The organism is Arthrobacter ginkgonis (assembly GCF_039540195.1).
Lineage (GTDB): Bacteria > Actinomycetota > Actinomycetes > Actinomycetales > Micrococcaceae > Zafaria > Zafaria ginkgonis.
In genome coordinates this window covers 226,467-282,220 of record NZ_BAABEO010000012.1, presented here as the reverse complement: position 1 = coordinate 282,220, position 55,754 = coordinate 226,467, and the positions used below count along the sequence as shown (strand labels likewise).

Here is a 55,754-nt window from a genome sequence, read left to right as displayed (position 1 = left end):
GGGCCGGCGCGATGCGCAAGAAGGGCCTGCCCATCCCCGAGGCCCTGGCCCACATCGAGTCCTCCGGGGCCACCCGCCAGGAAGCCGCCAGCCTGATCCCCGCCCCCTGAACCGGGACTTCCGAATCCGGGCACCCGACGCCTGCATCTTGAGTCCCGGCTTTCCCTTAGAATTGGATCACTATGGCCAATACCTCCGATAGCGCCTCCGCCGAGGCCTCCCAGCCCAAGCGCGGCCTCTTTTCGCGCAAGCCCAAGCCCGCGAAGGGACCCAAGCAACCGGGCCGCCTGAAGCAGATCGGGCAGGTCTTCCAGATGACCCGCCGCCACGACCCTTCGGTGGTGTGGCTGATGCTGCTGGCGTTCCTCGGGATCACCGCAGTGGGCCTGATCCTGGGCCTGATCATGGGCAACTGGATCACGTTCCTGCTGATCTCCCTCCCGCTCGGCCTGCTGGCCGCCGTGGCAATCCTGTCCCGGCGCGCCCGCCGGGCCGCCTTCGCCCAGATCAAGGACCGTCCCGGCGCAGCCGGCGCGGCGTTGAGCGAACTGGGCCGCGGCTGGGTTGTCAAGGACCAGCCGGTCGCGGTGGCCCCGCGCACCCAGGACCTGGTGTTCGCCGCGATCGGCCGACCCGGCGTCGTGCTCGTCACCGAAGGGCCGTCCGGACGCGTCCGCCCGCTCGTCGAAGCCGAGCGCAAGCGCATGGGACGGGTGCTCCCGAACGTGCCGATCCACATCATCAACTCCGGCAGCACCGAGGGCCAGACCAGCGTGGAGGACCTCGCCAAGGCCATCAAGAAGCTGCCCAAGGCGCTGGGCAAGCAGGAAATCCACCAGGTGGACCGCCGCCTGTCCACCCTGGGCAGTGCCAAGCTGCCGATCCCCAAGGGCATCGACCCGAACCGCGCCCGCCCGGACCGCAAGGCCATGCGGGGACGGTAGTCCGCGGCACCACGCTACGCAGCACCACATAGGGAAGGCCCCGAACCGTTCGGTTCGGGGCCTTCCCTATGTGGTGCCGGACCTCAGATCCGGACCAGGATTGTCTTCATGGCGCGGTCGTGCAGTCCGCGCTGGTCCGCGTCCGCGACCAGTGCCGGAATCACCAGGCACACCAGCGCGGTGCGCACCAGGACGGCCAGCGGCTTGGCCGGCCTGCCGTCCATCCCCTGGACCTGCAGGCCGAAAACGCGGTGCCCGATCGAATGCCCCGTGACGCCGACGAACAACAGCTGCATGGCCGCGAACAGGGACAGGTTCGCGAACGAGTCGCCCCCGAAGAACCAGGCGGAGAGCGCCATGGCCAGCCCCCAGTCGATGAGCAGGGCCCCGATGCGGCGGCCGATGCGGCCCACGCTGCCGGGCCCGTGCTCCGGGCGGCCGAGGCGCTGGCCCGGCCACGTCTGCGAATTCAGCTGGGGAGGGCCCTCGAGCCAGGAACCGATGTCTTTTCTTTCCACACTTCCAAGGGTACCGTCGGGCCGTGCGCACCGTCCCGCCGAGGCGGGGTACGATGGCTCACGAGCGCGCCGCGTAACCTCCCGGAAACAATTGGGACACAGCCGGGTAACTGCCCATTGCTAGATTTTGGTGCGGCGCCGGGAACCGACCCTCGGCCCACGGGACCATATGTGCCCGGGAGCAGCGATTAGGAGCAACCTTGTTCAAGAATCCGGACGAAGTCCTCAAGTACATCGCCGATGAAGACGTGAAGTTCGTCGACATCCGATTCACCGACCTGCCGGGCGTGCAGCAGCACTTCAACGTTCCCGCCAAGACGGTTGATGCGGACTTCTTCGTGAACGGCCAGCTCTTTGACGGCTCCTCCATCCGCGGCTTCCAGGGCATCGCCGAGTCCGACATGCAGCTGATCCCGGACGTGACCACCGCGTTCATCGATCCCTTCCGCGTCGAGAAGACCCTGGCGCTGAACTTCTCCATCGTGAACCCGCGCACCGGCGAGCCCTACCACCGCGACCCGCGTGGCGTGGCCGAGCGTGCCGAGGCCTACCTGGCCTCCACCGGCATCGCCGACACCGCCTTCTTCGCCCCCGAGGCCGAGTTCTTCATCTTCGAGAACGTCCAGTACGACTCCAAGCCGCAGGGCTCCTTCTACAAGGTCGACTCCGACGAGGCTCCGTGGAACACCGGCCGCGAGGAAGAGGGCGGCAACCAGGGCTACAAGACCCCGTTCAAGGGCGGCTACTTCCCGGTCTCCCCGACCGACAAGCAGGCCGACCTGCGCGACGCCATGTGCCTGGAGCTGGACGCCGCGGGCCTTGAGGTCGAGCGCTCCCACCACGAGGTCGGCGGCGCCGGCCAGGCGGAGATCAACTACAAGTTCAATACCCTGGTCCACGCGGCCGACGACCTGATGAAGTTCAAGTACATCATCAAGAACGTCGCCGACTCCTGGGGCAAGTCCGCCACCTTCATGCCGAAGCCGATCTTCGGCGACAACGGCTCGGGCATGCACTGCCACCAGTCGCTGTGGTCCAACGGCGACCCGCTGTTCTACGACGAGAAGGGCTACGCCGGCCTGTCCGACCTCGCCCGCTGGTACATCGGCGGCCTGCTCAAGCACGCCGACGCGGTCCTGGCCTTCACCAACCCGACCGTGAACTCCTACAAGCGCCTGGTCAAGGGCTTCGAGGCCCCGGTCAACATGGTGTACTCGCAGGGCAACCGCTCCGCCGGCATCCGCATCCCGATCACCGGCTCGAACCCGAAGGCCAAGCGCATCGAGTTCCGCGCCCCGGACGCCTCCTCCAACCCGTACCTGGCCTTCGCCGCCCAGCTGATGGCCGGCATCGACGGCATCAAGAACCGCATCGAGCCGTCCGCGCCGGTCGACAAGGACCTCTACGAGCTGCCCGCCGAGGAAGCCAAGGACATCGCGAAGGCTCCGGGCTCCCTCGAGGAGGCCCTGGACGCGCTCGAGAACGACTTCGAGTTCCTGCTGGCCGGCGACGTCTTCACCGAGGACCTGATCCGCACCTGGATCGATTACAAGCGCGAGAACGAGATCAAGCCGCTTTCCCTGCGCCCGAACCCGTACGAGTTCGAGCTCTACTACGGCTGCTAGCGCGCGGGGCAGGACCTGCATGTCGACTTCGTCGCCATGCAGGGACCCGGCTGCCCCGCGTTTGGCGCTGCAGGGCAGCAGCCACCAGCACGACGGCGGGGCCGCACCTTTCGAAGGTGCGGCCCCGCCGTCGTTGTGCCAGATACTCAGTTGCGCCAGGTACTAGTCTGCGATGGTGGTGAGCAGGAAGACGGAGGGTTCCGCGGAGGACACCTTGTGGGTGGGACCGGGCAGGACGTAGAGGCCGCCGTGCTCGATCGTGGTTTCCCCGCCGTCCCAAGTCACGGTGACCGCTCCCTGCATGACCTGCATCGTGGCGGCCTCGGGCTTGAAATGGTCATCGATCTCGCCCCCCGCATCCAGGGCCACCAGGGTGTGCCGGAGCCGTCCGTCGTGGAGCACCGCATGCGCGCTGCGGTTGTGGGGGGCCGTTTTGGCCTTCTCCAGGTGTTCCGCGGCAAGTTCCTCGAGCTGGGCCTGGGTGACATGCATGGCGGTTTCCTCTCGCTGGTGTGCCTAACCCTCGAACCCGTAGAAGTGGCGCTCGAAGACCTGGCGCGCACGGCGCGTGGTCTTGAGGTAGTCCTCCTCCAGGCGGGCCGCCTGCCCGGCGGGATAGCCGCACCAGCGTGCCACGGCCTCCAAATCGCGGCGCGAACTGGGCAGCACGTCCGACGTTCGGCCCGTGCACACCACGATGGCACTTCGCACGCGCGCGGCCAAGGCCCACGCCCGGTCCAGCAGTTCCACGTCGCCGGGCGGCAGCAGCCCCTCCTCGCCCAGCGCCCTGAGCGCGGGGCGGGTGGAGGTGGTGCGCAGCGCAGGGTGCTCGGCGGCGTGCAGCAGCTGCAGCAGCTGGACCAGCCATTCGACGTCGCTGAGTGCCCCGCGGCCCAGCTTGAGGTGCCGTGCCGGGTCCGCGCCGCGCGGCAGGCGCTCGGATTCCACGCGCGCCTTGATCCGGCGGATCTCCCGCACGTCCTTCTCCTCCAGGCCGCCGCGGTAGCGCACCGAGTCGACCAGCTCCATGAAGTCGCGCCCCAGCGCCTCGTCTCCGGCCATGGGACGGGCGCGCAGCAGGGCCTGAGCTTCCCAGACCAGGGCCCACCGCTCGTAGTACTCCCGGTAGGCCTCAAGCGAGCGCACCAGCGGGCCCTGCCGCCCCTCGGGGCGCAGGTCGGCGTCCACCTCCAGCCGGGGTTCGGCCAGCACCGCCGGCTGCAGGGGCTGGCCCAGCAGCGCCCCCAGCCGCGAGCAGATCCGCAGCGCCTGCTCCTGCGCGGACTGGGGGTCCGCCCCGGGCAGGGGCCGGTGCACGAACATCACGTCGGCGTCGGAGCAGTAGCCGATCTCGCGGCCCCCCTGCCGGCCCATGGCCACCACCAGCAGGTCGGTGAGCTTCTCGCGGTCGGCGTACTCGGTATCCTCGGCGACCCGCAGGGCCCCGAGGACGGCCGCCTGGTCCGTCTCGGACAGGGCCCGGCCGACCTGGTCCAGGTCGATCACCCCGGCCCCGTCGGCCAGGGCGATGCGCAGCAGTTCGCGGCGGCGGATCAGCCGGATCAGGCGCATGGCCTGATGGCGCCCGCGGTGGCGGCTCAGCTTCGCGGTGATTTCCTGCCACTGCTGCTCGAACGGCATCGGCACCAGGTCCTTGTCATCACCCAGCCAGGCCGCCGACTCCGGGGAAACCTCCATCAGGTCCGTGATGAAGCGGCTGTTGGAGAGGCTGTGGCACAGGCGCTCGGCCCCGGCGCTGGAGTCGCGCAGCATCCCCAGGTACCAGTGGCTCTCCCCCAGCGATTCGCTCAGGCGGCGGAAGCCGAGCAGGCCCGCGTCCGGGTCCACTCCCTCGGCGATCCACCCCAGCAGCACCGGCAGGAGCTGGCGCTGCAGCGCTGCCCGGCGGCTGACGCCGGCGGTGAGCGCCTCGATGTGCCGCATGGCACCGCGCGGGTCCGCGTAGCCCAGGGCCTTCAGCCGCGCCTGGGCCGCTTCCGGGGTGAGGCGGACCTCGTCGGTGCTCAGGTGGGCCGCGGTGGCCAGCAGCGGGCGGTAGAAGATGCGCTCGTGGAGCGAGCGGACACCGCGCTTGGTGCGCTGCCACTCTCCCGTCAGCTTTTCGGCGCTGGGGCGCACCGCCACGGCCGGGCCCAGCGAGGACTTCGCCAGCGCGCGCAGCGCGTCCTCCTTGACCGGCATCAGGTGGGTGCGGCGCAGCTGGACGAGCTGGATCCGGTGCTCCAGCACCCTCAGGTAGCGGTAGGAGGCGTCGAACTCGATCGCGTCCGAGCGGCCGATGTACCCGGCCGTGCTCAGCGCGGCGATCGCCGAGGTGGTGTCGCGGACCCGGAGCGTCTCGTCGACCCGCCCGTGCACCAGTTGCAGCAACTGCACGGTGAATTCGACGTCGCGCAGCCCGCCGGGGCCCAGCTTCAGCTGCCGGCCCACCTCCTGGGCGGGGATGTTGTCGGTGACCCTGCGCCGCATGGCCTGGGCCGATTCGACGAAGCCCTCGCGTTCGGACGAGGACCACACCAACGGAGCCACCGCGGCCTCGTAGGCGGCCCCAAGCGCCAGGTCGCCGGCGATGCGGCGGGCCTTGAGCAGGGCCTGGAACTCCCAGCTTTGGGCCCAGCGCCGGTAATAGGCGACGTGGGAATCCAGCGTCCGCGAGAGCACGCCGTCCTTTCCCTCGGGGCGCAGGTTCGCGTCCACCTCCCACAGGGCCGGTTCCGGGGCGTGGGTCCCCAGCGCGCGGGCGATGCCCGTGGCGAGCGCGGCGGCGATCCGGGAGGCGCTGTCCTCCTCGAGCCCCACGGACTCGTGGACGTAGATCACGTCCACGTCGGAGATGTAGTTCAGTTCCCCCGCCCCGCACTTGCCCATGCCGATCACGGCCAGCCGCACGGCGGCCACGGCCTCGGCGCCGAAGCGCTCGGCGGCCTCGAGGCGGGCCACGGACAGGGCCGCCTCGATCGCGGCCGCGGCGAGATCGGCGAGTTCGCGGCCGACCTCGGGCATGGAGCGCAGCGGGTCCGCGGAGCACAGGTCCCGCAGGGCCAGGTCCACCAGCAGGGCGCGGTAGGTGGTCCGCAGGGGCACGTAGGCGTCCTTGCCCCCGACGGCGGCCACGGGGGCGTTCCCCTCCGTGGCGTCGGCGCCGACGGCGGAGAGCATCGCCGCGCGCAGCCCGTCGGCGGGGGCGCGGACCAGCACGTCGGGACGGGGCCTTTCCAGCAGGGGCAGCCGGTCCGGATGGCGGATGAGGAAGTCGGCCAGCGCCTCGGAGGAGCCCAACAGCCGGAACAGCGGCCGGGAACGGCCGCGGTCCCCGACCAGGTCCAGGACCTGCGGGGCGCGTTCGGCCAGCCGCACCAGCGACAGGACGGCCAGGTCCGGGTCGGGGGCGTCGGCGAAGGCCTCCACCAGCGCCGCCTCGTCAAGACCCTCGAACTCCGTGGACCCGAGGAACCGCTTGGCCCGGTCCAGGTCCCCGAACCCGGCCCCGAGCAGCCGGCGCGTCAGACTCATGGCCTGGCCGCTAGAGGATGCCCAGGTAGCGGTTCAGTTCGAACGGGCTCACGTTCTGGCGGTACTCGTGCCACTCGTCGCGCTTGTTCCGCAGGAAGTTCTCGAAGACCTGCTCGCCGAGGATCTCCGCGACCAGCTCGGACTCCTCCATGCTGCGGATCGCGTCGTGCAGGCTGCCCGGCAGCGGGTCGTGGCCCATGGCGCGCCGTTCGGCGGCGGAGAGGCTCCAGACGTCGTCCTCGGCGCCCGGCGGGAGCTCGTAGCCTTCGCGGATGCCCTTCAGGCCGGCCCCCAGCAGCACCGCGTAGGAGAGGTAGGGGTTGGCCGCGGAGTCGATGCCGCGGTACTCGACGCGCGCGGAGAGCCCCTTGTTCGGCTTGTACAGCGGCACGCGCAGCAGCGCGGAGCGGTTGTTGTGGCCCCAGGACAGGTAGCTCGGCGCCTCGCCGCCGCCCCAGAGGCGCTTGTAGGAGTTCACGAACTGGTTGGTCACGGCCGTGAATTCGGGGGCGTGGCGCAGGATCCCGGCCATGAACTGGCGGGCCGTGGTGGAGAGCTGGAACTCCTGGCCGGCCTCGTAGAACGCGTTGGCGTCGCCCTCGAAGAGCGAAAAGTGGGTGTGCATGCCGGAGCCGGGCTGGTCGGAGAACGGCTTGGGCATAAAGGTCGCGTAGATCCCCTGCTGGAGGGCGACCTCCTTGATGACCGTGCGGAAGGTCATGATGTTGTCAGCGGTCTGCAGCGCATCCGCGTAGCGCAGGTCGATCTCGTTCTGCCCCGGACCGCCCTCGTGGTGGCTGAACTCCACGGAAATGCCCACGGATTCGAGCATGGTGACCGCCCGGCGCCGGAAGTCCTGGCCCACTCCGCCGGGGACGTGGTCGAAGTAGCCGCCCTGGTCCACCGGGACGGGGGCACCCTGATCTCCCAGCGAGTCCGACTTCAGCAGGTAGAACTCGATTTCCGGGTGGGTGTAGCAAGTGAAGCCCATGTCCGCGGCGACGGAGAGCTGGCGCTTGAGCACGTTGCGCGGGTCCGCCGCGGACGGGGCGCCGTCCGGGGTCAGGATGTCGCAGAACATGCGCGAGGTCGGTTCCTTCTCCCCGCGCCACGGCAGGATCTGGAAGGTCGAGGGGTCCGGCTGGGCCAGCATGTCGGACTCGTAGATGCGGGACAGGCCCTCGATCGAGGAGCCGTCGAAGCCCAGGCCCTCCTCGAAGGCGCCCTCCACCTCGGCCGGGGCCAGCGCCACCGACTTCAGCGACCCGACGACGTCGGTGAACCACAGGCGCACGAAGCGGATATCGCGTTCCTCGATGGTCCTCAGAACGAATTCCTGCTGGCGGTCCATGTGCGGCTCTCCTTACCATGACGGCTCACGGGGCGGCGGCCCGTGGCCACCGCAGTCCACTTTACCCATGCCCGCCGCTCCCTCGTGTCCCCACGCCGCTTCGTGACGGCACAGGTCAACGGGGCAGGTCAAGGGTCGAGTAGTCTGGTGCCCATGAGTGCCCAAGAAAGCGCGCCCTACGGACAGGGACCGGCGGCACAGCCGGCTCCGGTTCCGGCGCCCCCCGCCCGGATCCGCACGCACCACCTCGCCCAGGCGAAGGAAGCCGGCCGGCGGTTCGCGATGGTCACCGCCTACGACCAGTACATGGCCGGGATCTTCGACGAGGCGGGCATCGAGGTCCTGCTGGTCGGGGACTCCGCCGCCAACAACGTGCTCGGCCACGAGACGACGCTGCCGATCACCCTCGACGAGATGGTCATGTTCTCCCGGGCCGTCACCGCCGGTTCCCGCCGCGCACTCGTGGTGGCCGACCTGCCGTTCGGCTCCTACCAGGTCTCCCCGGGCCAGGCCGTGGAATCCGCGGTCCGCCTCATGAAGGAGGCCCGCGTCCACGCGGTGAAGCTGGAGGGCGGCGCGCACTTCGCCGACCACGTGCGGGCCATCACCCGCGCGGGCATCCCGGTGATGGGCCACATCGGCTTCACCCCCCAAAGCGAACACGCCCTCGGCGGCTACCGGGTGCAGGGACGCGGCGAGGCCGCGCGCGCCGTCGTCGAGGACGCCCTGGCCATCGAGGCCGCCGGCGCGTTCAGCGTGCTGATGGAGATGGTCCCGGCGGACACCGCCGCCGAAGTGGACCGCGCCGTGAAGGTCCCCACCGTGGGGATCGGGGCCGGGGCGGACACCACCGGCCAGGTCCTGGTGTGGCAGGACATGCTGGGCCTGGGCAACCGCAAGGCCCCGCGCTTCGTCAAGCAGTACGCCGACCTGCGCTCGATCATCTCCGGGGCGGCGCGCGCCTACCGCGACGACGTGCTGGCCGGCACCTTCCCCGACGCCGAGCACAGCTTCTAGGGCACGGCTTCCCGGGCACGAGCTCCAAGACCGGGCAGGCTCAGTCCTCTTCGCCCTTTTCCCAGGCCTGGTTGCGTTCGTGGACCTTCTCGATGGCGTGCTCGGCCTCCTCGCGGGAGGCGTAGGGGCCGATCAGCTGGGTCCAGTCGGACTGCGGCCCGACCTCCACCTTGCCGGTCACGAGGTTGTACCAGTAGTCGCCCTTGGGCTCGACCATGGCCGTTCCTTTCCGTGCGTGCTCTCCGTGCCTGCTTCTGGGCCCAGAATACCCCGCGCCCGGGCCGCGTCCATCGGGTTCTCTGTTGCCTTCGATACGAGTGGTTCCGGGAGGGCAGGATGCCCGTGCCGGTGGTGACGGAGATCGGGTCGGGGCCTGACGGTTCGAGGTGGAAGCTCTCCCGGCCCTTGGCGGATCCGGTGGTCGGCGGGATGGCGGTGGAGCACAGGGAATGGCTTTTACGGTTTGGGTTCGGCTGCATCGCCCGCCGCGCCCATAGTGTCGGGGTGCTGGCCCATGTTGTGGTGAGACAGGAGCCGGCGATGGCCTGGTGCGGGACACGATCGATGTCCTCACCGGCATGTGCGCACGGCTCCACGGTCGTCGGTCGGCATTGCGGAAGGCCGGGCGGGCGGCCCGGCTGAGGGTGGGTGAGCGGGATTGAGCGGCATCGCGGACAGGACATCGTCAGGGCTGAGGAGGATCGCCCCGAGCTTCCTGGTGCCCGAACCGGCCGGGGCGCGCACCCGGACCCCACGGCCGCAACGGGAAACCCGTCGAGCCGCCGGCCGGCACCGAGCCGAACCGGCCCCTCGGCCACCCGGGCACCCCGCGCTCCCAACACCGTTCGGGGAGCAACCCAGTCACCAAGACTCACCCAACAGGAACGGTTAGTATCGGTTACATGCCCAGCACCACCGCCCCTGTCGGCACCCTTGTCCCCGGCACCGTCTCCCCCGAACGCTCCGTCCCGGCCGGGATCGCCCGCCCCGAGTACGTCGGGCGCCCCGCGCCCGCGAAGTTCACCGGCTCCGAGGTCAAGGACCCGGAGACGATCGAACGGATCCGTGCCGCCTCACGCCTGGCCGCCCGGGCGCTGCAGGAGGTCGGGCGGGCCGTCGTGCCCGGGGTGACCACCGACGAGCTGGACCGGATCGGCCACGAGTTCCTCGTCGGCCACGGCGCCTACCCCTCGACCCTGGGCTACCGCGGTTTCCCCAAGTCGCTGTGCTCGTCGCTGAACGAGGTCATCTGCCACGGCATCCCGGACAGCACCGTGGTGCGGGACGGCGACATCATCAACATCGACATCACCGCCTACATCGACGGGGTGCACGGGGACACCAATGCGATGTTCCTGGCCGGGAACGTGGACGAGGAGTCCCGGCTGCTGGTCGAGCGCACCGAGGAATCGCTGCGCCGCGCCATCAAGGCCGTGATGCCCGGACGCGAAATCAACGTGATCGGCCGCGCGATCTCCGCCTACGCCAAGCGCTTCGGCTACGGCGTCGTGCGCGACTTCACCGGCCACGGCGTCGGCGAGGCGTTCCACACGGGCCTGATCATCCCCCACTACGATGCCGCGCCCGCCTACAACCGCGTGATGGAGCCGGGCATGGTGTTCACGATCGAACCCATGCTGACCCTGGGCACCATCGAGTGGGACATGTGGGAGGACGGCTGGACCGCCGTCACCAAGGACCGCAAGCGGACCGCGCAGTTCGAGCACACCCTGCTGGTCACCGACTCCGGTGCCGAGATCCTCACCCTGCCCTAGACCCCCTACCCCAGGAGAGCCCATGCCCAAGGACAGCAACCAGGCGCCGCGCACCGCGATCGGCATCGACGTCGGCGGCACCGGCATCAAGGGCGGGATCGTGGACCTGGACAGGGGGAAGCTGATCGGGGACCGCTTCCGGATCCCCACCCCGCGCCCGGCCACGCCCGCTGCGGTCGCCGAAACCGTGGCCGAGATCGTCGCCGAGCTGTCCGCGCGTCCGGAGGCCCCGTCGCCGGGGATCCCCGTCGGCGTCGCGTTCCCGGTGATCATCCACAACGGGATCGCGCGCTCGGCGGCCAACGTCGACGCGTCCTGGATCGGCACGGAAGTGGACGCCCTGATGACCGCCCGTCTGGGCAGGCCCGTGCAGGTGGTGAACGACGCCGATGCCGCCGGCCTGGCGGAAGCCACCTACGGGGCCGGTCGCGACGTGCCGGGCACCGTGCTGATGCTCACCCTGGGCACGGGCATCGGGTCCGCGCTGATCCACGACGGCGTGTTGGTGCCCAACGTCGAGCTCGGCCACCTGGAGCTGGACGGGGTGGACGCGGAAACGCGGGCCTCGGCCGCCGCCCGCGAACGCGAGGACCTGTCCTGGACGGAGTACGCGCAGCGGCTGCAGCGGTACCTCTCCCACGTGGAGTTCCTCTTCTCCCCCAACCTGTTCGTGGTGGGCGGGGGAATCTCCAAGCTGGGCCACGAGTTCCTGCCACACCTGGAACTGGCGACGCCGGTGGCCACCGCCAAGCTGCGCAACAAGGCGGGCATCGTGGGCGCCGCGCTGCGCGCCTGGCTTCCGGGGATCGACTAGCTGCCGGGGATCGGCTAAGTCCCGGGGATCGACTGCGCTGCCGGGGTCCCGCGACCCATGGACCCCGCCGTTTCGCCCACCTACCCTTGCCAGAGGGGGCCCGCCCGGAGGGACCGGGACGCGAGTCCGTGGCGAGGGAAACCCAGGGAAGAGGGCAGCGGGGATGGGCGAGACACCGGCATCGGACCACGTCCTGCGGGCCAACCGGGACGCCGCGCACACCCTGCCGTTCGGCGACCGCCGGGACTTCGACGCGGCGCAGCGGGGATTCATCGCCAAGCGCGAGCCCGGCGCCATCCGGTCGGCGGACGGGACGGTGGTCTGGGACAACGACACGTACGCGTTCCTGGCCGGGGACGCGCCAGGCACCGTGCACCCCAGCCTCTGGCGGCAGTGCCAGCTGAACAGCATGCAAGGGCTGTACGAGGTGGTCGAGGGCATTTACCAGGTGCGCGGATTCGACCTGTCCAACATCACGTTCGTGGAGGCCGACACGGGCGTGATCGTCATCGATCCGCTGACCACCGTGGAGACGGCCAGCGCCGCCTGCGAGCTGTACCGCAGGTACCGCGGGGACCGGGAGGTGCGCGCGGTCATCTACACGCACAGCCACGTCGACCACTTCGGCGGGGTCAAGGGAGTGACCACCCAGGAGGAGGTCGACGGGGGCAGGGTCGCCGTCATCGCCCCGGCTGGCTTCACCGGGCATGCGGTGGCGGAGAACGTCTTTGCCGGGACCGCCATGGCCCGCCGCGCCGGGTACATGTACGGCGCGGCGCTCGACCGCGGTCCCGCCGGGCAGGTGGGAGCGGGCCTGGGGCAGACGGTGCCAACGGGCGAGGTCACGCTGATCGTGCCGACCGTCGACATCACCTCCACCGGGCAGACGCTCACGGTCGACGGGGTGGATTTCGAATTCCAGCTGGCGCCGGGCACCGAGGCCCCGGCCGAAATGCACCTCCACATTCCCCGTTACCGCGCGCTGTGCATGGCGGAGAACGCCACCCACACGCTGCACAATCTCCTGACGCTGCGCGGCGCCCTGGTGCGCGACCCGCGCGCGTGGGCGCACTACCTCACCGAAGCCATCGAACTGTTCGGCGACCGCGTCGACGTCGAGTTCGCCTCCCACCACTGGCCCACGTGGGGCCGGGCGGAGATCATCGGCTTCCTGTCCACCCAGCGCGACCTCTATGCCTACCTGCACGACCAGACGCTGCGCCTGCTCAACCAGGGCCTGACCGGCCCCGAGATCGCCGAGGGGTTCAGGCTTCCGCCCGCCCTGGAGAACTCCTGGGGCGCCCGCGGGTACTACGGCTCGGTCAGCCACAACGTGAAGGCCGTCTACCAGCGCTACATGGGGTGGTTCGACGGCAACCCCGCCCGGCTCTGGCAGCACGTTCCCGAGCAGGCGGCCACGCGCTACGTCGCGGCGATGGGCGGCATCGATGCGGTGCTCGCCCAGGCGGAGACGGCCTACGACGACGGCGACTTCCGCTGGGCCGCCACGCTCCTGGACCACGCGGTGTTTGCCGACCCCTCCGGGTCACGGGCCAGGGAGTTGCTGGCGCGCACCCTCGAACAGCTCGGCTACGGGACGGAAAACGGGACCTGGCGCAACTTCTTCCTCTCCGGGGCGGCGGAACTGCGCGGGGACACCTTCGGCACCCCGAGCGTTGCCAGCTCCCCGGACCTGGCCCGGCAAATCGGCGTCCAGGACCTTTTCGACGCGCTCGCCGTCCGGATCGACGGGCCGAAGGCCTGGGAGCTGGACATCGCCATCGACTGGACCTTTCCCGACCTGGGGCACAACTACCGGTCCACGCTGCGCAACGGGGTCCTCACCACGGTGCGGAAGCCCGCGGCCCCCGGCGCCAACGCAACGGTGACCTTGGCCAAGCCCCTCCTGCCGGTGTTCGTCACCGACTCGCCTGCCGCGGCCGCGGCCGCCGGGGCCATGGTGGAGGGCGACGCTGCGGCGCTCACCGCACTGTTCTCGGTGCTGGCGCCGGGCAATCCGTCGTTTCCGATCGTCACCCCGTAGGCGGACGCCCGCCGGCGCCCGTCCCGGCGGCTACTTCGCGGTCAGCGGGCGCTGCCGGCCGGCCGGCTGGGCGCCCGCCTCGCGGCGCAGCTTCGCGATGGCCGCCTCGAAGTCCTCCAGCGAATCGAAGTCCTGGTAGACGCTGGCGAAGCGCAGGTAGGCGACCTGGTCCAGGCGCTGCAGCGGGGCCAGGATCGCCAGCCCGACCTCGCGGGCGGCGATCTCCGCCGCTCCCGTGGCCCGGACGGACTCCTCCACCTCCTGGGCCAGCATGGCCAGGTCGTCGTCGGTGACCGGCCGGCCCTGGCAGGCCTTGCGCACGCCGGTGATGACCTTGGCGCGGCTGAACGGCTCGGCCACCCCGGACCGCTTGATCACGTTCAGGGTGGGGGTCTCCACCGTGGTGAAGCGCTTCCCGCAGGCCGAGCACTGGCGGCGGCGGCGGATCGAGGAGCCGTCGTCGGTGACGCGGCTGTCCACGACCTTGGAGTCGGTGTTGCGGCAGAACGGGCAGTACACGAAGTTCCTACCTTTCCGCGCCGCGGCGCAGGTCGTGGACGGGCCGGGTGGACCTCAGGAGAGGTCCCCGTCGAAGCGCACCAGCACCGCGTCGCCGTGGGCCGGCAGGTCCTCGGCGCGGGAGAGCGCCACGACGTGGCCCCCGACCTCGCGCAGCGCCTCCCGACCGTAGTCGATCACCTGGATGGCCTTCAGGAAGGTCTCCACGTTCAGTCCGGAGGCGTGCGCGGCGGTGCCGCTGGTGGGCAGGACGTGGTTGGAGCCGGCGCAGTAGTCGCCCAGGCTGACCGGACTGTGGTCGCCGACGAAGACCGCGCCGGCGGCGGTGATGCGCCCGGCCACGGCCGCGGCGTCGCGCGTGTGGATCTCCAGGTGCTCGGCCGCGTAGGTGTTGCAGACCCTGATGCCGTCCTCGAGCCCGTCGACCAGGACCACCGCGGACTGCGGACCGGAGAGCGCGGTGTGCACGCGCTCGGCGTGCTTGGTGGCCGCGGCCTGGGCGGCCAGTTCCACCCGCACCGCCTCGGCCAGTTCCACCGAGTCGGTGACCAGCACGGAGGCGGCGTTGGGGTCGTGTTCGGCCTGGCTGACCATGTCCGCGGCCACGTAGGCGGGGGTGGCCGTGGCGTCGGCGAGGATCGCGATCTCGGTGGGGCCGGCCTCGGCGTCGATGCCCACCACGCCCTTGACCAGGCGCTTGGCGGTGGCCACGAACAGGTTGCCGGGTCCGGTGACGACGTCGACCGGTTCGATCGCCAGGCCTGCGTCGGCGCCCGCGGGAGCCGGGACGCCGTACGCGAAGGCGGCGATCGCCTGGGCGCCGCCGACGGCGTGCACCTCCTCGACGCCCAGCAGCGCGGCGGCGGCCAGGATGGTCGGGTGCGGCAGCCCGCCGAACTCCTTCTGCGGCGGGGAGGCCAGCGCCAGCGAGCCGACGCCGGCGGCCTGGGCGGGCACGACGTTCATGACCACGGAGCTGGGGTAGACGGCCAGGCCGCCGGGAACGTACAGGCCAACGCGGCGCACCGGGGACCATCGCTGCACCACGCGGGCGCCGTTGGGGTACTCGACGGCGGTGTCCCCGGGGACCTGGGCCGCGGCGAAGGCGCGGGCTCGCCGGATGGACTCCTCGAGGCCGGCGCGGACGGCCGGGTCCAGGTTCTCCAGCGCCTCGGCGAGGGCCCCTGCCGGGACGCGCGTGTATTCCTGCTCCACGCCGTCGAAGCGGGCGGCGAGGTCGGACAGGGCGGCAAACCCCTCGGCGCGCACCCGCGCGATGATGCCCTCGACGATCTCGGAGGCGGTGTCGAAGTTCAGCTCCGGCCGCGGCAGCGCGGCCTTGAGCCCGGCGTGGTCCAGATGGGTGCCGCGCAGGTCGATGGTGCGAAGGGAGGCAAAGGCGGAAGCGGCAGGGGAATTCACCCCCCAATCCTACGACGGCGGGCCCCCGGGGGCGGGGCGCCGCCCCCGGGTTGCGCTTAACATTCGCCGGGCGGACCCCGCTGGCCTCCCCGTACCCACTGGCCGCCCCGCGCCTACCGGCCGCCCTCGTATCGGCGCGGTGGGGTCCGGGCTTAGGCTGGAAGCGCGGCCGAACCGGTTCGGCCGCGGCAGCAGGAGGTCGCCATGGTTCCCCCACCATCCGTCCCGCCACAAGAACCTGCCCGGCAGGAAGCAACCCGACAGGAACCGCCCCACCTCCAGGCCGCCCGGCACCGGCAGGCGGCGGACCTGACCGAACTCTTCCGCGACGCGTTCCGCCACCACGCGGCGGGCGTGGCCATCCTGACCGCGACCTGGGACGGGGTTCCGTACGGCTTCACCGCCACGTCGCTGGCCTCGCTGTCCGCCGATCCCCCGCGGTTCACCTTCAACATGGCCCTGTCCGCCTCCTCCTGGCCGGCGGTGGCCAACGGCGAATACGTCGGCGTGCACCTGCTGGGCCTGGACGATGCGGAACTGGCCAACCGCTTCGCCCGCGGGCCGGACCGGTTCTCCGGGGACCACTGGGAGCCGGGCCCGTTCGGCATCCCGCTGCTCAAGGACGTGCGCGGCTGGCTGCTCGGGCGGATCCTGCTACGGCTGTCCTTCGGCAGCAACGCCGTGGTGGTCGCCGAAGTGGTCGACGGCGGCATCGGCCCGGACGGGCACCCGCTGCTCTACCACGGCGGGTCCTACCACCGGGCGGCATCCCTGGAGTACGAGATCTAGGGCGCGGGGCAGGCCCATTCGTGTCGACTTCGTCGCCACGTAGGGACCCTGCTGCCCCGCGCGCCATACGTCCAGGGGCTTAGACGTCCAGGCAGGTCGGGCCCAGCAGCACCTTCAGGTCGCCGAACAGCGCCGAATTGGGGTTGACCCGGTACTCGATGCCCAAGCGCATCAGCTGCACCGACCGGGTGCCGTTCAGCCTCACTCGCACCTCGGTGCTGCCCGAATGGGTGCGCAGCACCTCGCCGAGCGCGGTGACGACCTCCTCGGTGGCCTTGTGCGCGGGCAGGCTGATGACCACCGGTCCGTTTTCGCCGTCCTCGCTGATCTCCGGGACGGTGAGCTCCTGCGCGTTGAGCGTGATGGACCCGTCATCGCGGCGCTGTACGCGGCCCTTGACCACGACGATCAGGTCCTCGGCGAGCACGTTGGCGATCGGGGCGTAGGCGTTGCCGAAGAACATGGTCTCCATCGACCCGCCCAGGTCCTCGATCTCGCAGCGCGCGTAGGCGTTGCCGCTGTTCTTGGCGATGCGCCGCTGCAGCGAGGTGATCATGCCGGAGATGGTCACGATGTGCCCGTCGGACGGGCCGTCTTCGGAGAGGACCTGGCTGATGGACAGGTCGGCGTGCTGGCTGAGCAGCCCGCCCAGGCCCTGCAGCGGGTGGTCGGAAACGTAGAGGCCCAGCATGTCCCGCTCGAACGCGAGCTTGTCCTTCTTGTCCCATTCGGGCAGGTCCGGCACGACGACGGTCAGGCCCGAGCCGGCCTCGGCAGGATCGTCCAGGGCGCTGAACAGGTCGAACTGGTTGGCGGCCTCGTTGCGCTTGAGCACCACGACGGAGTCGACGGCCTCCTCGTGGACCATCACCAGCGCGCGGCGGGCGTGGCCCATGGAGTCGAAAGCGCCGGCCTTGATCAGCGATTCGATGGTGCGCTTGTTGCAGACCACGGCCGGGACCTTCTGCAGGAAGTCGGAGAAGTTCTCGTACCTTCCCTTCTCCTCGCGGGCCTCGACGATCGCCACCACGGCGTTGGCACCGACGTTGCGGATCGCGCCCATACCGAAGCGGATGTCGTTGCCGACCGGGGTGAAGTTCAGCGAGGACTCGTTCACGTCCGGGGGCAGCACGGTGATGCCCATGTGGCGGCACTCGTTGAGGTAGAGGGCCGACTTGTCCTTGTCGTCGCCCACCGAGGTGAGCAGCGCGGCCATGTATTCGGCTGGGTAGTGGGCCTTCAGGTAGGCGGTCCAGTAGCTGACCACGCCGTAGGCGGCGGAGTGCGCCTTGTTGAACGCGTAGTCGGAGAAGGGCAGCAGGATGTCCCACAGGGTCTGGACGGCCTCCAGCGAGTACCCGTTGTCCTGCATGCCCTGGGAGAAGCCGGCGAACTGCTTGTCCAGTTCCGACTTCTTCTTCTTGCCCATCGCGCGGCGCAGGATGTCGGCCTGGCCGAGCGAATAGCCGGCCAGCTTCTGCGCGATGGCCATGACCTGTTCCTGGTACACGATCAGGCCGTAGGTACCGCCGAGGATGTCCTCGAGCGGTTCGGCCAGCTGCGGGTGGATCGGGGTGATGTCCTGCAGCCCGTTCTTGCGCAGCGCGTAGTTGTTGTGCGCGTTCGCGCCCATCGGCCCGGGCCGATAGAGCGCGAGCACCGCGGAGATGTCCTCGAAGTTGTCCGGGCGCATCAGCTTCAGCAGCCCGCGCATGGGCCCGCCGTCGAGCTGGAAGACCCCGAGCGTGTCGCCGCGGGCCAGCAGCTGGTACGACTCGGCGTCGTCCAGCTCCAGGTGCTCCAGGTCCAGGTCGAAGCCCCGGTTCTTCTTGATGTTCTCCAGCGCGTCGGAAATGATCGTCAGGTTGCGCAGTCCCAGGAAGTCCATCTTGATCAGCCCCAGGCCCTCGCAGGTCGGGTAGTCGAACTGGGTGATCACCTGGCCGTCCTGGAAGCGGCGCATGATCGGGATGACGTCGATGATCGGGTCCGAGCTCATGATCACGCCCGCGGCGTGGACGCCCCACTGGCGCTTGAGGCCCTCGATGCCCTTGGCGGTCTCGAATACCTTGGCCGCCTCCGGGTCGGTGGCGACCAGCTGGCGGAAGTCCGCGGCCTCGCCGTAGCGCTTGGCCTGGGGGTTCTCGATGTCGCCGAGCGGGATGTCCTTGGCCATCACGGCCGGCGGCAGCGCCTTGGTGAGCGTCTCGCCCATGCTGAACGGGTAGCCAAGCACGCGCGAGGAGTCCTTGAGCGCCTGCTTGGTCTTGATGGAGCCGTAGGTGACGATCATCGCCACGCGTTCGTCGCCGTACTTCTCGGTGACGTACTTGATGACCTCGGGGCGGCGGCGATCATCGAAGTCGACGTCGAAGTCGGGCATGGAGACGCGCTCGGGGTTCAGGAAGCGCTCGAAGATCAGCCCATGGTGCAGCGGGTCCAGGTCGGTGATGCGCATGGCGTAGGCGACCATCGACCCGGCGCCGGAACCGCGGCCGGGGCCGACGCGGATGCCATTGTCCTTGGACCAGTTGATGAAGTCGGCCACGACCAGGAAGTAGCCGGGGAAGCCCATCTTGTTGATGACGTCCAGCTCGTAGTCGGCCTGCTTGCGCACCTCGTCCGGGATCCCGTTGGGGTAGCGGTACCGCAGGCCGGAGTCGACCTCCTTGACCAGCCAACTGGTCTCGTCCTCCCCCGGCGGGCAGGGGTACTTGGGCATGAAGTTCGCGTCGGTGTTGAAGGAGACCTCGCACCGCTCGGCGATCAGCAGGGTGTTGTCGCAGGCCTCCGGGTGCTCGGAGAAGAGCTGGCGCATCTCCTGCGGGGACTTCAGGTAGTAGCCGGAGCCGGAGAAGGCGAAGCGGGAGCCGCCCTGGTCGTAGGTCGGCTCAAGCAGCGTGGAGCCGGACTGGATCGCCAGCAGCGCCTCGTGGGCCTTCGCGTCGTGCTCGTGCGTGTAGTGCAGGTCATTGGTGGCGACCAGCGGGATCTCCAGTTCCTTCGCCAGCCGCAGCAGGTCCTTGGTGACCCGGCGTTCGATCTCCAGGCCGTGGTCCATCAGCTCGCAGAAGTAGTTCTCCTTGCCGAAGATGTCCTGGTACTCGGCGGCCGCCTGCTTGGCCTCGTCGTACTGCCCGAGCCTCAGCCGGGTCTGGACCTCCCCGGAGGGGCAGCCGGTGGTGGCGATCAGGCCGGGGCTGTACTGGACCAGGAGGTCGCGGTCCAGCCGCGGCCACTTGCCGAAGACCGAGTCCAGCGACCCGATCGAGGAGGCGCGGAAGAGGTTGCGCATGCCCTGGTTGTTGTAGCTGAGCAGCGTCATGTGCGTGTAGGCGCCGCCGCCGGAGATGTCGTCCTTGCGCTGGTGCTCCTCGCCCCAGCGCACGCGGGTCTTGTCCGTCCGGGCGGTGCCGGGGGTGACGTAGGCCTCCACGCCGATGATCGGCTTGATCCCGGCCTGGTTGGCCTTGTTCCAGAAGTCGAAGGCGCCGAACAGGTAGCCGTGGTCGGTGGTCGCCATGGAGGTCATGCCGAGGCGTTCGGCCTCCTTGAACAGCTCGCCCAAGCGGGCCGCGCCGTCCAGCATGGAGTATTCGGTGTGTACATGGAGGTGGACGAATCCGTCCCGGGTTGAGCTTGCCACCCGTCAAGACTACCGGTCAGGTGAGCCCGTCGCGGAGCAGTTCCAGCGAATGCTCGAGGTCGGCCGGGTAGGAGCTGGTGTAGTCGACCCACTCGCCCGTGACGGGGTGCGGGAAGCCCAGGCGGTGGGCGTGCAGCCACTGCCGGGTCAGGCCCAGGGCGGCGGCCAGCCGCGGGTCCGCGCCGTAGGTCTGGTCGCCGGCGCAGGGGTGGCGCAGCGCGGCGAAGTGCACGCGGATCTGGTGGGTGCGCCCGGTCTCCAGGTGCACCTCCACCAGCGAGGCCCGGCCGAAGGCCTCCAGGACCTTGTAGTGGGTCACCGAGGGTCGGCCGTCCTCGATGACGGCGAACCGCCAGTCGTGGCCGGGATGGCGGCCGATGGGGGCGTCGATGGTGCCTTCGAGCGGGTCGGGCAGGCCCTGGACGACGGCGTGGTAGACCTTCTCCGGGGTGCGCTCCTTGAAGGCGCGCTTGAGCGCGGTGTAGGCCCGCTCCGTTTTTGCCACCACCATCGCCCCGGAGGTGCCGACGTCCAGGCGGTGCACGATGCCCCGGCGTTCCGGGGCGCCGGAGGTGGAGATGCGGTAGCCGGCAGCGGCCAGCGCGCCGACCACGGTGGGACCGACCCACCCCGGGGACGGGTGGGCGGCCACGCCCACGGGCTTGTCGATGACGACGTAGTCGTCGTCGTCGCCCAGGATCCTCAGGTCTTCCACGGCCTCAACCCTCACTTCCAACGGGTCCGGACGTTCCGGGACGGTGACGTCGATGGCCTCTCCGGCCACCGCCTTGCGTGACTTGGCGACGGGCCTGCCGCCGATGGCGACGTTGCCCTCGGCGCACAGCTGGGCCGCGGCGCTGCGGGAGATGCCCAGGCCGGCGGCGACGACGGCGTCGATGCGCTGCCCGGCCTGGTCGGCGGCGACGTCCAGGTGCGGCATCAGGAGCCCGTCCGGGCCCCCGCGTCGCTGCGGGTGCCGTCCAGGGCGATGCCGCGGAACATCAGCAGGCAGATCCCGATCATGGAGCACACGATCAGCGAATCGGCGATGTTGAAGATCGCGAAATTGGGCAGGGCGATGAAGTCCACCACGTGCCCCATCCCGAAGGAGGGTTCGCGGAACAGCCGGTCGGTCAGGTTGCCGGCGGCGCCGGCGAGCAGCGCGCCCAGCGCGACCGCCCACACCAGGGAAGTGACCTTGCGCAGTAGGACCAGGATGTAGGCCACGACGGCGGCCATCACCAGTGTGAAGATCCATGTCACGTCGGTGCCGATGGAGAACGCGGCCCCGGGGTTGCGGATGAAGTGCCAGCGCAGCAGCGGGGGCAGCACGTCGATGCTCTGCCCCTCGTACATCCGCGTCTCAACGATCCACTTGGTGAGCTGGTCCAGCCCGTAGCCGACGACGGCGATCGCCAGCGCCAAGGCGGCCAGCCGGCGGCGGGCCGGACGGACCGGCGTCCCGGGCAATGCGCCGGAGGGCGTGCCTTGCGGCGCCGCTTCCGGCGTCGGATCCTCTTCCATCACTTCCCCTTTAACGTGCCGTCGGCGGCCGGGGGTTCCCGGCCGCCGACGGTTGGCGCGCACCGCCGGTGTGGCGGTGCGGTGGCGCCTAGGCGTTTTCCTTGGCCTCCGGCGTCGCCATGGAGCCCTTGGCCTCGAGGTCGCGCAGCTGCCCCTCGATGTAGGTCTTCAGGCGGGCACGGTAGTCGCGCTCGAAGCCGCGCAGCTGCTCCACCTTGCGCTCGAGCACGGTCTTCTGCTGCTCCAGGGCGGTGAGCGTCTTGCGGCTCTTCTCCTCGGCCTCGTTGACCAGGCCGTTGGCCTCGATCTGGGCCTCGGAAATGATCTTGTCGCGCTGCTCGACGCCGGCGCTGACGTACTCGTCGTGCAGGCGCTGGGCCATGGCCAGGACGCCGGCCGCGGATTCCGCGGTGGAGACGTGCCCGGTGACCGGGGCTGCCTCCTCCTTCGCCGGCTCTTCCTTCTTGGGGGCCGGCTCAGGCGCCTTCTCCTCCACCACGGGCACCGGGGCGGCGGCGACCGGGGCCGGAACGGCCTGGCCTTCGGCGCCAGAGGACTGGAGCTCGGAGATCCGGCGGCGGAGCTCGTCGTTCTCCTGGTTCAGGCGGCGCAGCTCGACCACGATCTCGTCAAGGAAGTCGTCCACCTCGTCCTGATCGTATCCCTCACGGAACTTGGTCGGCTGGAATCGCTTGTTGACTACATCTTCTGGCGTGAGCGCCATCTGGTCACCTCGATACTTGGTTCTCTCCCCCCGCCGCTTGATTGCGGCAAGAGTACACTTATCCCGGTCGCTGCCATGTGGTGCGGCTTTGCCGCAACACATGCAGTCACCAGACTATAACGGTTCGGGCGGCGAACCCTAAACAAGCCCGCAGGACGTGTTCAGGCCGTGGCCGACGCGAGCCCGCGGACGATCAGCATCGCCACCCACACGGCGATGTAAAGCACGATGAAGGCAAGGTCCAGGCGCATCCCGCCCAGGTCCAGCGGCTTGATCTTGGACTTGAGCCAGCGCATCGGCGGGTCGGTGACCCGGTAGACGGCGCTGGCGAGGACCAGCGCGAGGCCGCGCGGCCGCCAGGAGCGGGCAAACATCTGCACCACGTCGAACACGATGCGGAGGATGAGCAGGACCTGGAAAAGCGTCAGGGCGATATAGATCAACGCCCAAATGATCTGCACGGCGGATGTGCCCCGTTCAGCTCTGGTTGAAGAAGGAAGCCTGGCCCTCGGAGGACTTCTTGTCCTCGCCCAACACTTCCACGGTCGAGGGTGAGAGCAGGAACACCTTGTTGGTGACCCGCTCGATGCTGCCGTGCAGTCCGAAGACCAGCCCGGCGGAGAAGTCGACCAGGCGCTTGGCGTCGGCCTCCCCCATGTCGGTGACGTTCATGATGACCGGGATCCCCTCGCGGAAGCTCTCGCCGATGATCTTGGCATCGTTGTAGGAGCGGGGATGGACCGTGGTGATCTGGCGCAATGAAGAATCCTCGTCCCTGGCTGACGGCGCGCGCTTGATGGGTGTGACGGGCGCCCGGTATTCGGTTTCGGCAGGCTCCGCGGGTTCCTCCGGGCGGTTCGCGTGCTCCTCGTTGGGCACGGCCTCCGGGCGCTGCACGACCTCCCGCTCGGCGTACTGGTCCGAGTCGTAGTGCTCGTCGCCGTCGGCGAGTCCCAGGTAGATCATTGTCTTGCGCAGGGCGCCAGCCATGGTCTTCTCCTCCAGGTCATGCGCGGTGCCGTGGGGCGGGCTCCGCGAGAGTCTCCTCGCGGACGACGCTACCGCAACGCGGGGCGCGGACCGAGGACATCGGACCCGACACGCAGGTGTGTCGCCCCGGCCGCCACGGCCTGCTCCAGGTCCTGGCTCATTCCGGCGGAGACCACGTCAGCCCCGGGATGGGTGGCGCGCAGGACCATCGAGAGTTCCATGAGCCGGGCGAAGGCGGGGGCGGGGTCGGAGCCCAGCGGCGCGACGGCCATCAGGCCGCCCAGGCGCAGCCCGTCGGCGGCGTCGATGAGCCCGGCCAGGGTTCCGATGTCCGCGGGGAGGGCGCCGCCGCGGTGGGCCGGTCCGGCGTCGCCGGCGTGTTCGGCGGGGCTGCGCAGGTCCACCTGGATGAGGCAGCCCAGCGGGGAGCGGGCGGGCAGCCCCTCGTCGGCGCGGCGCTGGTTTTCGGCGGCCACGGCGCGGGAGAGGGCGGAGACCAGTTGCGGCCGGTCCACCGATTGCACGGTGTGGGCGTAGCGGGCCACGTGGCGGGCCTTGTTGGTCTGCAGTTGGCCGATGAAGTGCCATTCGAGGTCCAGGTCCGCCAGTTCGGCCGCCTTGGCCGACGCCTCCTGGTCCCGGTTCTCCCCCACCCTGCGCACGCCCAGCCCGGCGAGCAGGCGCACGTCGGAGGCGGGGAAGAACTTGGTGACGACGATCAGCTCGGGCGCCTCGCCGCGTCCGGCGGCACGGGCCGCGGCGGCGATGCGCTCGTGGACCGCGCCCAGCCTGGCCTCGAGGTCGGACCTGCGGGCCTGGAGCCCGACGGGAGCCGGTTCGGTCACGGGCAGTCCTTGCGGTTTGAAGTGGAGCTTGAAGTGGGGTCCGTCCAGACCAGGCCGGCGAAGCGGCCGGTCCCCGGGTCGCGGCGGTACGAGGGGTAGGAGGGGTCCTCGCGGGTGCACACGCCGCTGGACTCGACGGCGACGCCGAGGCCGCCCAGCAATGCGGCGGCGGCGGCGGGCAGGTCCAGCGCGGGGGTCCCCCACGAGGTGGTGCAGGCAATGCCGGGCAGAAGACCCTCGGCCTCCGCGGCCATCGCGGCGGGCACCTCGTAGCAGCGGCCGCAGATCGCCGGACCGATCCACGCCTGGAGCCGGTCGGCTCCGGCCGCCCGCAGGCGTTCGACGGTGGCCTGCAGCACGCCGTCGAGCAGTCCGCGGCGGCCGGCGTGGGCCACGGCAGTGGCGGCTCCGGCGCCGGTGGCGCCGGCGAAGACCACCGGCAGGCAGTCGGCGACCATAACCGCCAGCGCGGCCGAGGCGTCGGCACTGACCATCGCGTCGGCCACCGGCACGGGTGCCCCGGGCCGCGCGGGACCGGCGGGCACGTCGTGGACGGTGGCCGAGTGGACCTGCTCCATGAAGCGGAGCCCGCCCGGGACCAGCCCGAGCCGGGCCTCGAGGCGGGCCCGGGCGGAGGCGACCCGGGCCGGGTCGTCCCCCACGTGCAGCGCGAGGTTGCCCTCTGCGCCCGAGGTGAACGCCACCCGGAGGCCGGGCAGGCCGGCGGGGACGTAGCTGAGCAGCATGGTTTCGGGCAGCATCGAATCGGGCATGGCGGGCAACCTCGCGGGACGGTCGGCTACTTCAGGAAGTCCGGGACGTCCAGGTCGTCGTTGGAGCCGACGGCCAGGTCGGGCTCGACCACGGCCGGCAGCTCCTCGTAGCGCGGGGCGGCCGGAACGGTGCCGGGCACCGTCCCGGGAGCCAGCGGAACCGTTCCGGGGACGCTCGGCGCCGCGGGGGCCGCCGCGGGGGCGGCGGGAGCCGCCTGAACGGCCGGTGCGGCGTGCGCCGGGGCCGCGTGGGACGGTGCGGCATGGGACTGGCCGCCATGGGCGGGCGCCGAGGTGACATCGACCTGGTCGAAGCCGGCCGCGATCACGGTGATGCGGGCCTCGTCCCCCAAGGCGTCGTCGATCACGGCGCCGAAGATGATGTTCGCCTCCGGGTGGGCGACCTCCTGGACCAGGCGCGCGGCCTCGTTGATCTCGAACAGGCCCAGGTCGCTTCCGCCCTGGATGGAGAGCAGGACGCCGTGCGCGCCGTCGATGGAGGCCTCCAGCAGCGGGGAGGCGATGGCCAGTTCCGCGGCCTTGACCGCGCGGTCCTCGCCGCGGGCCGAACCGATGCCCATAAGCGCGGAGCCGGCACCCTGCATCACCGACTTCACGTCGGCGAAGTCGAGGTTGATCAGGCCCGGGGTGGTGATCAGGTCGGTGATGCCCTGGACACCGGACAGCAGCACCTGGTCGGCGGATCGGAAGGCATCAAGGACGGAAACGTTGCGGTCGCTGATCGAGAGCAGGCGGTCGTTCGGGATGACGATCAGCGTGTCGACCTCGTCGCGCAGCGCGTCGATGCCGGCCTCGGCCGAGTTGGCGCGGCGGCGCCCCTCGAAGGTGAAGGGGCGGGTCACGACGCCGATGGTCAGGGCGCCCAGGGAGCGGGCGATGCGGGCCACCACGGGGGCGCCGCCGGTTCCGGTGCCGCCACCCTCGCCGGCGGTGACGAAGACCATGTCCGCCCCGCGCAGGACCTCCTCGATCTCCTCGGCGTGGTCCTCGGCAGCCTGGCGGCCGACCTCGGGGTTGGCGCCGGCGCCCAGGCCGCGGGTCAGTTCACGTCCGACGTCGAGCTTGACGTCGGCGTCGCTCATGAGCAGCGCCTGCGCGTCGGTGTTGATCGCAATGAATTCGACCCCGCGAAGGCCGACCTCGATCATTCGGTTGACGGCGTTGACGCCGCCGCCGCCGATGCCGACCACCTTGATGACGGCGAGGTAGTTCTGTGGAGCTGCCACGTCCTGTTTCCCTTGTTCGAAGTGCTGCTGACCTACGGAAGCTTCAACCGGACGAACCTTAACCTTCAACTTGAGGGTTATAGTTATGTCAAGTAAGCGCTATGGAGACGCTATGGTTTGCGCTTCCGTCATGCAACGACCACCCCGCGTGTCGCCGCAAGAAGTCGCCCCGAGAAGTCTACCCGGCAACTCGGAGCGCGAACGCCGTGACGGCGCGGGCCCGCTACCGGGTGACCGGCTGGTCGGGACTGCTGACGTCGTAGACCTTGACCGGGGCTTGGGGGTCGTCCTTGACCTTGAGCAGGGCCTGCAGGACGCGGGCCTTTTGCGCCCCGCGCTCCTCGTTGCCCCACATCACCGTCTTGCCGTTGGACAGGGTCAGTTCGACCGAGTCGATGGTCTTGGCCCCGGCGTGGTCCAGCTGGGCCAGGACCGACCCCGGCAGTCCGGCGAGCACGTGCGTCAGGGTGCGGAACACCGCCGGGTCGCCGGTGGCGGCGGAGGCGGAGATGACCGGCAGCAACGCATCCGAGCGCTTCGCCAGCGGCGCCAGCGTGCGCCCGTCCTCCCCCACCAGGGTCAGCTTCTTGCCGTTCTTGAGGATCGCCACGGGCGCGTGCTCGACGACGCGCACCTGCAGGGTGTGCGGCGCCTTCGCCTGCACCACGACGTCGGCCACCGGCGCCAGGCCGGACAGCAGCTGCAGCACCCGTCCGGGACCGACCTGGGGCAGCGGGACGCCGTCGAGCGGCTCCAGCGCCCCGGCGACCGCGTCGTCGGAGACCAGGCGGTTGCCCTCGATCTCGATCCCGCGGATGGCCAGCAGCGGCGAATACATCAGCACCAGGATCATCGCGACGATGGCGGCGAGCACGCCGCCGGTCCACAGCAGCACGCGGCGGCGGAGCCTGGCTCCGGGCGCCTCGGGCAGCGCCAGGACGTTGTCCGGGGCCGGTGCGGTGCCTGCGCCGTGGGGAGCCCGGGTGCTCATGCCTGCGCCGTCCCCCGCAGCGCGGCGAGGATCTCCTCCCCCAGCTCGGTGACGTCGCCGGCTCCGATGGTCATCACGATGTCCCCCGGGGCGGCCGCGGCGGCCAGCCGGACGGGCGCCTCGGCGGCGCCGGCCAGGCCGCCGTCGGTGTTCAGCGCGTTGGCGACCAGGCCGCTGGTCACCCCGGGGATCGGCTGTTCGCGGGCCGGGTAGATGTCCAGCACCAGCGCGGTGTCCGCCAGCGAGAGCGCGTCGGCAAAACCGCGCCAGAACTCCCGGGTGCGGGAGTACAGGTGCGGCTGGAACACCACGTGGACCCGGCCGTCGCCGGCCACGGCGCGCGCCGTGCGCAGCGCGGCGAGGACCTCGGTGGGGTGGTGGGCGTAGTCGTCGTAGACGCGCACGCCGGCCGCCTCGCCGCGGAAGTCGAAGCGGCGGGAGGCGCCGGTGAAGGAGGCCAGCCCGCGGACGGCCTCCTCGGGCTCGAGTCCGCAGTCCAGTCCCACCGCGAAGGCCGCTGCGGCGTTGAGCAGGTTGTGGTCCCCGGGCACGGCCAGGTCCAGCACCACCTGTTCGCCACTGCCCCACTCGAGCGTGCATTCGGCGCGCCCTCCCTCGTGGGCCGGGTCGACCAGGCGGCGGTCGGCGTCGTCGCCGAAGCCGTAGGTCTGCACCCGCAGGTCCGGGCGCTCGCGGCGCATCCGGGTGGCCAGCGCGTGCGCGCCCGGATCGTCCGCGCAGCAGATCAGCAGGCCGTCCGCGGGCAGCAGCGAGGCGAAGGCATGGAAGCTCTCCGCGACGGCCTCGGCGGTGCCGTAGTGGTCCAGGTGGTCGGCCTCGACGTTGGTCACCACCACGACGTCGGGGCGGTAGTTCAGGAACGAGGCGTCCGATTCGTCCGCCTCGGCCACGAACAGGCGTCCGCCGCCGTGCTCGGCGTTGACCCCCAGCCCGGCGACGTTCGCGCCGATGGCGAAGGACGGGGCCAGCCCGGCGTGGCGCAGCATCACGGCGATGAGGGAACTGGTGGTCGTCTTGCCGTGGGTGCCGGCGACGGTGACCACGTGGTGGCCGTCCATGGCGGCTGCCAGCCCCTCGGAGCGGTGCAGGATGCGCAGCCCGCGCTCCACGGCGGCGTCGTATTCGGGGTTGCCGGGCTTGATGACCGAGGAAATGACCACGGTGTCCGCGTCCTGGAGGTTCTCCGCCGCGTACCCGACGTGGGTGCGGGCCCCCAGGGCGCTGAGCTCGCGGAGCACCGGCAGGTCCTTGGCGTCGGTTCCCGAAACGGGCACGCCGCGGGCGAGCATCAGGCGGGCGACGCCGGAGACCCCGACGCCCCCGATCCCGAGGAAATGCACGCGGCCAAGGTCGTGGAGGGTGTGCGTCTGCTGCATGGCTCTAGCTTCCCACGCCCGGGGCCCCGGCGGCGTCCAGGACGATCCCCGCCACGGCCTCGGCCGCGTCGCGGCGGCCCTGCCCCAGCGCCGCCGCGGACAGGGCGGCCAGCCGGCCGGCGTCCTGCAGCAGCGGCAGCACGTTGCCGCGGAACCAGTCGGGGGTGAAGGCGGCGTCCTCGACCAGCAGCGCTCCCCCGGCCCCCACCAGGCCGGCGGCGTTCAGCCGCTGTTCCCCGTTGCCGATGGGCAGCGGAACCAGCACCGCGGGGGTTCCGGTGGCCGCGAGTTCGCACACCGTCCCGGCCCCGGAGCGGGCCACCACCAGGTCGGCGGCCGCATAGGCCAGTTCCATGCCGTCGACGTATTCGACCTGCCGGTAGCCCGGGGACGCCAGCGGCACGCCGGCGTCGTCGAGCAGCTGCTTGCCGCGGCCGGTGATGTGCAGCAGCTGGATGCCGGCCGCGGCGACGTCCGGCAGGACGGCGCGGACGGTCCGGTTGATGGAGGCCGCCCCGGAGGAGCCGCCGGTGACCACGAGGGTGGGCAGGTCCGCGTCCAGGTTCAGCGCCGCGCGGGCCTGCGGGCGCGCGGCGGCGCGGTCCAGGCCGGCGATGCCGCGGCGCATCGGCATGCCGACCAGTTCGGCCCCGCGCAGTCCGGTGCCCGGAAAAGCGGTGGCGACGCGGGCGGCGAAGCGCGCGCCGACCTTGTTGGCCAGCCCGGCGCGGGCGTTGGCCTCGTGGATGACCACCGGGATGCGGCGCTTGCGGGCGGCCAGGTAGACGGGGGTGCAGACGTAGCCGCCCACGCCGACGACGACGTCGGCGTCCTCGCGGTCCAGGATGTCGCCGGCCTGCCGCACCGCGGCGCGGAAGCGCCACGGCAGCTTGAGCAGGTCCACGGAGGGCCGGCGCGGCAGCGGGACGCGGTCGATGGTTTCCAGCCGGCGCCCGGCCGCGGGGACCAGCCGGGTTTCCATGCCGCTGGCGGTGCCGACGGCGACGAGGCCGGCGGCCGGGCGGGCCGCGGCGATCGCGTCGGCGATGGCCAGCAGGGGCGAGATGTGCCCGGCGGTGCCGCCGCCGGCCAGGACGATGGAAGGACCTGTGTTCATGGTGCTTGTGCCTTCGGTTGGGGGTGGGGGTCAGGCGGAGGGGGCCCTGCGGGCCTGGTCCAGGCTGCCGCGGGTGCGGGCGAGGGCGCGGGAGAGCGGACCCTGGCGCACCGGCGGGGCGCCGGGGCCCTGCCGGGCGAAGGCCAGGACCACGCCCACCGCGGTCAAGGCGAACGTCAGCGCGGAGCCGCCGTAGGAGATGAAGGGCAGCGGGACGCCGACGACGGGCAGCACGTTGGTGACCATGCCGATGTTGATGAAGGCCTGCCCGATCAGCCAGACCATGATGCCGCCGGTGGCGACCCGCACGAACCGGTCGTGGCTGCGGGCCGCGACCCGGTACATGGCGACCGCCAGCAGGCCGAACAGGGCGATGATCACGATCGTTCCCACGAGCCCGAGCTCCTCGCCGATGATGGCGAAGATGAAGTCGTTCTCGGCCTCCGGGATGTAGTTCCACTTCTGTCGCGACTGGCCCAGGCCCAGGCCCCACCAGCCGCCGGAAGCCAGCGCGTACAGCCCCTGCTCCGACTGGTAGCAGGGGTCCGTGGCCGAGTCGCAGTTCAGCCGCAGCCAGGCGTAGATGCGGGTCATCCGGTTGCCGCTGACCGCGACCATCAGCAGGGCCAGGCTGGCCGCGCCGCCCAGGGCGACGCCGAACATGCGCAGCGGCGCCCCGGCGAGGAAGATCGTGGTGCCCAGGATCAGCAGCAGGACCAGCGCGGTGCCGAGGTCGCGGCCGAGCAGCACCAGCAGCACCACCAGGCCGCCGAGGGGGAAGACGACGGGCACGACGGCGTGCCTCCAGTTGGAGATCATGTGCGACTTGCGTTCCAGCACGGCGGCGGCCCACACGGCCAGCGCGAGTTTCGCCGCCTCCGAGGGCTGTCCGCTGAAGCCGCCGATGCGGATCCAGTTGCGGTTGCCGTAGACCTCCACCCCCAGCGGGGTGAAGACGAGCAGCAGCAGGAGCACGGCCAGGCCCAGGGCGGGCCAGGCCAGTCTCCGTATCGTGTCCACGGGCAGGCGGGCCATAACGACCATCAGGACGAAGCCGGCCAGCGCCCAGATGCCCTGGCGCATGAACAGGTCGTAGGAGGAGGTCTCCTTGGTGATGGCCTCCACGGCCGAGGAGGACAGCACCATCAGCAGCCCGATGAGGGTCAGCGCCACCGAGCTGCCGAGGATCATGTAGTAGCTGACGCCGCCGCCGGTCTCGGGGTCGCCCTCGAGCCAGCTCCACAGCCTCCGGATCGGGGACCGCGCCGGCGGGGAGCCGGCCCGCACGGGGGCCGGCTTCACTGCCGATGGCGCGCCGGCCGATGGCGTCCGGGCGGAGGACACCGCGGTGCGGCCCTTCGTCCGCGGGCGGGGCGGTCGTGCGGGTCCGCGCGGCGGGGTGGTGGGGGCTGGCACGGATGCTCCTTTAGTGCTGTTCGTCCGCCTCCATGAGGGCCCTGACGGCCTCGATGAAGGCGTTGCCCCGGTGGGCGTAGGAGGCGAACTGGTCCATGGACGCCGCCGCCGGGGCCATCAGGACGGTGTCCCCGGGCTCGGCCACGGAAGCGGCGGCGGCCACGGCACCGGCCATGACCTCCCCGCCGCGCGCGGTCTCCGGCGGCTCCTGTCCAGTCTCGCCCACCGCCGCCTCGATGACGGGCACCTGCGGCGCGTGTCGCTCCAGCGCCGCGCGGAGCCCTGCGGTGTCGGTGCCGATCAGCACCACCGTCTTGAGCCGGTCGGCGTTGGCGGCCACCAGGTCGTCGTAGTCGACGCCCTTGGACAGGCCGCCGGCGATCCACACGACGGAGGCGAAGGCGCCCAGCGAGGCGGCGGCGGCGTGCGGGTTGGTCGCCTTGGAGTCGTTGATCCACAGGATGTCCCCGCGCCGGGCCACCGGCTGGATGCGGTGCGCGCCGGGGTCGAAGGCGCGCAGTCCGTCGCGGACGGCGCGCGGTTCCACGCCGTAGGCGCGCACCAGCGCCGCGGCGGCCAGGGCGTTGGCGACGGTGTGCCGGGGCGCGACCTCGCCGAGGTCCTCGAGCGTGGCCAGTTCGGCGGCCGAGGTGCGGCGGTCCTCGATGAAGGCGCGGTCCACCAGCAGGCCCTCGACGACGCCGAGCATGCTCACCGCCGGGATCCCGGTGGTGAAGCCGATCGCGCGGCAGCCCTCGACGACGTCGGCGTCCTCGACGAGGCGCTCGGTCTCGGCCTGCTCGACGTTGTAGACCGCGGCGACGCGGGTCCGCGCGTAGATCTTGGCCTTGGCGGCGACGTATTCGGCGTAGCTGCCGTGCCAGTCGATGTGGTCCTCGGCCAGGTTCAGCACCACCGAGGCCAGCGGCGACATCGTGTGCGTGTGGTGCAGCTGGAAGCTGGAGAGTTCGACGGCGATGGCGTCGTAGCCTTCCGGGTCGCGGACCGCGTCCAGGATGGGGGTGCCGACGTTGCCGGCGGCGACCGCGCGCAACCCGGCGGCGCGGAGCATGGATTCGACCATGCCGACCGTCGTCGTCTTGCCGTTGGTGCCGGTGACGGCCAGCCATTCGGCGGTCTTGCGGCCGGCGCGCTCGCGCACCCGCCAGGCCAGTTCGACGTCGCCCCAGACCGGGATGCCGGCCTCCGCGGCGGCGGCGAGCACGGGGTGGCGCGGGTTCCAGCCCGGGGAGGCGATGACCAGTTCGGCCGGTTCGCCCTCCACCAGGGGCAGTTCCGCCACGTGCCCGGCCCCGAGCAGCACCGCGGCGGCGCCGACGATCTCCAGCGTGTCCGCGCGGGAGCGGTTGGTCTCGGTGTCGGCGCCGTCGATGACCACGACGCGGGCGCCGAGCTCGATGAGCGTGTCGGCGGCGGAGAAGCCGGAGAGCCCCAGCCCGGCCACGACCACGCGCAGCCCGGCCCAGTCGGCGTCCCAGCTGGTCAGTTCCCCGATCGGCGCGTGCGTCACAGTCCCACCACCCATTCGGCGTAGAAGATTCCCAGGCCGGCGGCGACGAAGAGGCCGCCGAGGATCCAGAACCGGACCACGACCGTCACTTCCGCCCAGCCCTTGAGTTCGAAGTGGTGCTGCAGCGGCGCCATCTTGAACACGCGCTTGCCGCCGCTGATCTTGAAGTACCCGACCTGGATGATCACCGACAGGGTGATCATCACGAACAGCCCGGCCAGCACGACCAGCAGCAGTTCGGTGCGGGAGAGGATGGCGAAGGCCGCGACGGCGCCGCCGATGGCCAGCGAGCCGGTGTCGCCCATGAAGATCTTCGCCGGCGAGGTGTTCCACCACAGGAAGCCCACCAGGGCGCCGCAGAGGATGGCCCCGAGCAGGGCCAGGTCCATGGGGTCGCGGACCTCGTAGCAGACGGTGCCGATGGAGCGGGAGGAACCGCAGGCCTGGTTGTACTGCCAGATGCCCATCAGCGTGTAGGCGGCGAAGACCATGATGGCGGCGCCCGTGGCGAGTCCGTCCAGGCCGTCGGTGAGGTTCACGCCGTTGGTGGTGCCGGTGATGATCAGGTTGGCCCAGAGCACGAACAGGATGGCCCCGAGCAGCGGCCCGGCGAAGGCCAGGTCGATGTTCAGGTCGCGGATGAAGGAGATGTGCGTGGAGGCCGGGGTGAGGCCCTTGTCGTTGGGGAACTGCAGGGCCAGGATGGCGAAGGCGATGCCGACCGCGGCCTGGAGCACGATCTTCTGCCAGGCCCGCAGGCCCAGGCTGCGCTGCTTGGAGATCTTGATGAAGTCGTCGAGGAATCCGACCAGCCCCATGCCGACCGTCAGGAACAGCAGCACCAGGCCGCTGACCGTGGGACCGGCGGAGTGGTCGCTGATCAGCGACAGGATCCCGTGCGTGCCGAAGTAGGCGATCAGCACGGCCAGCACGATGACGGCACCGCCCATGGTGGGGGTGCCGCGCTTGGTGTGGTGGGACGTCGGCCCGTCGTCGCGGACGAACTGTCCGTACCCCTGTTTGACAAGCAGCTTGATGAACAGCGGCGTGCCCAGCAGCGACAGCAGCAGCGCCGAGCCCGCGCCAATGATGAGGGCGATCACCGGACGCTCTCCTCCCCGGCGGCGAGGCCGCCCGCGGTCGTTGCCAGCCGGTCGCCCAGGAAGCGCAGCCCTGCCCCGTTGGAGGACTTGAACAGGACGATGTCTCCGGGCCGCAGCCGCTCGTTGAGCAGGCGTTCGGCCTCTTCGGCGGTCTCCACGAACATCGCCTCGTCGCCCCAGCTGCCTTCGAGGACTGCCGAGTTGTAGGCGGCCTTGGCCCCGTGGCCGACGACGACGAGCTTCTTGATGTTCAGGCGCACCGCCAGCCGGCCAAGCAGGTCGTGCTCCAGCACGGAGTCCTCGCCCAGTTCGAGCATTTCGCCCAGCACGGCCCAGGTGCGCCGGGCCTGTCCCTGGCCGTCCGGCAGGCCGAGTTCGGCCAGCGTGCGCAGGGCCGCGCGCATGGAATCGGGGTTGGCGTTGTAGGCGTCGTTGATGACGGTGACGCTGTCGGGGCGGTCGGTGCGCTCCATGCGCCAGCGGCTGGCCGGCCCGCGCCCGGTGAGGGCGGCGGCGATGGCGGCCCCGTCGACGCCGAGGGCGTACGCGGCGGCCGCGGCGGCCAGCAGGTTGGTCACGTGGTGGCGGCCGATCAGGCCGCTGCGCACCGGGTGGGCGGAGCCGTCCGGCAGGCGCAGCGTGAAGTGGGGATGCCCGTCGCGGTCCACCTCGACGTCCTCGGCGGACACGGCGCCGGCCGGGGCCTGCTCGCCGAAGCCGAGCACGGCGGCGCGGGTGCGCGAGGCCATGGCGGCCACGGCCGGATCGTCCAGGTTCAGCACCGCGGTGCCGTCCTCCGGGAGGGCCTCGACCAGTTCGCCCTTGGCGCGGGCGATGTTTTCGGTCCCGCCGAACTCGCCCGCGTGGGCGCTGCCCACGCAGAGCACGACGCCGACCTCGGGACGGACCATGCGGGCCAGGTACTCGATGTGCCCGACGCCGGTGGCGCCCATCTCGACGACCAGGTTGCGGGTCTGATCCGTGGCCTTGAAGACGGTCAGCGGGACGCCGACCTCCCCGTTGTAGGAACCGATCGGGGCGACGGTTTCCCCGGTGCCGGCCAGGATGGCGGCGAGCAGGTCCTTGGTGGTCGTCTTCCCGGCGGAGCCGGTGATCCCCACCGTGCGCAGGGCGTTGGTTTCGCGCAGCCGGGCCACGGTGTGCGCGGCGATCTTCCCCATGGCCAGAACGGCGTCGGGAACGATCACGGCGGGGTGCACCGTGCCGTCGGCGGCGGTGGTTTCGCGCTCGGCCAAGGCCAGCACGGCGCCGGCCGCGAAGGCCTGCGGAACGAAGTGGTGGCCGTCGGAAGCGGCACCGGGCTTGGCGACGAACAGCCAGCCGGGCGCGCATTCGCGCGAGTCCGTGGCAACGCCGCGGACCTCGGTCTCGGGAAGTGCGGTCGCCGTCGGGCGGCCGCCGGTAATGGCCGCAATTTCGGCGGTACTGAGATAAATCATGGCTAGGTGGACTTTACCCTTTGGCGGTGGAGTGGGCGGAATCGGCGGGCAGGAAGCCGCGTGCGCGCAGGGCTCCGCGCAGTTCCACGCGGTCGTCCAGGGGCAGGTTCACGCCCCGGACCTCCTGCCAGACCTCGTGGCCGCGCCCGGCCACCAGGATGGTGTCCTCCGGCCCGGCGAGGTCCACGGCCGCGGCGATGGCGGCCGCGCGCGGCGCCACCTCGAGAACGTCGGCGGCACGGGCTCCGCCGGCGACCGCGTCGCGGGCGCCGGCCAGCACGGCAGCCCGGATGCCCGCGGGTTCCTCGTCGTGCGGGTCGTCGTCGGTGACCACCACAACGTCCGCGTGCCGGGCGGCGACCGCGCCCATGACCGGGCGCTTGGTGGCGTCGCGCTGGCCGGTCGCGCCGAAGACCACGATCGTGCGGGCCCCGGGACGGGTGCTGTCCACCGACTCCAGCGCGCGCTGGAGCGCGTCGGGGTTGTGGGCGAAGTCCACGATCGCCGCCGGGCGCTGGGCGATGACCTGCATGCGCCCGGGAACCTCGACGGTCAGCGGGTCGGCCTCCTCGAGCACGCGCTGGAGGTCCTCCAGCGGCGTCCCGGCGGCGTGGACCATCAGCAGGGCCAGGGCGGCGTTGGAGACGTTGAACAGGCCGGGCAGCCCGGTGCGGGCGCGCAGCAGCGCGCCGTCGGGTCCGGCCACCTCGAAGCGGTGGCCCAGCCCGTCGGCCACGATCGCGCGGACCCGCCAGTCGGCGTCGCTCCCCTCCGTCCCGGCCGCGGTGGCCAGCGTCCACGTCTCGGCGGTGGAGGCCTCCGCCATGCGGCGGCCCCACGCGTCATCGACCGTGACCACGGCGCGGCGGGTGCGGGAGGACTCGAACAGGCGGGCCTTGGAGGCGAAGTACTCCTCCATGGTGCCGTGCAGGTCCAAGTGGTCCTGGGTGAGGTTGGTGAAGCCGGCCACTTCGAAGGCCAGCCCGCCGATGCGCCCGTAGTCGATGGAGTGGGAGGAGACCTCCATCGCGGCCGTGTCCACGCCGGCCTCGCGCATGCGGGCCATCAGGGCGTGCAGCTGCGGGGCCTCCGGGGTGGTCAGGACGCTGGGGATGCGGGTGTCGCCGGCGACGATCTCGATGGTGCCGACCAGCCCGGTCCGCTGCCCGAGGGCGCGCAGCAGCGAGGTGGCGAAGTAGGTGGTGGTGGTCTTGCCGTTGGTTCCGGTGACGCCGACCAGCGCCGGTCCGGAGGCGGTGCCGTGCAGAAGGGCGGCGAGGGGCCCCACCGCGGCGCGCACGGAGCCGGCCACCAGTGCGGGCAGGCCGGCGGCGCGGACCCGGGCCAGGCCCTCCTCGTCGGTGAGCACCGCGGCGGCGCCGGCGGCGGCGGCCGCGGCGGCGAAGTCGGCGCCGTGGCGGTTGGCGCCGGGCACGGCCGCGTAGAGGTCCCCGGGCAGGACGGCGCGGGAGTCCAGGCAGACCCCGTGCACGACGGCGGACCCGTCCCCTTCCAGCCTGAGGCCGGCGTGTGGGGCGGCTGCGAGGTCGGCCAGGGACAGGGCGGGTGCGGTGGCAGGGCGGAAGGCGCGCTCGGCGTCGCGGGCCGCAGTGGTGTTCGTGTTCATCAGTCCCAGCTGTACTTCTGGTTCTTGCCGACAAAGACTTTGTAGGCTTGGGATTCCGTGGTGCTCGGCGCCACGTCGTACGTGTTCAGGGTCTGGCTCATGATGCGGGTGAAGGTATCACCGACCGACCAACTGCGCCAATTGCCCTTGGGGCGGTGCATGGTGACCACCACGAGGTACTTCGGGTCATCGATCGGGACCATGCCGGCGAAGGAACTGGTGTGGCCGTCGTACACGCCGGTCGGCCCGGCGGCCTGGCCCGTGCCGGACTTGCCGCCCACCCGGTAGCCCTCGATGGCCATCAGGGTGCCGGTACCGGCGTCGACGACGGTCTCCATCATGCGCCGCATCTCCTCGGAGGTCTCCTCGGAGAAGATGCGCGTGGGCGTGGCTGCCTCGACCGGGTGCTCGGTGCCGTCCGGATCGACGTAGGCCTCGATGAGGCTGGGCTCGATCTGCACGCCGTGGTTGCCCACCGTCTGGAAGATCTTGGCGGTGTGCAGGGCGGTCTGCGTGTAGGCCTGCCCGAACATGGTGGTGAACTGCTGGCGGCGGTCCCAGGCGGCGGGCGGGGCGAAGATGCCCGGGTTGGAGGACGGCAGCCCGATGTCGATCCTGGTTCCGATGCCCAGTTTCTTCATCCACTCGTAGCGCTGCTCGTTGGTCAGGCGGCTGCCGATCTTGACGGTGCCGGTGTTGTAGGAGCGCGCGAAGATGCCCGCCGCGGTCATCTGGAACGTGGCGTGCTTGAGCGAGTCGTTGATCTTCTCGTTCTGGATGGTGTAGGAGTTCTTGACCGTGAACTCCTCCGTGGGCTCCACGACGCCCTCCTCGAGGGCCGCGGCGAAGGTGCCAACCTTGCCGGTGGAGCCGGGTTCGAACGCCTGGGTGACGGTGGTGGAGGTGCGGAACTCGGGGTCGGTGGCCCCGGGGTCGGAGGGGTCCACGGTGGTCGAGTCCGCCAGCGCCCGGATCTTGCCGGTCTTCACCTCGACCACAACGGCGTTGACCCACTCGGCCTTGAACTGCTTCTGCTTGGCCATGACCGCCTCCTGGGCGGCCCACTGGATGTCGCTGTTGATGGTCAGGCGCACGTCCTGGCCGTCGACCGCGTCCACCTCCTGCATGGTGGCCATCGGAATGCGGATGCCGTCGGCACCGACCTCGTAGGTCTTCTTGCCGTCGGTGCCGCTGAGGGCCTCGTCCTGGCTCAGCTCAAGGCCCTCGGCGGCCTTGCCGTCGGAGGTCGTAAAACCGAGGATGCTGCCGGCGACGGAACCGTTGGGGTAGTTGCGCTCGGTGCGCTGTTCGCTGGTGAGGCTGGGGATGCCGACCGCCAGGACCGCGTTGCGGACCTCGGGCGTGACGCCCTTGGCGACGTAGGAGTAGCCCTTCTTCTCGGCCCCGTCCCGGCCCACGATCGAGGTGCGCAGGGTTTCCGCGTCCTGGTCAAGGAGCGGGACCAGTTCGGCGATGGCCTGGTCGATGGCGACCTTCTCGCGTTCGCCGCTCTGCTGGTTCTTGCGCGTGAACTCGGACTTGAGCAGGCGCTGGTTGACGACGAGGTCGTAGCGTTCGACGCTGGCGGCCAGCACGCGCCCCTCCGAATCCAGGATCTGCCCGCGTTCGGCCTGGATGGTCTGGGCGCGGATGCGGTTCTTCACCGCGGCCTGGGCGATGCCTTCCGGGTCAAGCCCCTGGACGAAGAACAGGCGCCCGCCGAGCACCAGCAGCATCACCAGGGCCATGGCCAGGCCGACCCGCAGCCGGACCCCCGTGCGCGGCTGTCGCCGGGCTCCGTCGTCCCCCGTGCGGGTGCCGGCGGTCCCGGTACGTGGCGCTGCCATCCATCAATCCTCGCGTCGTGCTAGTTCTTCGGCTGCTGCTGGCTAGTTCTTCGGCTCCTGCTGCGCCGGGGCAGGAATCGTTCCGCCATTGAGTTCCTGCTCGGTGAACTCCGCGTCCACCGTCCGGGCCGGCACCTCCGCGACCGGCTCGTTGGCCGGGTCCTCCGCGACGGAGTTCTCGGCGGCCGGGTCTTCCGCCACAGGGTCGGTGGCCGGTTCGGCGGCGGACGCGGCGCCGGCCGCGGTTTCCCTGTCGGCAACGAGCGAGGTGGGGCTCTCCTCGGCCTTGGCCGCGGAGGAGGTGCCGGCGACCTTGAGGGTGTCGAGGTCGATCGAGGCGACGGAGCCGGGAACCACCATGCCGAGTTCGGCCGCCTTGGCCGCAACGCTTTGGGGGGCCTCCAGCTTCTGGGCCTGCTGGGACAGGGCCTCGTTCTCCTGGGTCAGCGCCTGCTCCTGGTTGCGCAGCTTGACGACCTCGTACTGCCCGCCGGAGACGGAGATGTTCAGCACCAGGACCGTGGCCAGGGCGGCCAGCATCACCCCGAAGCAGAAGACGGCGAACGGCAGCCGGCGGCCTCCCACCACGGCGGGGACAACCGAGAGGGCGGTCCGCCGCCGGGGTTCGGGCGCACCGTGCCCGGGCTCCGGAACGAGGGCGCGGGCCGTGGCCCCGTCCACCGCCGTGGCGGGAATCCCGTGCGGCACAACACGCGTCTGGGACCGGATGCCCATGGTCAGCTCCTCTTCAGGATTCGTTCGACGGCCCTCAGCTTTGCCGAGGCCGCGCGGGGGTTCTCTTCGATTTCCTGCGCCGTGGGGGTTTCGGTCCCCCGGGTCAGCGTCTTGTACTGCGCCTTGTGCTCCTCCAGTTCCACCGGGAATCCGGCGGGGGCGGAGGACCGCGAACCGGCGGCAAAGTGCCGCTTGGTGATCTTGTCTTCCAGGGAGTGGTAGCTCATCACCACCACCCTGCCCCCGACCTCAAGCGCCCCCATGGCGGCGGGGATCGCGCGGTCGAGCACGTCGAGCTCCTCGTTGACCTCGATGCGCAGGGCCTGGAAGGTGCGCTTGGCCGGGTGGCCGGCGGTGCGGGCGGCCGCCGCCGGGACGACGGAGCGGATCGCGGCGACCAGTTCCCCCGTGGTGGTGAGCGGGGCGGCCTCGCGGGCCTTGACGATGGAGGAGGCGATGCGCCCGGCGAACTTCTCCTCGCCCCAGGTCCGGATGATCCGGACCAGCTCCTGCTCGGAGTACCCGTTCACGATGTCCGCGGCGGTGGGGCCCGTGGAGGTGTCCATGCGCATGTCCAGCGGGGCGTCGTAGGAGTACGCGAAGCCGCGGTCTCGCTCGTCCAGCTGCAGGGAGGACACGCCCAGGTCGAAGAGGACGCCGTCCACCCCGGTGAAGCCGAGGTCGGCGACGACGTCGGCCACCTCGTCGTACACGGCGTGGACCAGGTCGGTGCGGCCGGCGAAGCGTTCGAGCCGGGCGCCGGCGAGGGCCAGGGCCTGCTCGTCGCGGTCCAGCCCGATCAGGTGCAGTTCGGGGAAGCGCTCAAGCATCGCCTCGGAGTGCCCGCCCATGCCCAGCGTGCAGTCGACGACGACGGCGCGGCCGCGGGCCTCGATCCCGGCCCTGATGCCGGGCTCCAGGAGGCCGACGCAGCGGTCCAGGAGCACGGGCACGTGCCGCTCACTCGCCGGACGCGACGCAACCTCGTCCCGTTCGTCGTCTGCCACAGGGCCCCCTTCCCGCGTCGTTGGTGTTCGTTCAATGCAGCGGCTTGGGCCAGATCCCCCTCCGGCCCGGCGGTGCCCCTGCCTGGCTCAGGGGAAGGTGAGCCAGGTCGGTGCCTGCCGGGCGGCTGGAGATCTCGTCCAAGCCGCCGTCCGGGCCCTTGGCGGCGGGCGCCGCTAGAAGATGCCCGGCAGTATGTCTTCGTCCGTTTCGGAGAAGGCTGCCTCCTTCTCCTCCAGGTATTCGGTCCAAGCCCTGGTGTCCCAGATCTCGGCCCGTGTTCCCGCCCCGATGACCGTGACCTCCCGGTCGAGCCCCGCGTAGGAACGCAACGGGGCCGGAATCGTGACCCGGCCCTGCTTGTCCGGCGTTTCGTCCGACGCGCCGGAGAGGAAGAGGCGGATGTAGTCCCTCGCCTGGCGGGAGGAGAGCGGGGCCTGTCGCATTTGCTCATGGACCCGTTCGAATTCCCGCTGGCTGAAGACGTAGATGCATCGCTCCTGGCCCCGCGTCAGGACCAGCCCTTCGGCCAGCTCGTCGCGGAATTTTGCCGGGAGGATCAGGCGGTGCTTCTCATCGAGCCGCGGTGCGTACGTCCCTAGGAACATGAGCACCGCCTTCTCGGTTCAAGGAGCTTTCCCGCCTCACCTTCTCCCCTGCCCTCTTCTTGGCCCCACTTTACCCCACTTCCCTCCACTGTCAACGAGATTGACAAACCGGCGCGCCGGACGGGACGGCGCGTCGCCGCACGTCATCCGCGGCTTTCCGGGCAACGGGCGGGGTGGAGGGAAGTGGGGGGACGACGGGAGGGCAGTGGGGCACAACGCGGCACCGCTGCGGGGTTGAACGGGGGGCGTTAAAACGGTGAAGGACCCGTGGAATCCACGGGTCCTTCCGGTGCTGGGGGCGTTGCTGGCGGGGCCGGGACTACTCGTCGCCGCGCCGCCGCTCGTCCCACTTGCGGTCCAGGTCGTGCATGAAGGAGGTCTTGCCCTTGCCCTTGCCCGCCTTCCGGCCGGACGAGGAGCGCATGCCCGCCTTGGACAGGGCGATGTACACGCCGGCGCACATGGCCGCAAAGCCCAGGACGCCTAACGGGATCAGTTGGCCGGAGATGCCGAACAGCAGCACGATGATGCCCGCGACGGCCACCAAGGAGCCGATCGCGATGTTGCGGGTCGAGTATCCTCCCGGGCCCGCGGCGGATTTCATGGAGGAGGCGAAACGGTGATCCTCGTGCAACTGCTTCTCCAGTTGCTCCAGGAGTCGCTGCTCGTGCTCGGAAAGCGGCATGGTCCCTTCCCCCGTCCCTTCGTTCCTTCGGTACGCCTCGATGCGGCCCTTTGGGGGTGCAACGTCCGCCTCCCCGGAAAAGTTCCCCCGGACCATGCGGCCGCACCACTACGCTCTAGTGGTTCAAGGATAGTCCCGCAGTGCCGAAGTGCGGTAGTTTGAGTGTGATATGCGGCGCGGCGCGCCCCCTCACGCGGGCCCTATGCGTCGGCCTCTGCCTGCCCCGCGAAGGGTTCCCGGCCAGCCAGCAGCGTGGCGGGCCGGACCGCCCCCTGCGGGAAGCGGGCGCGGATCCGGTCCATGGCCTCCTCCGCCTGCCGCCAGTTGCCTTCGCTGCGCTCGATGCTCAATTGGTAGCCGGTGGACTCCACGAGTTGCTCGGCGCGCACGCCGAGCAGCCGAACGGGCTGCGGCAGCGTGCCGAGGGCGTCAAGGAGGGCTTCGGCGGCCTGGTGCACGGCGGGTGCGGCACCGGCGGGCTGGGCCAGGCGGCGGCTGCGGGTGATGGTGGAGAAGTCGGCGTAGCGCACCTTCAGGACCACCGTTCCGGCCTCGCGTCCGGAGGCACGCAGGCGCTCCGCCACCCTGTGGGACAGCCGCAGCAGTTCGCGCCGGAGCGCGTCGGGGTCGGAGACGTCCCGCTCGAACGTCTCCTCGGCGCCGATGCTCTTTTCCACGCGGACCGGCTCCACCGGACGGTCGTCCAGTCCCCAGGCCAGGGCATGCAGCTGCGGCCCGTGGGCTCCGAGCATCCGCTCGAGCGTGCGGACCGGCATCTGCGCGAGGTCCGCAACGGTGGCGATCCCGGCGTCGGACAGCACCCGCGCGGTCCGCTCCCCCACGCCCCACAGGGAACGCACCGGCAGGGACTGCAGGAACTGTGCGGTCCGTGCGGGCGGCACCGCCAGCAGGCCGTCCGGCTTGGCATGGGTGGAGGCCACCTTGGCGACGAACTTGTTGCGGGCGATGCCCACGCTGGCCGGCAGCCCCAGTTCGGTCCGGATCCTGCGCCTGAGCATCTCCCCGATGGCCTGGGGGTGCCCCAGCCGGCGCAGGCTCCCCGTGACGTCCAGGAAGGCCTCGTCGACGCTGACCTGCTCCACCAGCGGGGTCACCTCGCGGAAGATCGCCATGATGCGCCCGGAGTAGTGCCGATAGGCGGCCATGTTCGGTTCCAGCACCACGGCCCGCGGGGCCATCCGCACGGCGGCGGTCATCGGCATCGCGGAGCTGACCCCGAGCGCGCGGCAGGGGTAGGAGGCGGACAGCACCACCGACCGCTCCCCCGCGTGGCCCACGATCACCTGCCGTCCGGCCAGGTCCGGGCGGGAGAGCAGCTCCACGGACACGTAGAACGCGTCCATGTCCACGTGCAGGATCGCCCGCTCCCGTGCACCGTCCGTCATGCCACCATGCTATGTCTTGCGCGGGCGGTCTGGCGCGGGCGGGCGATTGCGGGGGGCTGCGGATACAGTGGGGCTTGTAGCCCGTCCCCGCAACAGATTGACGCCATGACCGAGCACCCGCACGCCCCGCAGCCCACCACGCACACCGCCCCCAGGGCCACGGCGGCGGAGCTGTCCGCCGACTTCGCCGGCCGCGTCAATGCGGCCCTGGACTCCTTCCTGGAGGGCCAGGCAGGCACGATCGGCGAAATCTCCGCCGACGCCGTCGAGCTGGTGGGCAGCATCCGCGCGCTGGTCCGCGGCGGAAAGCGGCTGCGCCCGCTCTTCGCGTTTTGGGGCTTCCTGGGGGCCGGTGGCGATCCGGCGGACCCGACGATCGTCCAGGCCGGGGCGGCGCTGGAGCTGTTCCAGGCCGCGGCGCTGATCCACGACGACCTGATCGACCGTTCCGACACGCGCCGCGGACAGCCCAGCGTGCACCGCCGCTTCGAGGCGCTGCACCGCTCGCGTGCGTGGCACCGCGACGGGGGCCGGTTCGGCGAGGCGGCCGCGGTGCTGGCCGGGGACCTGTGCCTGTCCTACAGCGAACAGCTCTTCGGCACCATCGTTCCGGTGCCTCCGGCCGCCCGCGCGGTGTTCGACACCATGCGGATGCAGGTCATGGCCGGGCAGTACCTGGACGTGCTGGAGGAGTCCGCCGGACCCACCTACGGCCCCGAGCACGCCGTCGCCCGGGCCCGCACCGTGGTCCGCTACAAGTCCGCGAAGTATTCGGTGGAGAACCCGGTCCTGCTGGGCGGGGCCCTGGCCGGGGCCCCGGAACCGCTGCAGCGCGCCTACTCGGAGTTCGCCCTGCCGCTGGGCGAGGCGTTCCAGTTGCGCGACGACGTGCTGGGCGTCTTCGGCGATCCGGCCGAAACCGGCAAGCCCGCCGGGGACGACCTGCGCGAAGGCAAGCGCACCGAGCTGATTGCCCACGCCCTGCTGCTGGCCGGCGACGCCGACCGCGGGTTCATCCAGGAGCGGCTCGGCGCGGAGGACCTCTCCACCCAGGAGGTCGGCCGCATGTGCGCGATCCTGCGCGGCTGCGGCGCGCTGGCGGCCACCGAGGGCGCGATCTCCGAGCTCTCCGGCTCCGGCTTCGACGCGCTGGAGCGGCTGCCGGTGGCCGAACCGGTGCGTGGGGCGCTGCGCGGACTCGGGGAGGCGGCCATCCGCCGCACCTCATGAACGCCGCGCCCCCTGCCCCCTAGGGGCAGCCGGCTACCAGGCTTCGGCTACCAGGCCAGGGCCTGGGCGCGGCGGCGGATCTCCGTCTTGCGTCCCTCGCGCAGCGCCTGGATGGGCGTGCCCGGCAGGGACTCGTCCGGGGTGAACAGCCACAGCAGCAGTTCCTCGTCCGTGAAGCCGGAATCGACCAGGACGGAGATGGTGCCCTTCAGGGCGTCGACCAGGTGCCCGTCCTGCACGAACGCTGCGGGGACGGCACGCACGCGCTTGTCGCCGAGCTCTACGCGGGCGGCCACCACGGCGCGCTCGTCCAGCAGGCTGTGGACCTTCTTGATGTTGACGCCGAGCTGGTCGGCGAGGTCGGGCAGGGGCAGCCAGTCGGCCACAAGTTCTTCGAGAGTGCTCACCGCTCCAGATTGCCACATCAGGGACCCCCCATGCGCGACACACCCCCCATGTCCCTCCCGGAATACGGGTTTTCCCCGCCGGGCCCGTGGTGTACATTCACAGGAGTAACACTCGCAACTTGAGTCACACGAGTCACTTGGGCCGTCAACCCGGCCCGGGACGACGCGTGCGACGCGGCTGACGCCGCCAACACGACCAGAGGATCCGTTACATGACAGACTCCGCCATGACCGCCTCCGCACTGCCCCGTGTTCGCCAGGCCGGCCGCTCGCGCCACGGCGCCGTCGCCGCCGCGGCGATTCCCGCCGTCGTCCTGTCGGCCCTCGGCACGGCCGCCCCGGCGCTGGCCTCCGAACCGGCAGCCCCCTCCTTCCTGGCGCCCAAGGCCGCCACCGGGGCCAACATCGCCGCCGCCCAGGACCGCATCGCGTCCCACCTGGTGGCCTCCCAGGTGCCGTCCCGCGTCACCGTCGCCACCGCGGCCGCGGCAAGCGTTGTGGTGAAGTCCGGCGACACGCTCTCGGCCATCGCCCAGAAGCACGGCGTGGGCGTGGCGAGCATCGTCAAGCTCAACGGACTGGCCTCGGCCAACCGGATCTACGTGGGCCAGCGGCTCACGCTGCGCTCAGGGTCGTCCGCGACGGCGGGCACCAGCGCCGCCGCGTCGGCCGGCACCTACACGGTGGCCTCCGGGGACACCCTCTCCGGCATCGCCGCCAAGCGCGGCATGGGCCTGAGCACCCTGCTCAAGGCCAACGGGCTGAAGTCGACCTCGACCATCTACCCCGGCCAGAAGCTGAAGGTCTCCGGCTCCGCCTCGTCGGCGGCCTCCACGGGCGGCACCTCCGTGTCCGGCACCTACACGGTGGCCTCCGGGGACACCCTCTCCGGCATCGCCGCCAAGCGCGGCATGGGCCTGAGCACCCTGCTCAAGGCCAACGGGCTGAAGTCGACCTCGACCATCTTCCCCGGCCAGAAGCTGAAGGTCTCCGGCTCCTCGACGACGACGGCGAGCAACCAACTGGTGCCGAGCACCTTCCTGCACTACACCTACCCGGCGACGACGGTGGCCTCGGCCAACCGGAACAAGGCCATCCTGCTCTCCCGGAACCTGCCCAGCCGTGCGGGGATGAAGTCGATCATCGCCTCCACCGCCCGGCAGATGGGCGTCAACCCCGCGCTGGCCCTGGCCCACGCCTACCAGGAGTCCGGCTTCAGCATGTCCGCCGTCTCCCCCGCCAACGCGATCGGCGCGATGCAGGTCATCCCGGCCTCCGGCGAGTGGGCCTCCCAACTGGTGGGACGCAAGCTGGACCTGCTCAACCCCTACGACAACGCCGTCGCCGGCGTCGCGATCATCCGGGCCCTGCAGCGCACCAGCGCCACCGAGAAGATCGGCATCGCCTCCTACTACCAGGGCCAGGCCTCGGTGCGGAAGTACGGCATGTTCAGCGACACCAAGCGCTACGTCGCCAGCGTCCTCGCCCTCAAGAAGGACTTCAGCTGACCCAGGGCCGGTAAACGCAACTGGACACAAGAGCGCGGGCGAGGCATCCAATGCCCCGCCCGCGCTCTTGTGTCAGCTGCCGGCACGCCTACGGCTGGCGCGCCTCCACCGGCATGTCCAGCACCACGCGGGTGCCGCCGCCCGGCCGGGATTCCCACTCGATGGTGCCGCCGAGCTCGCTGGTGACCAGCGTGCGCACGATCTGCAGGCCCAGGCCCTCGCTGCGCGGCTCGGCGGGCAGGCCGACGCCGTCATCGGACACCGCCACGCGCAGACGGTCCGACCCGTCGGGGCCGGTGCCGCGCTCGGCGGCCAGGCTGACCGTGCCGCCCCTTTCGCGCAGGCCGTGTTCGACGGCGTTGGATACCAGTTCGTTGATCACCAATGACAGCGGGGTCGCCAGTTCGCTGGGCACCTCGCCGAAGCTGCCGGTGCGCTCCGTGCGCACCGACTGCCCGGGCGAGGCGACCTCCGCCGCGAGGCGGAACTGCCGGTCGATGAGCCCGTCGAAGTCCACGTTCTGGGTCAGGCCCTGGGAGAGCGTCTCGTGGACGAGCGCGATCGTGGACACCCGGCGCATTGCCTGTTCCAGGCCCTGCTTGCCCTCTTCGCTGCGCATGCGGCGGGACTGCATGCGCAGCAGCGCCGCAACGGTCTGCAGGTTGTTCTTGACCCGGTGGTGGATCTCGCGGATGGTCGCGTCCTTGGAGAGCAGCTCCATCTCCCGCCGGCGCAGCTCGGTCACGTCGCGGCAGAGCACCAGCGCGCCGTAGCGGCGGTTGTTGTCGCGCAGCGGGATGGCCCGCAGCGACAGGCACACGCCCTTGGACTCCAGCTCGGTGCGCCAGGGCATGCGGCCGGTGACCACCAGCGGCAGCGTCTCGTCGACCATCCGGCGGTCGGTGAGCAGGCCGGTGGTGACCTCCGCCAGCGAACGGCCCTCGAGGCTGTCCACGCCGCCGAGGCGGCGGAACGCCGAGACGCCGTTGGGGCTGGCGTACTGCACGATCCCTTCGGCGTCGAGGCGGATCAGGCCGTCGCCCACGCGCGGGGCCCCGCGGCGGGACTCGGTGGGGCTGGCGAAGTCCGGCCACAGGCCCTGGGTGCCCATCCGAAGCAGGTCCTGGGCGCACTGGCGGTAGGTCATCTCCAGCCGGGAGGGCATGCGCTGGTTGGAGAGGTCCTGGTGGCAGGTGACCACCGCCAGCGGACGGCCGTCCCGCACGAACGGGACGGCCTCGATCCGCATGGCGGCCTCGCGGGTCCAGTGGTCCTCGTCGGCCCGCTGCACCTGCCGGGTGCTCCACGCCTTCTCCACCAGCGGCTTGAGGTCGCGGCGGATCCGCTCCCCCACGAAGTCGGTGTGGAAGACGGTGTGCGTGGTGGAGGGGCGCACGTGGGCCAGCGCCACGTACGTCCCCTCCGGCGCGGGGAACCACAGCACCAAGTCCGCGAACGCGAGGTCCGCGACCAGTTGCCAGTCCCCCACCAGCAGGTGGAGCCATTCCTCATCCCCCGGAGCGAAGTCGGCGTGTTCCCGAATGGCGTCCGTGAAGATGGCCAAGTGTTACCTCCGTACGATCGATCGCAGCAGCCGCAGGGCCACCGACAGCGACGCCATGTCGTCACGTTCGAGCCTGCTGACTTCGTCGAACATATTCATAGCACGCCCCAGGCCCTCGGCGTTCCGTTCGCCCCACGTGTCCAGCCTCACCACCGGGTCGGTGGTGTCCGGAGCCGCCTCCATCGCGGCCCGGGCGATGTCCGCCACGGTCGAGTAGAGGTCGTCGCGCAGGGCCGCGCGGGCCAGCGCCTGCCAGCGGTCCTGGCGGGGCAGGTTGGTGATCCGTTCCAGCAGCGAGTCGACGCCGAAGCGGTCGAAGACCGCGTAGTACACGGCGGCGACGTCGCGGGCCGGCTGTCCGGTCTCGGCGGCCAGCCGGGCGACGTCCAGCAGCGAGAAGCTCTCGAAGGCCATCGCCCAGCGGTCGGCGACGTCCTCGGGGGCGCCCCAGCCGAGCGCCTCGGCCTTCCATTCGGCGGTGCGGGTCGCATCGCGGCCACGCAGCAGGCCGCCCAGCTCGGCCCGCAGCCCGGCCACCGTGTCGCGGTACGCGGCGATGTCCTCCCCGACCGTGCGGCCTCCCTCGGAGTGGTTGATGAGCCAGCGGGTGGCGCGGTCCAGCAGCCGGCGCTGGTCCAGCTGCATGCGGCACCACTTGTCCGTCGGGAACCCGGCCGGCAGCGCGCGCACGTCCTCGGCGAAGCCGTCCAGGTCGTAGATCTCCCGCAGCGCCACGAAGGCGCGGGCGACGGCGTGCTCCGCGGCGCCGGTTTCCTCCATGACCCGGAAGGCGTAGGTGATCCCGCCCAGGTTGACCATGTCGTTGGCCACCACCGTGGCGATGATCTCCCGGCGCAGCGGGTGGGACTGCACGTCGGCACCGAAGCGTTCGGCGATTTGTTCCGGGAAGTACCGCACCAGGGTGCCCGCGAAGTACGGGTCCTCGTGCAGGTCGCTGGCGGCGAGCGCCCGGCTCAGCTGGATCTTCGCGTAGGCGACCAGCACCGACAGCTCGGGGGCGGTCAGTTCCTGGCCCCGGGCCAGCCGCGCCTCGAGTTCCGCGTTGCCGGGAAGGAACTCGATCTCCCGGTCCAGGTCGGCGGCGACCTCCAGCCAGTCCATGAAGCGCTCGAAGCTGGGGCTCCATTCGGCCAGGCGCTGCTTCTCGTTCAGGAGCAGGACGTTCTGGTCGATGTTGGTGCGCAGCACCAGCCTGGCGACGTCGTCGGTCATCGAGTGCAGGAAGCCGGTGCGGTCGGCGGCGTCGAACTTGCCGGCCTCGACCATGCGGTCCACGAGGATCTTGATGTTGACCTCGTGGTCGGAGCAGTCGACGCCGGCGGAGTTGTCGATCGCGTCGGTGTTGAGCAGCACCCCGTTGAGGGCCGCCTCGACGCGGCCGAGCTGGGTCATGCCGAGGTTTCCGCCCTCGCCGACCACGCGGGCCCGCAGGTCGCGGCCGTCCACGCGGATGGCGTCGTTGGCGCGGTCGCCGACCTGGATGTTCGTTTCGGTGGAGGCCTTCACGTAGGTGCCGATGCCGCCGTTGTAGAGCAGGTCCACCGGTGCGGCGAGGATCGCCCGCAGCAGGTCCGGCGGGGAGAGCCGCTCGGTGCCGGCGGGCAGGCCGAGGACCTCGCGCACGGCTTCGGAAACCGGCACGGACTTGGCGCTGCGCGGGTGGATGCCGCCTCCCTCGCTGATCAGGGAGGCGTCGTAGTCCTCCCAGCTGGAGCGGGGCAGGGCGAACAGGCGCTCGCGCTCGGTGAAGGAGGCCTCCGGGTCCGGGTTGGGGTCCAGGAAGATATGGCGGTGGTCGAAGGCCGCCACCAGGCGCACGTGCCGGGACAGGAGCATCCCGTTGCCGAAGACGTCCCCGCTCATGTCGCCGACGCCAACGACCGTGAAGTCCTCCGTCTGGGTGTCCAGGCCCAGTTCGAAGAAGTGGCGGCGGACCGATTCCCAGGCGCCGCGGGCGGTGATGCCCATGGCCTTGTGGTCGTAGCCGACGGAGCCGCCGGAGGCGAAGGCGTCGCCGAGCCAGTGTCCGGTTTCGAGCGAGATCGCGTTGGCGATGTCGGAGAAGGACGCGGTGCCCTTGTCGGCGGCGACGACGAGGTAGGTGTCGTCCCCGTCGCGGCGCACGACGTCGCGCGGCGGAACCACCTTTTCGCCGTCGGGGCCGGCCACGAGGTTGTCGGTGACGTCCAGCAGCGCCCGGATGAAGATCCGGTAGGCCGCCTGTCCCTCGGCCATCCAGGCGGCGCGGTCGACGGCGGGATCGGGCAGGCGCTTGGCGAAGAAGCCGCCCTTGGCGCCGGTGGGGACGATCACCGCGTTCTTGACCACCTGGGCCTTGACCAGCCCGAGGATCTCGGTGCGGAAGTCCTCCCGGCGGTCCGACCAGCGCAGGCCGCCGCGGGCGACGTCGCCGAAGCGCAGGTGCGTCCCTTCCACGCGTGGGGAGTACACCCAGATCTCGTACTTGGGCCGCGGGAAGGGGGCGCCGCCGATCCGGGCGGGGTCGAGCTTGAACGCGAGGTGGTCGGTCCCCTGGTAGTGGTTGGTGCGCAGCGTCGCCTCGATCACCTCGGCGAGGCGGCGCAGCAGCCGGTCGGCGTCCAGCGTGGGGACCTGTTCGAGGCCGGCGGCCAGGGCGGCGCGGGCGGCCTCGACGGCCTCCGGGCGCGTGGACTCGTCCAGTGCGGGATCGAACAAGGATTCGAACAGGGTGACCAGGGCCCGCGCCGCGGCGGGGTTGGCCAGGACGGTGTCGGCGACGAAACCGTAGGAGTTGGGCACGCCCAGCTGGCGCAGGTACTTGGTGTAGGCGCGCAGCACCGCGACCTGGCGCCAGTGGATGCCCTCCTTGAGGATCAGCCGGTCGAACGGGTCCGATTCGGCGCGGTCCAGCGCGACGGCGGCCCAGGCCTCGGAGAGCAGCGTCTCGGTGCGCAGCGGGTCCACGCCCTCCGGGTAGAACAGGCCCAGGTCGTAGAGGAAGAGCTGGCGCCCGTCGCCGCGGGAGACCTCGAAGGGCTTCTCGTCCAGCACGCGCAGGCCCAGGTTGTGCAGCACCGGCAGGATCTGGCTCAGCGACACCGGTTCGGTGAGGTAGAGCTTGAGCCGGGCGTCCTCTTCGGCGTCGGCGTCCTTGGGCCGGTAGACGCGCAGGACGGGCCCGCGGTGCGCGGGGTCGTCGTAGGCGCCGAAGCGCGCGATGTCCTCGAGGGCGTCCTCGACCTCGAAGTGGACGCGGTAGGCGGGCGGGAAGGCCTCGGCCCAGCGCCGGGACACCAGGGGCGCCTGGTCCGCCGGATAGCGCCTGCGCACGACCTCGTCGATGCCCTCGGGCCAGGAACGGACGGCGCGCTCGAGGCGGTGCTCGAGCTCGGCGCGGTCGACGACGGGGAAGTCGCCGCGGCGACGCAGCCGGATGCGGTAGAACAGCCGGACCAGCGAGGACTCGCTCATCCGCACCTCGAAGTCCATCGACTCGGCGTCGTAGGCCTTGCGCAGCTCCTCCTCCACGCGCAGGCGCACGCTGGTGGTGTAGCGGTCGCGGGGCAGGAACACGAAGGCGGACATGAAGCGCCCGTACACGTCCGGGCGGACGAACAGGCTGGTGCGGCGGCGCTCCTGGAGGGCCAGCATGCCGGTGACGGTCTCGTGCAGGTCCTCCACCTCGGTCTGGAAGAGCTCGTCGCGGGGGTAGGTTTCCAGGATGGTGAGCAGGTCCTTGCCCGAGTGCGAGTCGGGGGCGAATCCGGAGGCCTTCAGCACGGCATCCACCTTGTCCCGCACCACCGGGACGCTGCGCACCGAGCGGGTGTAGGCGCCGGAGGCGAACAGGCCGATGAAGCGGCGTTCGCCGCTGACGTTGCCCTGGGAGTCGAAGCTCTTGATGCCCACGTAGTCGAGGTAGACGGGGCGATGGACCGTGGAGCGGGAATTGGCCTTGGTGATGATCAGGGCCCGGCGTTCGCGCGCCTTCGCCCGTCCGGATTCGGTCAGGTGCTGCACCCCGCCGCCGCCGGAGCGGCGCATCAGCCCCAGGCTGCTTTCCTGGCGGGCGCGCAGCACGTCCTTGCCCTCCTCGGTGGCGAGGTCGTACTCGCGGTAGCCCAGGAAGGTGAAGTTGCCGTCGTCGAGCCAGCGCAGCAGGTCGCTGGCGGTGTGCAGGTCCGGAATGGAGTCGGCGCCGTGGATCCAGCCGAGGTTGTCGGCGATCTCGTGGGCCTTGTTCCGCATGGCTTGCCAGTCCTCGACGCAGACCTTCACGTCCGCAAGGATCCGTTCGATTCCGGCGACCAGGAGTTCGGTCTGCTCCTCGTCGGGAGAGCCGCCGATCTCGATCGCGATCCAGGATTCGAGGCGGCTGTGGGAGCCGCCGTCGAAGAACTGGGACAGGTCCGCCAGCGCGGCGGTGTCGCCGCTGGCGACGGGTGCGTGGGTGGGCACCGGCCGCAGGCCGGTCAGTTCGTGGGTCTCGCGGTTGCGGGTGGCCACGAGGATCGGGTGGACCACCAGGTTGATGCCGTGCTTCTGGCGCACGATCTCGGCGGTGACCGAGTCGACGAGGAAGGGCATGTCGTCGGTGACCACGTACGCCACCGCGTTGGCCCCGCTGGGTTCCACGCTGACCACGGCTTCGCCGGGGTCTCGGGTCAGGCCAACGCGCAGGTGCGCCTCGACCCGTGCCGGCAGCTCCTCGGGAGGGTACGCCGCGGCGTCCTCCGGTGCCAGATGGCCGTAGTAGGACTCCACGAAGTCGGGAGAAAGGATGTCTGCAATGAACTGGTCCGGGGTGCGGGAACCGGTGGACATGCGCTGAACGCCTCCATGTAGCGATACGGGGCCGCGCCATTGCGACCTCGAGGTCCTCCCAGCCTATCCCCCCTTGTTACGACAATCACAAATCAGTGCGCCGGCGGGCCAGCAGCGGCGCCCGGCGGCGCGGGCCGGCCCCGGCCAAGGCGGCCACCGCGGAGCGGAGCGCGCTGTTGGGGGCGGCCTCGGCCAGCACCGATCCGGCGTGCAGGGCGAGGTCGGCGGCCGCGGCGTCCTGGGGAAGGAACCCCTTGATGCGCACCTCGGGGCCGAACCGCTCCCAGGTCAGCCGCAACTGGCGCTCCGGGGAGGGTCCGACGGCGGAGGCCCGCACCCGGTTGAACACGACGGCGGGTTCGCACCCGGGCACCGCCGCACGCAGTTCCTCGACGCCCTTGACCAGCCGCGGGACCCCGACGCTGTCGGCTGCACCGACCGCGAGCACCTCGTCGGCGGCCTCCAGCACGGCCAGGGCGGCGCCGTTGCGCTGCGGCGCCGACGTGTCGAAGGACAGGTCCTCGTCGGCCTCGAGGCAGAAGGAGACGTCGACGACCACCACGTCCGCCTGCCGGCGCAGGAACTCCAGGACACGGGCCAGGGCTTCCGGGCGCAGTTCGGGCCAGCGCGCCGGGCGGGAGATTCCGGTGGCCACGCGCAGCCGGGTTCCGGCCACGGCCACCACCGAGCAGGCCCGCTCGAACCCCGCCCCGTCGAGGACGAACTGGTCGGCCAGCCGGCACAGGTGGGCCAGGCCCGCCGATTCGTCGAGCAGTCCCAGGTGCGCCGCCACGGAGGCCCCATAGGTGTCCGCATCCAGGAGCACCACCCGCCGCCCCGCGAGGGCCGCCTCGGCGGCGAAGTTCACGGCCACGGTGGTCCGGCCGGGCGAACCTGCCGGGCCCCACACCGCAACGATCCTGCCCGCCGGAGTTCCACCGGCCATGGCCGGACCCGGATCCGGCACCTGCGTCCCCGCGCGTTCCGGTCCGGCCAGCCCCGCTCCGGCCGCCGGGGTCCCGACGGCGCCCGCCACCAGCATCTCGAGGAGGTCGGACAGGGCCTGCGCGTCGGTCCCGGGCGATTCGACGGCGGCGCCGAGGCCTCCCAGCCGTGCGGCCTCACCGGGATCGTTGGTGAGGACCACGGCCAGGATCCCGCGCCCGGCCAGGGCATCCAGGACCGGGGCGTCGATCAGGCCCGGGTCGCCTGCCAGCAGGGCCGCATCCGCCAGCCCGGTCTCGGCCAGCGCCACGACCTCGGTGAGTTCGGCGCAGCGGCGCACCACGGTCACTGCCCCGCGCAGCCGTTCGAGGCCCTCGACCAAGGCGCCGTTTTCGCCCCAGACCACCACGGCGACGCTCACGATCCCGTGCCTGTCGAAGCGGGGCCCGCGGGATTGTGGACGACGGTGACCCGGGCCTCGTTGGCCACGGCCGCCAGCAGGTCGGCCATCCGGTCGTCTTCGACCAGGAGTTCCACGACGGCCCCCGACGTTCCGCCGAACCCGGAGTCGACGGCGGACACAGCGGCGACCTCGGCCGAGGGCAGCAGGATCACGGGCCGGCCGTACGCGTTGGCGGTGCGGTCGCGGGCCGCGGCCCAGACGTCCACCCTGCTTCCCGGCACGACGGCGGCCGGCAGGGTCTGTTCGAGTTCGACCGCCACCGGCTTGCGGGTGGTGCCGTCGTCCAGGCCGAGTCCGCGCAGCGGAACCAGTTCGCCGGCCCGGATCAGGGTGTTTGCCCGGGTGCCCGCGGCCGGTTCCCGCCCCGCCGGAAGGTAGTGCTCCTGGGTCCCGTCAAGCCGTACGTCCACGACCTCCAGCCGGGAGGCATCGACCGGTTCACCGAAGGAGATGTCCTCCTTGGCGACGTACATGGGCACGGTCCGGTCCCGGGCGGAAACGAGCCCCACGGTACCCGCAACCGATCCGGCGACCAGCAGGATGCCCACCAGCAGCCGTGGATCCTTCCAGCCGGGTTTGCGCAGCCGCCGCGCCCCGCTGCCAACGTGATCGGCACCAACCTGACCGGCCATGGACATCCCCCCGAAATGTTCGCCTGCCGCACCCCCTGCGGTGCTCCGATGCTTGCATCAGGGCAGCACGGATTCAACAGTGCGGGGTCACCAGGGGGCAAAACTTCACTTTTCGGTGGGCGGAAACCCTTACCGGGCGGGGATCAGGAGTCGCGCCGCACTGCGGCGAGGGCGGTGAACGGGACGGCCACCACGGTCCGGACGGCCCCCGGCCGGCGGTACTCGTCGCGTGCATGCACCGCCAGCTGGAGGTAGTCGGCCCCTGCGTGGTCCAGCGTGCCGACACCCAACAACAGGCCGTCCGTGCCATGCAGGGCCACGCGGGTCCGGTCCCGCACCAGCGCCCGCAGGGCCGCCCCGAAACCGAGGCGCCGGCGTGAGGGGCCGAGGGCCGGCGCCTCCGGGGGGAACGCCTTGGCGTCCATGCCTTCGATGCCGCGCAGGGCCGCGAAAGGGACCACGCACTCCGCCGGGCCTTCCGCCATCGCCAGCCAGCCGGCCCCGACGTGGCGGAGGGTGCCGCGCAGCCGAAGGCCTCCGGCCAGATCGAGGGCCAGGACGTTGCCGTACTGGGCTCGGAGGCGGTCGGCCAGCCCCACTTGCGAGCGTTCAATGCGGACCATCTCCTGGATTTCCGTGGCCCGGTCGCGCAGTATCTCGCCATTGAGCTGCGTTTCAAGGTCCTCGAAGAGTGACTCCCATCTCATGAGCCCAAGAGTACGTCCCGCACGGCCAAAAGCGCCCGTCGGGGACGGGAAGCCGTGCCGGAAAACGGCAGGGGGCACAGCCGTCTCTGGACAGGCGTGACACCAACTGCAAGCATGGGCCACCAGCAGATATCAAACAGCATCAAATACCATCAAATTTAGCGAAACCCATTCCTGAGAAGGAGCGCCGCCATGGGACCCACCACCGATGCCTCTCCCAGCCCCAGCCGGGGACGGCACGCACGGGCCGTCGCCGCCTTGGCCGCCTCCATTGGGGCCCCGGCGGCCCTCCTCCTGGCTGCGGGCCTCCAGCTCGGGGAGGGGGTGGGCCGGGTCTTCAGGTTCGGGGGCAGCCTGTTCGGGGACTCGCCGTCCACGTTTCCGCCGGGTCCGTTTGGAGGGAGCCCGTTTTCCGCAGGCGTGTTTTCCGGGAGCCTGTTTT

At 71.1% G+C, this 55,754-nt stretch carries 46 protein-coding genes and 1 pseudogene (1 of these 47 only partly in view); 11 read left to right on the top strand and 36 right to left on the bottom strand.

Features of this window, described 5'->3' with window-relative positions:
* Both ABD912_RS10940 and ABD912_RS10935 read left to right on the top strand, forming a co-directional pair.
* Positions 1 to 110 (top strand): annotated as a pseudogene (locus tag ABD912_RS10940) (lipoyl synthase); the annotation flags it as partial.
* A 72-nt stretch (positions 111 to 182) separates the two neighbouring features.
* Positions 183 to 944 carry a DUF4191 domain-containing protein gene (locus tag ABD912_RS10935; RefSeq protein WP_345150753.1) on the top strand — a complete coding sequence of 254 codons (762 nt, stop codon included), beginning with the start codon at positions 183 to 185 and terminating at the stop codon, positions 942 to 944.
* An 83-nt stretch (positions 945 to 1,027) separates the two neighbouring features.
* On the opposite strand, the gene ABD912_RS10930 is transcribed toward ABD912_RS10935, so the two are convergent.
* Positions 1,028 to 1,462, bottom strand: coding sequence for an RDD family protein (locus ABD912_RS10930; protein ID WP_345150751.1), 435 nt, complete (start codon positions 1,460 to 1,462; stop codon positions 1,028 to 1,030).
* Between the two features lie 200 nt (positions 1,463 to 1,662).
* Between ABD912_RS10930 and glnA (ABD912_RS10925) the strand changes: the two genes are divergently transcribed.
* Positions 1,663 to 3,087: a type I glutamate--ammonia ligase gene (gene glnA / locus ABD912_RS10925; protein WP_345150750.1), complete on the top strand. Its 1,425-nt coding sequence runs from the start codon at positions 1,663 to 1,665 to the stop codon at positions 3,085 to 3,087.
* 162 nt (positions 3,088 to 3,249) lie between these two features.
* Here glnA (ABD912_RS10925) and ABD912_RS10920 read toward each other — a convergent pair whose 3' ends face one another.
* Genes ABD912_RS10920 through glnA (ABD912_RS10910) form a run of 3 tightly spaced genes read right to left on the bottom strand, consistent with a single transcriptional unit; the run spans position 3,250 to position 7,972 of the window.
* Complete coding sequence (locus ABD912_RS10920; protein WP_345150748.1) at positions 3,250 to 3,579, bottom strand: cupin domain-containing protein; 330 nt, start codon at positions 3,577 to 3,579, stop codon at positions 3,250 to 3,252.
* A 24-nt stretch (positions 3,580 to 3,603) separates the two neighbouring features.
* Entirely contained in the window at positions 3,604 to 6,621 is a 3,018-nt protein-coding gene (locus ABD912_RS10915; protein WP_345150747.1) for a bifunctional [glutamine synthetase] adenylyltransferase/[glutamine synthetase]-adenylyl-L-tyrosine phosphorylase, read from the bottom strand.
* A gap of 10 nt (positions 6,622 to 6,631) precedes the next feature.
* Positions 6,632 to 7,972, bottom strand: coding sequence for a type I glutamate--ammonia ligase (glnA, locus tag ABD912_RS10910; RefSeq protein ID WP_345150746.1), 1,341 nt, complete (start codon positions 7,970 to 7,972; stop codon positions 6,632 to 6,634).
* 153 nt (positions 7,973 to 8,125) lie between these two features.
* Here glnA (ABD912_RS10910) and panB point away from each other — a divergent pair, with 153 nt between their 5' ends.
* Positions 8,126 to 8,989 (top strand): 3-methyl-2-oxobutanoate hydroxymethyltransferase, encoded by an 864-nt coding sequence (gene panB, locus ABD912_RS10905; protein WP_345150745.1) that lies wholly within the window; start codon positions 8,126 to 8,128, stop codon positions 8,987 to 8,989.
* Positions 8,990 to 9,029: 40 nt separating this feature from the next.
* Here the strand turns inward: panB and ABD912_RS10900 are convergent, their stop codons facing one another.
* A complete protein-coding gene (locus ABD912_RS10900; protein WP_345150742.1) occupies positions 9,030 to 9,206 on the bottom strand; it encodes an SPOR domain-containing protein in 177 nt (58 codons plus the stop codon).
* Between the two features lie 685 nt (positions 9,207 to 9,891).
* On the opposite strand from ABD912_RS10900, the gene map reads away from it, so the two are divergent.
* From map to ABD912_RS10885, 3 genes are all read left to right on the top strand, one after another.
* Positions 9,892 to 10,764, top strand: coding sequence for a type I methionyl aminopeptidase (gene map, locus ABD912_RS10895; protein ID WP_345150740.1), 873 nt, complete (start codon positions 9,892 to 9,894; stop codon positions 10,762 to 10,764).
* Positions 10,765 to 10,786: 22 nt separating this feature from the next.
* Positions 10,787 to 11,578, top strand: a complete 792-nt coding sequence (ppgK, locus tag ABD912_RS10890; RefSeq protein ID WP_345150739.1) for a polyphosphate--glucose phosphotransferase — start codon at positions 10,787 to 10,789, stop codon at positions 11,576 to 11,578.
* Between the two features lie 163 nt (positions 11,579 to 11,741).
* Entirely contained in the window at positions 11,742 to 13,622 is a 1,881-nt protein-coding gene (locus ABD912_RS10885) for an alkyl/aryl-sulfatase (RefSeq protein ID WP_345150737.1), read from the top strand.
* Positions 13,623 to 13,652: 30 nt separating this feature from the next.
* Here the strand turns inward: ABD912_RS10885 and nrdR are convergent, their stop codons facing one another.
* Complete coding sequence (nrdR, locus tag ABD912_RS10880; RefSeq protein ID WP_345150735.1) at positions 13,653 to 14,141, bottom strand: transcriptional regulator NrdR; 489 nt, start codon at positions 14,139 to 14,141, stop codon at positions 13,653 to 13,655.
* Between the two features lie 54 nt (positions 14,142 to 14,195).
* Entirely contained in the window at positions 14,196 to 15,563 is a 1,368-nt protein-coding gene (hisD, locus tag ABD912_RS10875) for a histidinol dehydrogenase (protein ID WP_345150734.1), read from the bottom strand.
* Between the two features lie 204 nt (positions 15,564 to 15,767).
* Between hisD and ABD912_RS10870 the strand changes: the two genes are divergently transcribed.
* Complete coding sequence (locus tag ABD912_RS10870; RefSeq protein ID WP_345150733.1) at positions 15,768 to 16,352, top strand: flavin reductase family protein; 585 nt, start codon at positions 15,768 to 15,770, stop codon at positions 16,350 to 16,352.
* A 79-nt stretch (positions 16,353 to 16,431) separates the two neighbouring features.
* Here ABD912_RS10870 and dnaE read toward each other — a convergent pair whose 3' ends face one another.
* The 23 genes from dnaE to dinB form a co-directional block, all read right to left on the bottom strand.
* Positions 16,432 to 19,998 carry a DNA polymerase III subunit alpha gene (gene dnaE / locus ABD912_RS10865; RefSeq protein WP_345150732.1) on the bottom strand — a complete coding sequence of 1,189 codons (3,567 nt, stop codon included), beginning with the start codon at positions 19,996 to 19,998 and terminating at the stop codon, positions 16,432 to 16,434.
* Positions 19,999 to 20,014: 16 nt separating this feature from the next.
* A complete protein-coding gene (locus ABD912_RS10860) occupies positions 20,015 to 20,938 on the bottom strand; it encodes an RluA family pseudouridine synthase (protein ID WP_345150731.1) in 924 nt (307 codons plus the stop codon).
* Positions 20,938 to 21,522, bottom strand: a complete 585-nt coding sequence (lspA, locus tag ABD912_RS10855) for a signal peptidase II (protein WP_345150730.1) — start codon at positions 21,520 to 21,522, stop codon at positions 20,938 to 20,940. Before lspA ends, ABD912_RS10860 begins: the two co-directional genes overlap by 1 nt.
* Before the next feature lie 88 nt (positions 21,523 to 21,610).
* Positions 21,611 to 22,246, bottom strand: coding sequence for a DivIVA domain-containing protein (locus tag ABD912_RS10850; protein ID WP_345150729.1), 636 nt, complete (start codon positions 22,244 to 22,246; stop codon positions 21,611 to 21,613).
* A 161-nt stretch (positions 22,247 to 22,407) separates the two neighbouring features.
* Complete coding sequence (locus tag ABD912_RS10845; protein WP_425548050.1) at positions 22,408 to 22,689, bottom strand: YggT family protein; 282 nt, start codon at positions 22,687 to 22,689, stop codon at positions 22,408 to 22,410.
* Positions 22,690 to 22,723: 34 nt separating this feature from the next.
* Positions 22,724 to 23,236, bottom strand: coding sequence for a cell division protein SepF (locus ABD912_RS10840; RefSeq protein WP_345150727.1), 513 nt, complete (start codon positions 23,234 to 23,236; stop codon positions 22,724 to 22,726).
* 68 nt (positions 23,237 to 23,304) lie between these two features.
* Positions 23,305 to 24,081: a YggS family pyridoxal phosphate-dependent enzyme gene (locus ABD912_RS10835; protein WP_345150725.1), complete on the bottom strand. Its 777-nt coding sequence runs from the start codon at positions 24,079 to 24,081 to the stop codon at positions 23,305 to 23,307.
* Entirely contained in the window at positions 24,078 to 24,854 is a 777-nt protein-coding gene (locus ABD912_RS10830; RefSeq protein WP_345150724.1) for a polyphenol oxidase family protein, read from the bottom strand. Before ABD912_RS10830 ends, ABD912_RS10835 begins: the two co-directional genes overlap by 4 nt.
* 26 nt (positions 24,855 to 24,880) lie before the next feature.
* Positions 24,881 to 26,101, bottom strand: coding sequence for a cell division protein FtsZ (gene ftsZ, locus ABD912_RS10825; protein ID WP_345150722.1), 1,221 nt, complete (start codon positions 26,099 to 26,101; stop codon positions 24,881 to 24,883).
* A gap of 223 nt (positions 26,102 to 26,324) precedes the next feature.
* Positions 26,325 to 27,092: a cell division protein FtsQ/DivIB gene (locus ABD912_RS10820; protein ID WP_345150721.1), complete on the bottom strand. Its 768-nt coding sequence runs from the start codon at positions 27,090 to 27,092 to the stop codon at positions 26,325 to 26,327.
* Positions 27,089 to 28,489, bottom strand: coding sequence for a UDP-N-acetylmuramate--L-alanine ligase (gene murC / locus ABD912_RS10815; protein ID WP_345150720.1), 1,401 nt, complete (start codon positions 28,487 to 28,489; stop codon positions 27,089 to 27,091). The genes ABD912_RS10820 and murC overlap by 4 nt, the downstream gene beginning before the upstream one ends.
* Before the next feature lie 4 nt (positions 28,490 to 28,493).
* A complete protein-coding gene (gene murG / locus ABD912_RS10810) occupies positions 28,494 to 29,606 on the bottom strand; it encodes an undecaprenyldiphospho-muramoylpentapeptide beta-N-acetylglucosaminyltransferase (protein WP_345150718.1) in 1,113 nt (370 codons plus the stop codon).
* 30 nt (positions 29,607 to 29,636) lie between these two features.
* Positions 29,637 to 31,022 carry a putative lipid II flippase FtsW gene (gene ftsW, locus ABD912_RS10805; protein ID WP_345150717.1) on the bottom strand — a complete coding sequence of 462 codons (1,386 nt, stop codon included), beginning with the start codon at positions 31,020 to 31,022 and terminating at the stop codon, positions 29,637 to 29,639.
* 10 nt (positions 31,023 to 31,032) lie between these two features.
* The gene (gene murD / locus ABD912_RS10800) at positions 31,033 to 32,568 is read right to left on the bottom strand and encodes a UDP-N-acetylmuramoyl-L-alanine--D-glutamate ligase (protein WP_345150715.1); all 1,536 of its coding nucleotides are present in this window, start codon (positions 32,566 to 32,568) and stop codon (positions 31,033 to 31,035) included.
* Positions 32,550 to 33,656 (bottom strand): phospho-N-acetylmuramoyl-pentapeptide-transferase, encoded by a 1,107-nt coding sequence (gene mraY, locus ABD912_RS10795; protein WP_345150714.1) that lies wholly within the window; start codon positions 33,654 to 33,656, stop codon positions 32,550 to 32,552. The genes murD and mraY overlap by 19 nt, the downstream gene beginning before the upstream one ends.
* Positions 33,653 to 35,116 (bottom strand): UDP-N-acetylmuramoyl-tripeptide--D-alanyl-D-alanine ligase, encoded by a 1,464-nt coding sequence (locus ABD912_RS10790; RefSeq protein ID WP_345150713.1) that lies wholly within the window; start codon positions 35,114 to 35,116, stop codon positions 33,653 to 33,655. The genes mraY and ABD912_RS10790 overlap by 4 nt, the downstream gene beginning before the upstream one ends.
* A gap of 13 nt (positions 35,117 to 35,129) precedes the next feature.
* Positions 35,130 to 36,743, bottom strand: a complete 1,614-nt coding sequence (locus ABD912_RS10785; protein WP_345150712.1) for a UDP-N-acetylmuramoyl-L-alanyl-D-glutamate--2,6-diaminopimelate ligase — start codon at positions 36,741 to 36,743, stop codon at positions 35,130 to 35,132.
* Complete coding sequence (locus tag ABD912_RS10780; RefSeq protein WP_345150710.1) at positions 36,743 to 38,590, bottom strand: peptidoglycan D,D-transpeptidase FtsI family protein; 1,848 nt, start codon at positions 38,588 to 38,590, stop codon at positions 36,743 to 36,745. The genes ABD912_RS10785 and ABD912_RS10780 overlap by 1 nt, the downstream gene beginning before the upstream one ends.
* Positions 38,591 to 38,632: 42 nt before the next feature.
* A complete protein-coding gene (locus tag ABD912_RS10775; protein WP_345150708.1) occupies positions 38,633 to 39,325 on the bottom strand; it encodes a hypothetical protein in 693 nt (230 codons plus the stop codon).
* A 2-nt stretch (positions 39,326 to 39,327) separates the two neighbouring features.
* Positions 39,328 to 40,332 carry a 16S rRNA (cytosine(1402)-N(4))-methyltransferase RsmH gene (gene rsmH / locus ABD912_RS10770; RefSeq protein ID WP_345150706.1) on the bottom strand — a complete coding sequence of 335 codons (1,005 nt, stop codon included), beginning with the start codon at positions 40,330 to 40,332 and terminating at the stop codon, positions 39,328 to 39,330.
* 174 nt (positions 40,333 to 40,506) lie between these two features.
* On the bottom strand, positions 40,507 to 40,938 hold the full coding sequence (mraZ, locus tag ABD912_RS10765; protein ID WP_345150705.1) for a division/cell wall cluster transcriptional repressor MraZ: 432 nt from the start codon (positions 40,936 to 40,938) through the stop codon (positions 40,507 to 40,509).
* Between the two features lie 319 nt (positions 40,939 to 41,257).
* Positions 41,258 to 41,623 carry a DUF3040 domain-containing protein gene (locus tag ABD912_RS10760; RefSeq protein ID WP_345150703.1) on the bottom strand — a complete coding sequence of 122 codons (366 nt, stop codon included), beginning with the start codon at positions 41,621 to 41,623 and terminating at the stop codon, positions 41,258 to 41,260.
* Between the two features lie 200 nt (positions 41,624 to 41,823).
* Positions 41,824 to 43,029 carry a DNA polymerase IV gene (gene dinB / locus ABD912_RS10755; RefSeq protein ID WP_345150701.1) on the bottom strand — a complete coding sequence of 402 codons (1,206 nt, stop codon included), beginning with the start codon at positions 43,027 to 43,029 and terminating at the stop codon, positions 41,824 to 41,826.
* Between the two features lie 105 nt (positions 43,030 to 43,134).
* On the opposite strand from dinB, the gene ABD912_RS10750 reads away from it, so the two are divergent.
* A complete protein-coding gene (locus ABD912_RS10750; protein ID WP_345150699.1) occupies positions 43,135 to 44,259 on the top strand; it encodes a polyprenyl synthetase family protein in 1,125 nt (374 codons plus the stop codon).
* A gap of 47 nt (positions 44,260 to 44,306) precedes the next feature.
* On the opposite strand, the gene ABD912_RS10745 is transcribed toward ABD912_RS10750, so the two are convergent.
* Complete coding sequence (locus ABD912_RS10745) at positions 44,307 to 44,666, bottom strand: Rv2175c family DNA-binding protein (RefSeq protein ID WP_345150697.1); 360 nt, start codon at positions 44,664 to 44,666, stop codon at positions 44,307 to 44,309.
* A 212-nt stretch (positions 44,667 to 44,878) separates the two neighbouring features.
* Here ABD912_RS10745 and ABD912_RS10740 point away from each other — a divergent pair, with 212 nt between their 5' ends.
* Entirely contained in the window at positions 44,879 to 46,174 is a 1,296-nt protein-coding gene (locus tag ABD912_RS10740; protein ID WP_345150695.1) for a LysM peptidoglycan-binding domain-containing protein, read from the top strand.
* 88 nt (positions 46,175 to 46,262) lie between these two features.
* Here the strand turns inward: ABD912_RS10740 and ABD912_RS10735 are convergent, their stop codons facing one another.
* The 5 genes from ABD912_RS10735 to ABD912_RS10715 form a co-directional block, all read right to left on the bottom strand.
* Positions 46,263 to 47,738 (bottom strand): sensor histidine kinase, encoded by a 1,476-nt coding sequence (locus ABD912_RS10735; RefSeq protein ID WP_345150693.1) that lies wholly within the window; start codon positions 47,736 to 47,738, stop codon positions 46,263 to 46,265.
* A gap of 3 nt (positions 47,739 to 47,741) precedes the next feature.
* A complete protein-coding gene (locus ABD912_RS10730; protein WP_345150691.1) occupies positions 47,742 to 52,565 on the bottom strand; it encodes an NAD-glutamate dehydrogenase in 4,824 nt (1,607 codons plus the stop codon).
* Between the two features lie 85 nt (positions 52,566 to 52,650).
* Positions 52,651 to 53,931, bottom strand: coding sequence for an AAA family ATPase (locus tag ABD912_RS10725; protein WP_345150689.1), 1,281 nt, complete (start codon positions 53,929 to 53,931; stop codon positions 52,651 to 52,653).
* Positions 53,928 to 54,605, bottom strand: a complete 678-nt coding sequence (locus ABD912_RS10720) for a CpaB family protein (RefSeq protein WP_345150687.1) — start codon at positions 54,603 to 54,605, stop codon at positions 53,928 to 53,930. Before ABD912_RS10720 ends, ABD912_RS10725 begins: the two co-directional genes overlap by 4 nt.
* A gap of 143 nt (positions 54,606 to 54,748) precedes the next feature.
* On the bottom strand, positions 54,749 to 55,312 hold the full coding sequence (locus ABD912_RS10715; protein ID WP_345150686.1) for a hypothetical protein: 564 nt from the start codon (positions 55,310 to 55,312) through the stop codon (positions 54,749 to 54,751).
* A 192-nt stretch (positions 55,313 to 55,504) separates the two neighbouring features.
* Here ABD912_RS10715 and ABD912_RS10710 point away from each other — a divergent pair, with 192 nt between their 5' ends.
* On the top strand, positions 55,505 to 55,754 hold the 5' portion of the coding sequence (locus ABD912_RS10710) for an Rv3235 family protein (protein WP_345150685.1). It continues 1,442 nt past the right edge of the window; the window shows 250 of its 1,692 coding nt (coding positions 1-250); it begins with the start codon at positions 55,505 to 55,507; its stop codon lies off the right edge, out of view.

Bases quoted from the DNA above. Each gene is read 5' to 3' on its own strand.
- ABD912_RS10935 (WP_345150753.1), top strand. From the start codon at position 183: ATGGCCAATACCTCCGATAGCGCCTCCGCCGAGGCCTCCCAGCCCAAG.
- ABD912_RS10920 (WP_345150748.1), bottom strand. From the start codon at position 3,579: ATGCATGTCACCCAGGCCCAGCTCGAGGAACTTGCCGCGGAACACCTG.
- ABD912_RS10915 (WP_345150747.1), bottom strand. From the start codon at position 6,621: ATGAGTCTGACGCGCCGGCTGCTCGGGGCCGGGTTCGGGGACCTGGAC.
- glnA (WP_345150746.1), bottom strand. From the start codon at position 7,972: ATGGACCGCCAGCAGGAATTCGTTCTGAGGACCATCGAGGAACGCGAT.
- panB (WP_345150745.1), top strand. From the start codon at position 8,126: ATGAGTGCCCAAGAAAGCGCGCCCTACGGACAGGGACCGGCGGCACAG.
- ABD912_RS10900 (WP_345150742.1), bottom strand. From the start codon at position 9,206: ATGGTCGAGCCCAAGGGCGACTACTGGTACAACCTCGTGACCGGCAAG.
- map (WP_345150740.1), top strand. From the start codon at position 9,892: ATGCCCAGCACCACCGCCCCTGTCGGCACCCTTGTCCCCGGCACCGTC.
- ppgK (WP_345150739.1), top strand. From the start codon at position 10,787: ATGCCCAAGGACAGCAACCAGGCGCCGCGCACCGCGATCGGCATCGAC.
- ABD912_RS10885 (WP_345150737.1), top strand. From the start codon at position 11,742: ATGGGCGAGACACCGGCATCGGACCACGTCCTGCGGGCCAACCGGGAC.
- ABD912_RS10870 (WP_345150733.1), top strand. From the start codon at position 15,768: ATGGTTCCCCCACCATCCGTCCCGCCACAAGAACCTGCCCGGCAGGAA.
- ABD912_RS10860 (WP_345150731.1), bottom strand. From the start codon at position 20,938: ATGCCGCACCTGGACGTCGCCGCCGACCAGGCCGGGCAGCGCATCGAC.
- lspA (WP_345150730.1), bottom strand. From the start codon at position 21,522: ATGGAAGAGGATCCGACGCCGGAAGCGGCGCCGCAAGGCACGCCCTCC.
- ABD912_RS10850 (WP_345150729.1), bottom strand. From the start codon at position 22,246: ATGGCGCTCACGCCAGAAGATGTAGTCAACAAGCGATTCCAGCCGACC.
- ABD912_RS10840 (WP_345150727.1), bottom strand. From the start codon at position 23,236: ATGGCTGGCGCCCTGCGCAAGACAATGATCTACCTGGGACTCGCCGAC.
- ABD912_RS10830 (WP_345150724.1), bottom strand. From the start codon at position 24,854: ATGCCCGATTCGATGCTGCCCGAAACCATGCTGCTCAGCTACGTCCCC.
- ABD912_RS10820 (WP_345150721.1), bottom strand. From the start codon at position 27,092: ATGAGCACCCGGGCTCCCCACGGCGCAGGCACCGCACCGGCCCCGGAC.
- murC (WP_345150720.1), bottom strand. From the start codon at position 28,489: ATGCAGCAGACGCACACCCTCCACGACCTTGGCCGCGTGCATTTCCTC.
- murG (WP_345150718.1), bottom strand. From the start codon at position 29,606: ATGAACACAGGTCCTTCCATCGTCCTGGCCGGCGGCGGCACCGCCGGG.
- murD (WP_345150715.1), bottom strand. From the start codon at position 32,568: ATGGGTGGTGGGACTGTGACGCACGCGCCGATCGGGGAACTGACCAGC.
- ABD912_RS10790 (WP_345150713.1), bottom strand. From the start codon at position 35,116: ATGATTTATCTCAGTACCGCCGAAATTGCGGCCATTACCGGCGGCCGC.
- ABD912_RS10785 (WP_345150712.1), bottom strand. From the start codon at position 36,743: ATGAACACGAACACCACTGCGGCCCGCGACGCCGAGCGCGCCTTCCGC.
- ABD912_RS10780 (WP_345150710.1), bottom strand. From the start codon at position 38,590: ATGGCAGCGCCACGTACCGGGACCGCCGGCACCCGCACGGGGGACGAC.
- ABD912_RS10775 (WP_345150708.1), bottom strand. From the start codon at position 39,325: ATGGGCATCCGGTCCCAGACGCGTGTTGTGCCGCACGGGATTCCCGCC.
- mraZ (WP_345150705.1), bottom strand. From the start codon at position 40,938: ATGTTCCTAGGGACGTACGCACCGCGGCTCGATGAGAAGCACCGCCTG.
- ABD912_RS10760 (WP_345150703.1), bottom strand. From the start codon at position 41,623: ATGCCGCTTTCCGAGCACGAGCAGCGACTCCTGGAGCAACTGGAGAAG.
- dinB (WP_345150701.1), bottom strand. From the start codon at position 43,029: ATGACGGACGGTGCACGGGAGCGGGCGATCCTGCACGTGGACATGGAC.
- ABD912_RS10750 (WP_345150699.1), top strand. From the start codon at position 43,135: ATGACCGAGCACCCGCACGCCCCGCAGCCCACCACGCACACCGCCCCC.
- ABD912_RS10740 (WP_345150695.1), top strand. From the start codon at position 44,879: ATGACAGACTCCGCCATGACCGCCTCCGCACTGCCCCGTGTTCGCCAG.
- ABD912_RS10730 (WP_345150691.1), bottom strand. From the start codon at position 52,565: ATGTCCACCGGTTCCCGCACCCCGGACCAGTTCATTGCAGACATCCTT.
- ABD912_RS10720 (WP_345150687.1), bottom strand. From the start codon at position 54,605: ATGGCCGGTCAGGTTGGTGCCGATCACGTTGGCAGCGGGGCGCGGCGG.
- ABD912_RS10715 (WP_345150686.1), bottom strand. From the start codon at position 55,312: ATGAGATGGGAGTCACTCTTCGAGGACCTTGAAACGCAGCTCAATGGC.